We start from the raw sequence: 56,879 nt of genomic DNA, 5'->3' as shown, positions 1-56,879 counted from the left end.
CGCAGGCAGGCAGCGACCAGATTCGTCCACGTCATGCCCCCACCGCGGCTCTTGGGCAACACATGGTCGATCGTGTTGGCTCGGTCGGCGCAGTACGCACAACGATATGAGTCACGTTTAAGCACTCCCTTGCGACTGACCGTCGGACGGCGATACAGCACCTCATGTGCGATACGCACGTACTTCACCAGGATGAGGACTCGAGGCCACGGCCAATCCCGCAGGAAACGCCCCTTCGCCGCCTCGAGCACGATCGCCTTGCCTTTCGCGAGCAGCCTCGCCGCACGCTTAAGCGTGACGTTCATCGATAGCGGCTCGTAACTCGCATTGAGCAGGACTATCGGCTCGTGCTGACTTCGAATAGGCATGGTGGTCATGGCGGCGTCCTTCATGTGAACGGCCAGACCTGCCAGCCGGACTGCGCAAGGTGCACGAATAGTATGCGCACGCCCGTGTGGATCGCGACAGATTTAAGTCTTACCTTCGCGTAGGTGTCACGCCCTGTGCCCCCATAGTTCACGCCCGACGACGAGCAGCACTGCCTCAGTACCGATGGGCTACGCTGGTCAGCGCATAAAAATGAGGCCTTCGTAGCTCAGTGGATAGAGCGCCGCACTCCTAAGGCGGGCGTCGCAGGTTCGATTCCTGCCGAGGGCACCAGCGGAAATACCTGCTCACACCCATTTTCCGGCCACCGCGGGCGTCCTGCCATACGGTCCCCCAGCAACCCAAAGCCGCCTCGTGCGCCCCCTGCTCCATCACCCCCGGTGCATCGATCATTCGAGGCAGAACACGATCGTCACGGGGCACGCAAACAGGACCGGCATCACGTCGAACTCGGCGCTATATCGGTGTTACCACGGCCCGCTCCCGCTCCCATCGCCTCAGATCCCCCAATAAAAATTTGTCGACGTCCCAGCGATCGACACCGCCTTGAGGGGGACAAGAAAACCCTGGTCGTGCCGGGGGTCTTGCGTTGTGAAGGAAAAGAACTACAGTGATGTAACTAGATTCAAGTTACAAACGAGATTGTTGTGACTTGTGGTGCTTGAGCGTCAGGCGTGTCAGTATGGGTCCCGCGTGGCTCAGGCAAACGACCGCTGCCTCCGCGCATTCTTCCCAGAGTTGCGGTTTTGGAGGCACCTTCGTGCGCACGTCGAGGGCTAAGAGCACAGCCGCCATAGCGGGCATGCTCACTCTGTCGTTCTTCCTGCCCATCGCCCCAGCCAGCGCTTTGCCTCCTCCACCACCGAATCCGAGTGATGCGCAGATCTCCGGCGCCTCGAGCGCCAAGGAGAAGGCAGCAAAGCAGGTCGCCGACGCGTCAGCAGCAGTGACGCAGATGAACAACCAGATCGAGGCTCTCAACGCGCAGGCGCTCGCCGCCGCGGATGCTTACGAAGTAGCGAAGGGTCAATTAGGCCTCGCCAAGGAAAAGCAGAAGGAAACCGCCGCTGCGGTCAAGACCGCCGGTGACGAGGTCGCCGCGGCAGAAGAGGGCGTCAAAGAGTTGGCGCACGATGTCTTCACCCAAGGCAACTACACCTTCAATGACGCCATGTTGCTGTCGGCCGATGGGCCGGCCGACCTCATTGAACGTTCTTCCATGCTCAACATCGTGACGGACGCGCAGTACGCGAAGGTCGACCAACTCAACCTCGCCAAGATCAAGCAGGCGAACGCGGACTCCGCAGCGAAGCAGTCAGTGCTCGACACCGAAGCCGCCGAGGCCAAGGCCAAGCAGCTGATGACTGAAATGAACAACAAGGTCGACGCAGCGAACGCGCAGATGGCCAGTCTTCAGGCGCAGAAGGCCGAGTTGGACGACGCCCTCGCCGACGCGCAGGACAAGCTGTGGGAGCTCGAAGGGCAAAAGCAGACCTATAAGGAATGGCTGGCGAAGAAGGAGGCCGAAGAGGCCGCGATCGCCAAGAAGAAGGCGGAAGAGGCAGCGGCCGCTGCGGCTGCCGCTCAGGCCCAAGCTGAGGCCCAGGCCCAGGCGCAGGCACAAGCTCAGGCAGCTGCGGCGGCCGCAGCCCAGCAGGCCAATCAAGCAGCATCCGCTCCCCCACCGGCGAACTCGGGATCGTCGAGTTCCGGCTCGTCCGGCGGCGGATCAGCGAGCTCCGGATCGTCGAGTTCCGGCTCGTCCGGCGGTGGTTCGGCAAGTTCAGGGTCGTCCGGCGGCGGATCGGCAAGTTCGGGCTCCTCAGACTCCGGGCAATCCTCGTCCGGCAGCGGATGGGTCAAGCCCGCAGGTGGCACCTACACCAGCTGCTTCTGCGCCAGGTGGGGCACCTTCCACTACGGCATCGACATCGCCAACGACTTTGGTACGCCGATCTACGCCGCCGCCAGTGGCACCGTGATGCGGGCCGGACCGGCCGACGGCTTCGGAAATGCCGTCTACATCCAGCACCCCGACGGCATGGTCACGGTCTACGGCCACATGCAGAGCATCTACGTCAGCGCCGGCCAGCAGGTCAGCGCCGGCCAGACCATCGCTGCCATGGGCTCCGAGGGCCAGTCGACCGGTCCGCACTTGCACTTCGAAGTCACCCACGGGATGTACGGCGAGCGCATCGATCCCGTCCCCTACCTGGCAGCCCGGGGCGTCTACGTCTAATCCCAAGCACGTCTAACCCCGAGCGCCTCTAGCCTGAGCGCGAGCGGTCACACACGATATCTACGTGCTCGAGTTGCGGGTGTCTTGGTACGTCGGTGCAGGATCGCTACGATCGTCGCCATGACCGCTCCCCGGCCGCTCGACGGCATGCTCGTTCTGGACCTGACCACCATGATCGCCGGTCCCTTAGCGGGCCTCGTGCTCGCCGACCTCGGCGCGGAGGTCATCAAGATTGAATCCCCGGCAGGAGACGGCAGCCGCGGCTATTTCACCGCGGACCCGAAGGTGCGTCTGAACTCGATGACGGCGGCGTACAACCGTGGCAAACGTGCGCTCGTGGTGGACCTCACCGATCCGGACGACCACGCGCTGGTGCTACGAATGGCGGCACAGGCGGACGTCGTCCTGCAGGGCTTCCGGCCCGGCGTCGTAGAGCGACTCGGCATCTCCTACGAAGACATCAAAGCCATCAACGCAGACGTCATCTACCTGTCGATTAGCGGATTCGGCCAAGAGGGCCCGGATGCCCGCCGCGCGGGGATGGACAGTTCGATCCAGGCCGAAACGGGCTTGATGCACGTCACCGGTGAACCGGATGGCAACCCCCAGCGAGTCGGATCCCAGGTCGTCGACATCGGCACCGGGCACGTCGCTGCTCAAGCGATCCTGGCCGCCCTGCTGAACCGGGAACGGCACGGTATCGGCGAACACATCGAATGCTCACTGTTGGCGACCGCAATCGGTTTGCAAGCGCACAACATCACCGAGTACCTGACCGCCGGCGTCGATCTGAAGCGCTCCGGTTCGCATCCTGAATTCACCACGCCGTCCGGACTGTATTCGACCCAGGACGGGTGGATCATGTTCTCGGCCAATACGCCGCGGCACTGGGCGGCATTCGTCGAGGCTGTCGAAGCGCCGGACCTCGGCGAGAATCCGGCGTACGCCGACCAGGGTGGGCGTACGGCGCACCGCGACGAGTTGATCCCGAGAATCGCCGAGATCCTGGCGAAGCGCAGCACGGATGAGTGGATCGAGAGGTTCACGAAAGCGAACATCGTCTTCGGACGAGTACGCGACTACCCCGACCTCGCGGCGAGCGCACAGTTCGCCGCGGGCGAGTTCGCCCTCGAGGTCGAGTACGCCGGCGAGGTAACCAAAACAGTTCGACTGCCGGCCCGCTACTCATCCTTCACGCCAGCAGCCAGCGGCGGCTCCCCCACACTCGGCGCCGACAGCGACGCGATCCGCGCCAAGTACCAGGCCTAGACATAGTTCTGCGGGGCAACGAGTAACGCTATCGACCCGGTAGCGTTACTCATTGCCCCGCAGAAACGGTTAAACCTACTTCTGGCGGTACGGTGCGAGCGCCTGCTTCGCGATCACGACCTGCTGAATCTGCGAGGTTCCCTCGTAGATGCGGAATAGGCGGACATCGCGGTACAAGCGCTCCACGACGTAGCCATGCATGTAGCCGTACCCACCGTGAATCTGCACCGCGCGGTCGGCGATCCGGCCCACGGCCTCCGATGCGAAGTACTTCGCCACGGACGGCGCCATCCGGCGGTCGCGGTCAGCGTCCCAGTCGCGCGCACCGTTGAGCACGATCGACTCGCTCGCATACAGATCGGTCTGCGAGTCGGCGATCAGTCCCTGCACGAGTTGGTAGTCGGCAATGACATTGCCACCCTGCTGCCGCTGTGCGGCGTACGCCGCAGTCTCGTGTACGAGGCGCTTGCTCACGCCGGTCATGAACGCCGCCAGGGTCAGCCGGCCCTGCTGCAGGGAGCGCATCGCGGTCGGGAAGCCGACCGACTCGTCGCCGCCGATGAGGTGATCGGCGGGGATCCGGACGTTGTCGAAGTTGATATCGGAGGTCCAGGCGCCGCGCTGGCCCATCTTCTTATCGTGCGGGGCGATCGTGACACCTTCGCGGTCGGTTTCAACCAGGAAGACCGCGATGCCTTTGCCACCGGGGATGTCACCGACGCGGGCAAACACCATCAGCACCTGAGCCATAGCCGCATTGGTGATGAAGCACTTGCTGCCGTTGATGACGTACTCGTCACCCTCCCGGGTCGCCTTGGTCTTCAGCGACGACGGGTCCGAACCGGCCTCGGGCTCGGTGAGCGCGAAGGAGGCGGTCAGACCGGCAGCGAGCTTCGGCAACCATTCCTTCTTCTGCTCGTCGGTGCCAGCCTTGACCAGCACCTGCCCCGCGATGCCGTTGTTGGTGCCGAACATCGAGCGGAATGAAGGCGTCGCCCAACCGAGCTCCATATTGAGCTGAACTTCCTGCATCATGTTCAGCCCGAGGCCGCCGTACTCCTCGGGAATGGCGAATCCGAATAGGCCCATTTCCTTCGCCTGATCGCGCAGCGAATCGGGCACCTTGTCCTCGGCCTCGATCTGCTCCTCGGCCGGCACAACTTCCTCACGAATGAAGGTCCGAACCGCCTTGAGGACCTCGTTGAAGTCGTCGTCGTCCATGTCGCACTCCCTGCGCCTATGTGAAAGTTCCTTCGCCATGCTAATGAGGAGCCGTTCGAGGGGGCAATGTGCCTGCTCGCACACACGCGGGCCACGTCGCCGCGGCTGCGGCTCACCCATCGATATTACGATCGGCGCATACGACCACTTCGAGAAAGGCCTCAGCATGTCGCAGACCGTCAAGGGAGTCGTCGCCCGCGCCAAGGGCGCGCCCGTCACCATCGAGAACGTCATCGTGCCGGACCCCGGACCTGGTGAGGCAGTGGTCAAAATCCAAGCCTGCGGGGTGTGCCACACCGATCTGCATTATCGCGAAGGCGGCATCAATGACGAGTTCCCGTTCCTGCTCGGCCACGAAGCCGCCGGCATCGTCGAGGCGATCGGTGACGGCGTGAGGGAAGTTGCCGTCGGCGACTTCGTCATTCTGAACTGGCGCGCCGTGTGCGGACAGTGCCGCGCGTGCCTGCGCGGCGATCTGAAGTACTGCTTCAACACGCACAATGCGACGCAGAAGATGACGCTCGAGGACGGCACGGAACTCTCCCCTGCGCTCGGGATCGGCGCGTTCATTGAAAAGACGCTCGTCGCCGCAGGTCAATGCACCAAGGTCGACGACGCCGATCCGGCGGTCGTCGGCCTGCTGGGATGCGGCGTGATGGCCGGAGTTGGCGCCGCGGTCAACACCGGAAACGTTCAGCGCGGGCAGTCGGTTGCCGTGATCGGCTGCGGCGGTGTCGGCAATGCCGCGATCGCGGGTGCGCGCCTGGCCAACGCGGGCAGGATCATCGCGATCGACATCGACGATCAGAAGTTGGAGTGGGCGCAGGATTTCGGCGCAACCCACACGGTCAACTCCACGCAGCAGGATCCGATCGAGGCAATGCGCGAACTGACCGGCGGATTCGGGCCGGACGTCGTGATTGACGCCGTGGGTCGCCCGGAGACCTTCACCCAGGCATTCCACGGCCGCGACCTGGCCGGCACAGCTGTGCTCGTCGGCGTACCGACGCCGGAGATGACCTGGGAGATCCCGCTGGCCGACCTGTTCGGTCACGGCGGCGCCTTGAAATCGTCCTGGTACGGCGATTGCCTTCCGTCCAAGGACTTCCCCATGCTGGTCGATCTCTACAAGCAGGGTCGTTTCCCGCTCGAGAAGTTCGTCACCGAGCGGATCGGACTATCGGACGTCGAAGCGGCCTTCGAGAAGATGCACCACGGCGACGTCCTTCGTTCGGTGGTCGAACTTTAATGGCCACGCGCGTTGAGCATCTCGTCACCACAGGCACGTTCAGCCTGGATGGCGGCACCTGGGAGGTGGAAAACAACGTCTGGATACTCGGCGACGACACGTCGGTGATCGTGCTGGATGCCCCGCACGATGCCGATGCGATCATGCGGCAGGTAGGCGATCGCAAGATCGAGGCCATCGTATGCACCCATGCGCACGACGACCATGTGGCGCAGGCACCGCGGTTGCGCGAGCTTTCCGGCGCACCGATCTTGCTGCACCGTGACGATCGCGAGTTGTGGGCGCTGACGCATCCGGATGCCGAACCGGACGGCGAACTGGTCGACGGGCAGGTCATCGCGATCGCCGGTACGGATCTTCAGGTGATACACACGCCTGGGCATGCGCCAGGCGCGATTTGCCTATATGCAGCGGATCTGGGGTGCGTGTTTACCGGCGATACGTTGTTCAACGGCGGCCCCGGGGCGACCGGTCGTTCGTTCTCGGATTATCCGACGATCGTCGACTCGATCCGTGCGCGACTGTTGACCTTGCCGCCGTCCACCATCGTGCACACCGGGCACGGTGACGACACGACGATCGGCGCGGAACTGGGCAACGTTCCGGACGAGAAGGCCGAGTAGTCCACACCGTTTTGTGCTCCGATCGCTGCGTTCAGCGATCGGAGCACAAATTAACTGGACGCCCCTCGCATAATGAGGGGGTCACATTGTCTGCGGAAGGTAAACCATTGCTCGGTTGAGGAATCGTCCCCGTTCGGATCGACCTCTCCTGGAGTAATCATGTCTACTTTCTCGCGCCCGGCTATCGTCTGCGACTCGCTATCGCTCGAATGGGACGACGGCACCACCGCATTGCAGCAACTCAACGCCACCTTCGGTGACGGCCACACCGGCGTCGTCGGCGACAACGGCGTCGGCAAATCGACCCTATTGCGCCTGATCGCCGGGGACCTCACGCCGACACGCGGCACGATCACCGTCAACGGCACGGTCGGCTATCTGCCGCAGGAGCTCACCGAACAGGGCGATGACGTTTCTGACCTGCTCGGGATTACCGACGTACGTGCGGCGCTGGCTCGGATCGAGGCTGGATCGGCTCTCGATCGCGACTTCGACATCGTCGGCGACGATTGGGATATCAACGAGCGCACCCGCGCCCTGTGCGCTGAGATCGGCATGGACGACATCGATCTCGACCGGCCTGCGGCCACTCTTTCCGGCGGAGAGCAAACCCTGCTGGCGATCGTCGGTCGCCTGCTTGCACGGCCCGACATTCTGTTGCTGGATGAACCCACGAACAACCTGGACAACGTAGCCCGCGAACGTCTGGACGCCGTATTGACCGGGTTCAGCGGCGTGCTGGTCATGGTCAGCCACGACCGTCGCGCGCTGCGCCATATGGACGCGATCGCCGAGTTGCGGGAGGGCTCGATGACCACCTATGGGGGCGGATACGACGCGTACGTCGACCAGGTCGCGGCCGAGCAGGAAGCCGCTGAACGCGACGTACGCGATGCGAAGGCACAGGTCAACAGGCAGAAGCAGGAACTGATGGACACGCAGGTGAAACTCGCGCGACGGCAGCGGTACGCGCAGAAGCAATACGACAATAAGCGCGAGCCGCGCGCGGTGATGAAGTTGCGCAAACGAACCGCCCAGGTCTCGGCAGCCAGGCTCAAAGGTGAGCATCAAGACCACCTGGAATCGGCCCGCGTCTCATTACAGTCGGCCGAACGCCGGGTACGGGACGACGACGAAATCCGAATCGAGTTACCGCAGACCGCACTACCGTCGTCCAGGCTGGTGGTGGACATCGATGGCCTGATCATCAAGGGGCCTGAACGCATCTCGCTCAGCGGCCGCAACGGTGCCGGCAAGACGACTCTGTTGAACAAGATCGCCGCTCGTACGGCGGTGCCGTACGGCTTCCTTCGACAGCGTCTGGACGTACTGGCCGACGATCGGTCCCTGCTGGAGAACGTCGCGCGGCTAGCCCCGTCCGTCACCAGCGTCGACGCCCGGAATCGACTGGCGCAGTTCCTACTGCGTGGCCGACAGGTCGAGCAGCCGGCCGGAACGCTTTCTGGCGGTGAGCGGCTGCGGGCGGTGCTCGCAGCAGTGCTGATGTCGGACCCAGCGCCTTCACTGCTGTTGCTCGATGAGCCGACCAACAACTTGGATCTGGCCAGCGTGCGACATCTCAGTGAGGCGATGCGGGCGTTCCGCGGGGCTCTGGTCGTGGTGAGCCACGACCAGGACTTCCTGGATGAGCTCGGCTTGAACCGGCATCTGCAGATTGAGGACGGCGTCCTGAAGGCGGAGGCGTGACCGGGCGCTGCGGTTCGAGGACGTCCGATGCGCGTTCAGATACGAGATCGCGTACTCATGACGGCAGCGATTTCACAGTCGAGATTCACCGAACATGACGAAGGCCGGCGAAACCGCTAGGTTTCACCGGCCTTCGTGGTGCGGGCGCCTTATGCGCCGCCCGCCGACTCCTCGGTCACGTTCGTCCAGGTCCCGGTGCCCGGGTCATAGACCTCATGGTTGACCAGGGTGCCGTCGTTCTCGTCCAGCACGATGATCTGGTCGGCAACGCCGTCCTGGTCGGTGTCGACGTAGTACTCGACGTTCCCCTCACTCTCGACCACGACCGTGTCGGCGACCCCATCGCCGGTGATGTCGAGAGTTGGTTCACCTACGGCGATGTCCTCACCGTCGATGGTGACGGTCAAGTCGGCAGCCTGGGTGTCTGCGGACGACGAGGACTCCTCGGTGGCCTCATCCGTGGCTGTGGTCGAACCATCGCTCGGCTCGCTGCCCTGACTCTCGGCGGACGAATCGCCGCTCGTGCCGGCCGTATCTGACGGTTCGTCCTGGGCTGCACCGCCGTCGGACGGCGATTCGGTAGAGCCCTCCCCAGTCGTCGCCTCGTCAGTGGTCGCCTCATCAGAAGATTCGTCGGTCGAGGCGTCATCGCCGGCGCCCTCATCGTCCGAATCGGACGACGAGACGGTCGAGGTATCGCGGGACCAACTATCGCCCTCGCCTGAATCATCCGAATCGTCGGGTTCGTCAGTTGGATAGTCGGTCTCGGTAGTGCCCGCATCGGAATCCGATGGATCAGTATCGGAATCTGTCGAATCGGTGTCGGAATCAGAAGGATCGGTGTCGGTATCAGTGTCGCCGTGGTCGGATTCAGCCCCCGGGTCGGTGTCAGTTCCGGCGCTGCCCGGGTCGAACTCAGACATCCCGAATGCACTGGTGTCATCAAAGCCGGCGGTGTAACTCTCGGACCCGTCAACCGTCCCCTCCGTGGGTCCGTCGAGCCCGAAGTCCGGGTTCATATCGTCGCTCATTATCGCGCTCCGTATCGGTGGTTAACCCCGCCGGACGAACCTGCGGGGGTCATGTACGTGCGTCGTCCATCTGGATGGACAGCGCACGAGTCAGGTTGTGCATTGATTACGAGCCGTCGGTCCACGGGATGGTTCCGAATGCGGGCCTTTTCGGACGCCGCCCACACTCGCGAATGACGGTCGTACCGCGAATCTACCTGCACGTCACCAGGACGTAAGGCAGGCACCGACCAGCGGCACCCCTGGATTCGGTCGGCACCTCCGGCTGGGCTACTGTTCCCCTCGTAGAGACAAAGTGATTCGCACCACACCGTTGGCCCGGGTCGCCGGGCCCGCATCACGAAGCAACGAGCGAGGTGGGAACGAGATGACTGATAACGGCACGCCGGCGTGGCGCCAGGCGTTCAACAAGGCCGAGCGCGCGGTCGGAGAACCACTGGAAAAAGCGATCGACACGCGCGAATTCGCCAACCTGATCACCGTGACGGCGAAGGTTCGCAAGGGAGTGCAGCGACAGATCTACGGCGTGGTGAACCGCTCGCTGCACTTCGTCGGCCTGAGCACGCTCAAGGACACCCGCGATATCGCACGCCAACTCAACCGCGTTCAGCAGCAGTTGCGCGAGGTATCTATACAACTCGAGGCCATCGAAGAACGCGACACACCTTCAGACCCTGCGCACCGCAGCCGCCCAGCGCCCATGAAACCGATGAAAGCGCCACCGGCGAAGAAGTCCGCACCGGCGAAAAGATCCAAGCCCGCGCCCGCGCGGACCACCCAGTCCGATTCAAGCGTCACCGAAGGAGACTGACATGACGCGCACATTCGGTCCGCCAGATGTGTTCGGCGCGCTGCGCCAGGAACTCACCGCAGCCTCGAGACGCGCGCGCAATACCGTCACCTATCTCAGGACCGAGCGCTCCGAAGGCCTCAACCCGACACCGCGAGTGCTGGTCGGCAGCCGGGAGAAGGTCAAGCTCTGGAAGTACTCGAGCAAGAACAAGCGCTACCGCGAGCCCATCGTGGTCTTCCTCGGACTGGTCAGCCGCTCATATGTACTCGATCTAATGCCCGGCAAGAGTTTCGTCGGGCAGCTCGGCGAGGCAGGTTATGACGTGTATGTCGTCGACTGGGGTCAACCCGATCAGGACGAATCGGAGAACTCGATGGAGACGTACATCGACTTCTACCTACCCCGCGCGTTCAAGTTGGTCCAGAAGGACAGCGGCAGCCGCGATATTCACGTGATCGCCTACTGCTTCGGCGCGATCTTCGGGCTGATGTACCAAGGCAGCCGCGGCAACTCGCCGATCAGGTCGCTGGTCACCCTCGCGGCACCGGTCGATTTCCGGCATATGCCGGTACACACCCAACCGTTCGCCGACGGGTCCTTCAACCCCAAGGACATCATCAACGACGAGGGCTTCGTACCAGCCGACATGATCTACCGAAGTATGGCGGTGCGTACCCCGACGTACGACGTGGCGAACGCCGTCGGGCTGTGGCAGAAACTCGCCAGCGACCCCGCGTCCGGCGCTGTCGAGGCGCACGCGGTCATGGCGAACTGGGTACGCGATCACGTCAACTTCCCAGGCGTGGCGTTTCGGCAGTTCGTGTCCGACTTCCTACGCGGTAACGGCTTCGTGAACGGCACCGCTCGCGTCAATAACAAGCCAGTCGACCTGGGCTCCATCGACATCCCAATACTGTCGGTGATCGCCGAACGCGACGACCTGATCCCGCCAGCGGTCTCCTACCCGCTGCGTCATCTCGTTCGCGAGGACATCTACGACGAGGTCGTGTTGCCGACCGGACACGTCGGTCTCGTCCTCGGCGGCACCGCCAAGAAGATCACGATCCCGTCGATCACGAACTTCTTCGATGCGCACAGCACTCCCGTCCTTGAGGCCGCGCGATGACGATCCGCACCTGCCTGCCGAGCGATGCCGACGCGATCGCGACGTACCTGCGCAGCATCCCGGAAGCAGAGCGCGCGTTCAGCAAGACTGAGGACGCCGATGCTGACCTCGCTTCGGCGTGGGCGAAGACCGCGGATCCACTGCGGCTGCTTGACGTCACCGCCGAGGGCGCCGTCCGCGGAATGATCGGCGTACGGCGCGGGCGTGGCCAGTCGGCGCACACCGGTGAGATCACGTTGATGGTCGATCCGGCGTACCGACGCCAAAAGGTGGCCTCCGGGTTGGCACGCGCTGCCCTCGGCGCCGCCATCGCTGAGGGGCTCACGCATGTCTTCGTGGAAGTCACGGCCGAGCACACCGCGACGCTCGGCATGTTCGGCAAGCTCGGATTTGAGGGCGAAGCGCTGTTGCGGGGATTTATCAAGACCCAAGATGGCGACCTGCACGACCTGATCATGATGACCAATCGGATCGAGGAGAACTGGGCTGCGGCCCACCTCATCGGCCTCGACGTAGGTGATGCCCTGTGATGACTCCGAGGACGGACGTGCATCCGCAAAGTTCGCCGCAGCGCCCGGTGCCAGAACGCGAACGCACCACCCAACGGGTGATCGCTGGCGCGGTCGAGATGGCCGTGAGCCGCTATCCCGGCACCGGCCATCCGGTCTTGTTGATCCACGGTCTCGGGGCGCACCAGCGGATGTGGGACCCGCTCGTCGCCGCCCTTGGGGACAACGAGGTCATCACCTTCGACTTCCCCGGTCTCGGTCGATCCCATGTCGCCGGTGTGCCACAGACGATCCCGGCGTTCGCCGAGCTTGCGCTGAAGATCATCGACGACCTCGGCTACGCGCAGGTGGACGTCCTCGGCTATTCATTCGGCGGTATGGTCGCCCAGCAACTCACCCACGCACACCCCGACCGGATCCGCCGGTTGGCGCTGGTCGCTACCGCACCCGGTGTGGGCATGGTGCCCGGCTATCCCTCTGCGATGTTCGCGCTCGCTACGCCGCTGCGCTACTACTCGAAGCGGTTCTATAAGTGGACGAATCGATTCCTGGCCGGCGGTGAGATCGAACGCGACCCCGCGTGGATGGAGTACACGTCCCACGTGCGCAAGCTGTACCGTCCGCACCCGATCACGTACTACAGCCAATTAATCGCGTGCCAATTGTTCACCTCGCTGCGGTGGCTGCACACAGTTCAGACACCAACGCTCGTCGTGCATGGCACGGATGACCCGATCATCCCGGTGTTCAACGCCGAGCTGATGACCGCACACCTGCCGAATGCGCGAATGTTCGCCGCCGGTGCCGAAGGCCACCTACTGATGCAGGACGCGGGATCGTCGTCGTTCGGCGCAATCACATCGTTCTTCGCGCGGCCCGATCACCGGGACTCCGCGGGCTGGCAAGGCGGTGCCGAAGTGACGCTCGACGAGCTCGCCGAGGCCGAGCGGCGAGCCAACCTGCGCGCTGCGCAACCGATGGGGCTCTACCATCAGGTCGTTCGGAACTCGCTACGTACGGCGGACCAATTGCGTAAGCGGGTCACGTAACGACCCGAGGAGTTCGATGTCGCGTCCATGGCCGGAGCAGGTCTATCAAGTACTGCGTGCTGCTGATGTCACCCAAGTCGGGTACGTGCCCGATGCGGGGCACGCACACCTCATCGCCCGCGCGCAGCAGGACGCGGACGTGCGCGATGTCGTGCTCAGCACCGAGGAAGAAGGCGTCGCATTGGCCTGCGGCGCGTGGCTGGGCGGTCAACGCGCCGCATTGTTGATGCAAAGCAGCGGGGTCGGAAACTGCATCAACATGTTCTCGCTGTTGACCTCGGGACAGTTCCCCTTTCTCACGTTGGTGACGATGCGCGGCGAGTTCGCCGAGTTCAACCCATGGCAGACCCCGATGAGCCGCGCGACGCAACCGGTGCTGCAAGCGATGGGCCTGACGGTGCTGCGCGCTGAGCGCGACGATGAAGTGGCGGACGTCGTCGACGCGGCCGCGAGCGCGGCCTACCAGGCGAACGAGCGGGTCGCCGTCCTACTTTCGCAACGACTGATCGGACGCAAGAAGTGGACGACCGAATGAGCGCGCGGGTGGACCGGCGGGCGTTCGTGCACGCCTTCGTTGCCGGACTCGAGTCAGACGCCTTGGTGATCAGCGGGCTCGGCTCACCGACGTACGACCTGTTTGCGGCGGGCGAACGGCCCGGCAACTTCTACCTGTGGGGCGCGATGGGCGGCGCGGTCCCGATGGGGCTGGGGCTCGCGTTGGCCCAGCCCCGGCGCCCGGTCGTCGTCCTCACCGGCGACGGCGAGCAGTTGATGGGCATTGGATCGCTGGCGACCGTCGGGGTGCAGCAGCCGGCGAACCTGACGATCGTCGTCCTGGACAACGGGTTGTACGGCGAGACCGGCGGGCAACGCAGCCACGCGGGTCATGCGACGGACCTGGCCGCGGTCGCCGCGGCGTGCGGGATCGCCGATGTGCGTAGGTGTGATCACCTCACTCATGCCGGGTCGCTGGCCGATGCTGCCGCGGCGATGGCCGGGCCGGTGTTCGCGCGGGTGCTGGTCGATGCCTCAGAGCAGGAGCGGGTGCTCCCGCCGCGCGATGGCGCAGCCAACAAGATCGCGTTCCGCGCGGCGCTGGGGCTGTCGACCTTCTGAGGCATGCGCGACCTGAAGCCGCAGCGCCTTGGGCGCTGAGGTGATGACAGATCTCACTGGCACCCGACCGGTGCGCTCAGGTGAGATGGAGGAGACCGAGTCCGGCGGCCAGCGCGCCGCCCAGCCAGGGAGGATCATGTTCCGGCGACTGCGCCGACAGCGACAGCTCGACCGCGCCAAACCCGGCGACGGCAGCCCGCTGAAGCCGCTGCGCTGGTGGCAGACCTTGGTTCGCACCCAGTTCGTCCTTGACCCCGATCACCAGCTCGGGCGAGACACCGCCTACGTCGTGGACGTGCGCTACCTCGCCTCCCCGCTCGAGGGCGGCAAACTCGCCACCGGAACGCGGCACGCACCGATCTCCTTCTATCGCGACGGTCAGCAGCTGCACATCGCGAACTCGCCGGTCACCTTCGAGGTGCCCGGTGGAGCGGTCGAGGTCGCCACTGGACTCTACGGCCTCACCCGGATGCACTACGTCCCCGCTGAGGACGGGCCAGCGCGCACCTTGCGCCCACACCCTCGTTCAGCCGAGGGGCTGCGTGCCCGCTTCGGACGTCGTTATCCGCGGGTCAGCCGACTCATTGGCGCGCTCGCGATACTGATATTGCTCATCGGGCTGGTGCTGATGGTGCCGCAGGCAGCGGAATTGATCACGCGGATTCCGTTCGTGGCTGATCACCTCGGCACATTCACCTCTCCTATCCAGCCTCCGGGGTGGTTGAACGTCACCTTGCTGGTGGCGGGCATCCTCGCTGCGACCGAGCGCGCACTTACCCTGCGTAACCATTGGCTGATCGACGCCGAAACCACGTGGACCTCGTTCACTTAACCGCGGCAAGGGCGCTCGCCGAGGGAAATCCCTGCGGTGAGGATCGGCATCGACCTCCGCCCCACCGTCCGAGACGCAGATCGGCGACAGTCAGGTCGTGGCCGTCCCGGAGGCACCGCGCGGCCGGTAGCGCCACAGCGCGCCGAAGGTGAGTGCGATGACGACCATCAACAGCACGATGATCGCGCCGCCGGAGGCCAGCGCGACCGTCGGGGTGAACATGCTCGCCATGATGCCAAGGCGGACGTCGCCGAGACGTGGCCCGCCGGCGACGACGACCATGAACACGCCTTGCATCCGCCCGCGCATCTCGTCCGGGGTGAGCACTTGCAGCATCGTCATCCGCAGCGAAGCACTGACCAAGTCGGCGGCGCCGGCCGCGGCGAGGCAGATCAAGCCAAGAACCAGATCTTGGGTGAAGGCAAATACCGCGATGGCGGTACCCCAGATCGCGACCGAGATGATGATCGTGGCGCCGTGCCGCTTGATGTGTGAGATCCAGCCGGAGAATAGTCCAGCGAGCACTGCTCCGATGGAGGCCCCGGCGTACAACCACCCCAACGATCCATCCCCGAAGCGGCCATCAGCGAGTGCCGGGAACACCGCCAACGGCCAGCCGAACACCATCGCGATCAGGTCGACGACGTACTGCATCGACAACAGCGGTTGCGTGCGCAGGTAGCGGAAGCCCGCGATCGTGTCGCTGAACGCGGTGACGAACGGGTGCTTACCGCCGGTGTCAGCGGACGCCGGCATCGGGATAAGCCCGACCAGCGATAGCAGCGCCAGCAGCAGCAGTCCCGCCTCGGCCAGATAGGCCCAGTTCACTCCGGCGAAATCAACGATGAACCCGGCGATCAGCGGGCCGATGATCATCGCGCCGGACATCGTGCTGGAGGAAATGGTGTTCGCGGCGGGGATGAGTTCTTCGGGAATCAACCGCGGCAACATGGCCGAACGCGCGGGTCGGTACATGGCAGCCGCCGCCGACTGTACGGCGGCAAGAACCCAGATTATCCAGACATTGTTGAGTTCCAGGATCGCCTGCAGGTACAGCAACACGCTGGTGATCGCGGTGAGCACGGTGGCAACGATGACGAGTTTGCGGCGATCCACAGTATCGGCGAGCGCGCCGCCAAGCAGACCGAACACAATGAGCGGGACGAGCACCCACAGGCTCGTGTAACCGACCATCGCACTGCTGTTGGTGAGCGCGAATACCTGCGCCGCAACCGCGACGATGGTCATTTGCGCGCCGACCTGCGTGAGGATATTTCCCCAGAAGATCAGCCGGAACTGCCGATATTTGAACGGTCGGGTATCCATCGTGACGCGGCTGAACCTGCTGACCTTCGCCGGCGAGGCGGCCCGCACATTTGCTCCGTGTTCCGCGGCAGGTTGGTCGTTAGCGGGCTCGCCGGTAGTGGACTCCTCGGTCACGGAGCGAGCCGTTCACGTAGCCACTGGCCGCCTTCGCGGCGGAATCGAAATCGGTCGTGCAGGCGCCCGACGTTGCCCTGCCACAGCTCGATCAGTTCCGGAACGATGCGGTATCCGCCCCAATGCGGCGGGCGCGGTATCCCGTCGGGGTGCTCGCGTTGTTCGCGAAGCATCCTCGCTTCGATCGGCTCGATCGCGTCGATGACGCTCGATTGTGGGCTCAGCGCGCTGGCGATCTGTGACTCCACCGGCCGCGATGCGAAGTACGCGTCGGATTCGTCATCCCGCAGCTTCTGCACGGCGCCGGAGATGATGACCTGTCGGTGGATCGCGAGCCAACTGAAGCAGACGCTCGCCCAGGGGTTCTCGGCGAGGTGGCGGCCCTTCGTCGACTCGTAATTTGTGAAGAAGCTGAAGCCGGTCTCGTCGTACCCGCGCAGCAGCACGGTGCGCGCACGGGGCCGACCGTCCACGCCGGCGGTCGCGAGCACCATCGCATTCGGTTCGCCGACTCCCGCGGCAGCGGCCGCATCGAGCCAGGCACCGAAGACACTTATCGGGTCGGCATCAAGTCCCAACTCACCGAGGCGCGGCAACTCGTACCTGATCCGATCGTGGCGTACGTCGAACTCCCGCTCGCTCATGATCTGTTCCTCCCTGCCGGTCAGCGTAGCGACGCCGCGCAATACCCTTGATGTGGTTATCCGACGAGCGAGAGCGTACGCATGAACGAGATCCAGATCCCCGACAGCCTCCTTCCCGAGGACGGGCGATTCGGCAGTGGCCCCAGCCGCACCAGGTTCGAGGCGCTGGATGACTTCGGCCAGGTCGCGCCGTCGTACATCGGAACGTCGCACCGACAGGCAGGGGTGAAGGGACTTGTCGGCCTGATCAGGCATGGATTGCGCGAATTGCTCGATGCCCCCGAGGGTTACGAAATCGTGCTCGGTAATGGCGGGTCGACGTACTTCTGGGATAGCGCTATCTGCTCGATGATCGAGCACAAGAGCCAGCACCTGGCGTTTGGTGAATTCGGTGGGAAGTTCGCGAAGGCGGTAGCGCTCGCCCCCTACCTCGCCGAACCGACCGTCATTGAAGCCGAGCCTGGGTCGGCGTCCACCCCCAGCCCGCAAGCAGACGTCGACACCTACTGCTGGGCCCAGAATGAGACCTCCACCGGCGTATGCGTCCCGGTTCAGCGAGTGGCCGGGGCACCGGGCGCGCTCACCGTCATCGACGCGACGTCCGCGGCGGCTGGCTTGCCCGTGGATCTATCGCAGACCGATTGCTACTACTTCGCACCGCAGAAAGGTTTCGCCGGCGAGGGCGGCCTCTGGATCGCTGCGATGTCACCGGCCGCTATCGAACGGATAGCGCGGATGACCAAATCCGATCGGTACGTTCCGCCGTCGCTGAATCTGCAGCTTGCGCTGGAGAACTCGCGTAAGGATCAGACGTACAACACGCCGTCGGTCTACACGCTGTTCATGTTGGCGCACCAAATCGATTGGCTGATCCGTCAGGGCGGGCAGCCTTGGATTACCTCGCGGGTGACCGCGAACGCAAAGGCGCTGTACGACTGGGCCGAGGGGTCGTCGTACGCCACGCCGTTCGTGCGAGAGCCGGCACTACGTTCGCCCGTGATCGGCACCATCGACCTCGACGATTCGGTGGATGCGAAGGCCGTCGCGGCCACGCTGCGCGCCAACGGGATCCTGGACACCGAACCGTACCGTGGACTGGATCGCAACCAGTTGAGGGTTGGTCTGTTCGTCTCGACGCCGCCCTCGGACGTCGAAGCCCTCACCGCATGTATCGACTACGTCGTGGCGAAGCTGTAATCGGCCCCGACGCCCGCTTGCGGGAGAACAACCACGTCGGCTGACGTTTTGGCGGCAGATCTTGCACCGTAGTTGGTGCACCATCTGCCGCCAAAACCGATCCGGCGCGCGGCAGTACAGGCGGCGTTAGCACTCTGTGTGCTGCGCACACACTCGATCGATGACCCGCTGCCGAGCCCGGCGCGGCAGCCCGTTCGAGCACATCACCTCGCGTACGCTAAAAGAACGCCTGATACGACTCGCAACCGAGGAGGAGGACCCCAAAGGATGCGCCCACTTCGCTTTATCGCGTTGTCAGAGGACGGCAAGAACCTTGTCCTTGCCCCTGACGTACCGGAAGCGATCGACAACGGCGAGCGCTTCCTGCTGGCTCTTGACGACCGCCTCCGCGCCGCTGCCCGTGGCGACCTCAGTCGGCTCGGGCAGATCGAGATCGAGATCGAATCCCAATTGCGCCCCCGTGAAATCCAGGCGCGTATCCGCGCCGGCGAGACTCCGGACACCGTGGCCGCTGCTGCCGGAGTCCGGATCGAGCGCGTCATGACTTATGCGCATCCCGTCCTACAGGAACGTGCCCAGGTCGCGGTCCGCGCCCAGTCCGCTCGGGTGAAGATCGAAGACTCTGGGTCGGCGCACCCACCGACACTCGCCGAGCTGATCGAAAGTCGCCTCCTCGTGCGCGCCATCGAAGACACCACGATCGACTGGGATGCCCGTCGCCTCGAGTCGGGACAGTGGGAGGTCACGTCCACGTGGGTCGCCGATGACCGCACCATCACGGCGCACTGGCGATACGACATGCAGAACAGCATCATCTACCCCGGCTCCAAAGACACCATCGAGTTGATCGAGCCGAAACCTCGTCTGGCCGCCGTGCCCGTGCCGACTGACGATCCTTCGCTGGACGACGAACGGAGTGCTGCGGCCCCTATCCCGCTGCAGCGCCCGCGCGACGACAGCGCGGCGAAACCTCGTCCGGCACGACGTGCCGCCGCCACTCGCGACCCGCAGGATCTGAGCCTGGATGAGCTGTTTCTTGCCGAGGAGTTCGATGACGCGGTCGACCCCGGACATCTCGGTAACGCCTCACGCCGTCCCGAGCTCACCGACGATGACGTCGAAGATCAGGGTCTTTTCGCGCAGGCACCGGCTACGCCTGAGGACGAGGATGAGCCGCCCGCCTCGATGCCGGAAGCTGACGATTCCGAACAGCCGGCCGCAGCGACACCGAAGGGCGACAAGAAGCCCCGCATTCCCAGCTGGGACGACATCGTGTTTGGCGTGAAGAAGCGGAAGTAGCGGCAGCGCAAGCACCGATCCCGACCCGCGACGTCTGCACGTGCTAGTTCCTCGCGGCCAATCGTCCGACGGCGGCGGCTATTAATCGACCTTGGCAAAGTGCGCGAGTACCACGGCTGCGGCGGTCGCCACGTTCAACGAGTCCACCCCATCCGCCATCGGTATCCGCACCGCGCGACTCGCGGCTCCCAGCGCCACGGGGGTGAGTCCGGGCCCCTCCGACCCCACCATCACCGCCACTTTGGGCATCGCGGGATCCAGCGCCGATAGCCGCACAGCCGGCGGCGCGGGCGTCGTCGCCAGTACCTCGAATCCGCCAGCGCGCAGCTCAAACAACGCATCCGGCCAGTCGCCGGCGTCGACGGTACAGAACGGCACCCGCAGTACATTCCCCATCGATACCCGCACCGCGCGGCGATACAGCGGATCAGAGCACCTCGGGCCCAGCACGACGGCGTCAACGCCGAAGGCCGCGGCATTGCGAAACAGCGATCCTAGGTTTTCGTGATCGCCAACGCCCTCAAGCACCAGCAGCCGCGTGGACATGGACATTAGATCGGCGAATGACGGCATCGCGGCACGATCAGCGCACGCCAGCACCCCGCGGTTCAGGTGAAATCCGACGACGGAATCCATCACGTCGACGGGAACGGTGTACACGGGCACGTCGAGGGCGGCCGCGCGCAATACCGGCTCCAAATGTGCCGTCTTCGCTGCCACACCCATCACCGAGCGAACCGGGTACGGCGACGCGATCAACCGCTCGACCACCGGGACGCCCTCGGCTATCACCAGCCCGCGCCCACCCGGTCGATCGGGGCGACGGTCCGCGTTCGTCAGGTCGCGGTAGTCATCGAGCCGCGAGTCTGCGGGATCGGTGACGGATATCGACGCCATCAGTACTCACCCACCCGAGTTAGCTACCCACCTGTGATCCACCCGGCCATCGACCAAAAGAGAGAAACGGGCGAATGGTTGCCACCAAAGGGCACTAGTGGCCGGTCTTGCCGTGGTCATCACGGGTCGGCTGCGGAGGCATCGCGATCTGGCGTCCACGCGCCACGATCGTTCCGCGGCTGTCCCAGAGGTCGACCTCTTCACAACCGAACATCGTGCCGCCGTACGGCCGCCCATGGATCCGCATCAACACAGTGTCACCGACGGGCTTCGCGTACGTGGTGACCTGCATCTGCAACGTCGGTGCCCAACCGAACTCCCCTAGCGCGAACGCCAGCGGCGGCGCGATATCGGAGAAGGCGATCAGCGCCAGCGTGTCCAGCGGTCGGCCGTCCCGGAACCGTAGCCAGACATACATCTCGTCACCGGTCGGTCTACCGGGCGTAAATCCGCGCCCGGGTACAAACCTCATATCGAGTACGTCGGCCATCTCACCCAGCGCCTTGGATTCCTTCGACTGGCGCGGATCGGGGCAGTCGGCCATCGACGGCATATCAGGCATCGGCAGATCGGCCTTGACCCCGCTGAGGTCGTGCGGCAATTGGCCGAGGGTGACCAGTGAAGAGACTCGCGTCTCGCCGTCCTGCACCAGACGGGCGATTCCGCTACTGATCCGGCGGCCCACCCGGGCGACGTCGACGTCGATATCCAGCGGTCCGGGCGTCACTTGTGAGGAGAACACCGTCGACACCGCGAGGTGGTCCAGTGACGGGTCAATGACCGCGCCGACCGCTGCCGCGGCGACGCCTTGCAAGTAGCCTCCGTTAACGAACTTTCCGCCGAAGTTCCAAGCGTCGTCGATCCGGGACTGGTGCAGCACGCGGTCGGCGCGTCGCTCCAGGCCAAATGCACGGTCCAACCGGTACGTCACGTAACTTCCTCCATGGGTTCTCGTCGATACGGAATCATTCTCTCGCTGCCTATTCGGACTTGAAGCCGCGGGCTGGTCCGACTGAGCTCGACCTGTAGCCCACCCTCGCGGCGAGCCAATAGCCACGCGGCCAGCACGGCGGACGCCGCGGTCAACAGTCCGGAAATCATGAACGCGTATTGGATGCCCCACATATCCGTCATCCAACCGACCAGAGGTGAGCCGAACGCCCCCGCGCCCATCAGCGCCATGAAGTAGAGCGCCATCACCCGACCGCGGGTGCTCGAATCCACCGACAACTGCACGGTCGCATTCGCGGACACCAAGAAAGCGAGGCTGACGATCCCGGTCGGGATCAACAGCAGGGCGAACACCCAGTAGTTACCGATCCAGGCGATCGCCACCTCCGCGAGCCCGAACAGCAGCGCGGTCGTAATGAGAAACCGCAGCCGCGGCTGCGTGGAGCGCCGCGCTGCCAATAACGCTCCGCTGAGCGTGCCGAGAGCCAGCGCGGAGGCCAGCAGACCGTACTCCGCGGCGCCTCGGTGGAACACGTGGGTGGAGATCAGCGGGATCATCACTTGCAGGTTCAGCCCAAACAACGACACCGCGGTAGCCAGCCCTATCATCACCATCAGGTCCGCCCGCGAGCGCACATAACGCAGGGCCGCGCGGATCTGGCCCGGCTCGCGGCTGGCCTGGTGGGTGTCATACAACTTGCTCGTATCGATCATCGTCAGCAGCACGATGATCCACAGACTCGAGGCGGCGTTGATGAGGAATACTGGCCCGATGCCGATCCAGCCGATCAGCACCCCAGAGATCGCGGGGCCGATCAGTCGGGCAGCGTTGAATGACGACGAGTTCAGCCCGACGGCGTTCACCACATCCTCGGTCGGCACGAGTTCGCTGGCGAACGACGTCCGCGACGGCGCCTCGATCGCATTCGCGCACCCCAGTAGAAGCGCCATTGCATAGACATGCCACAATGCGACGACGTCTCCGAGGATCAGGACGCCGAGTACGGCGGCCGAAATCGCGACCACGAACTGAGTCACCCGCAGCACACTTCGTTTTTGCAGCCGATCGGCGAGTACGCCGCCGTACATCCCCAGAAATAGGGTCGGCACGAACTGTAGGAAGGTCACCGTGCCGAGCGCGATCGCGTCCTGGCCGGTCAGTTCGAGAACGAGCCAGTCCTGAGCGATACGCTGCATCCAGGTCCCGGTATTCGACAGGATCGAACCGGTGAAGTACAGCCGATAATTACGGTGTCGCAGTGAGCGGAACATGCCCGAGTCGCGCCGACTCGAGCGTGAGCCGCTCACTCCCCGATGAGCCGCAGCAGGATGTCGCTGGCGCGCATGAGCGTCTGCTTCTCCTCCTCGGAAAGCGTGCCGATCTTTTCGGCTAGCCACGCCTCCCGGGTTTGCGCCTCTTCTTGCAGGATCTTGCGCCCGTCCTCGGTCAGGCTCACCAGCACCTGCCGGCCATCGCTGGGATCGGACTTTCGACTCACGAGCCCGTGGTCGTACAGCGTGGTGATCACTCGGGTCATCGACGGCGGCTGGACCCGCTCACGTGCGGCAAGTTCGCCGAGCGTCAACTCTCCGGCCAGGTTGATGCTGGCCATTGCCGACAACTGAGTCAGGGTGATGCGATGCGCGCCGACCGCCCGCAGTTGACGCATCGTCCGGGTGGTCGCCACGCGCAGAATGGCCGCCAGGTCTGGGCCGGTACTCATTGGAGTGCTCACAACTACTTAGATTAGCAAAACAGTTGCGGATTCATACTCCCTGAACGCCACCGCAGTCCATGGACGATCAGCCGATGAGCTGACGGATCGGGTCGATCGCGAAGTAGATCACGAACAACGCCGTGATCACCCACATCAACCAATGAATCTCGCGGGCGCGCTTGGTGACCACCCGCAGCAGCACCCAGGCGATGAAGCCGGCGCCGATACCGTTGGTGATCGAGTACGTGAACGGCATCAGCGCGATCGTCAGGAAGATCGGCATTACGTCGGTGAAATTGTGCAGGTCGAGTTCTTTGACCTGCATGATCATCAGTGCGCCGACGATGATCAGCGCCGGCGCGGCCGCTTCGCTCGGCACGATATTCACGATCGGCGCGAAGAACATCGCGACGACGAACATCAGCCCGGTGATCACCGAAGCAAATCCGGTCCGCGCGCCCTCGGCGACGCCGGCGGAGGATTCGATGAACGTCGTACTGGAGGAAACGCTGGAGGCGCCACCGGCGACTGCGGCTAGCGAATCGACCAGCAGGATCCGGTCGATGTTTTCCACGGTGCCGTCGTCCTTGAGCATCTTGCCTTCGCTGGCGACCGCGACCGTCGTACCCATCGTGTCGAAGAAATCCGCGAGCATGAGCGTGAAGATGATCAGCAGTGCACCGATCGCGGACGCCTCGAAGGCACCAAACAGGTCGACGTCACCCATGATCGACAAGTCCGGTAAGGCGACCACCTCCGAAGGCACCGCCGGAGTGTTCAATCGCCAGCCCGTCGGGTTCACCACACCATCGGCGCCGACCACCGGCCCGACCTTCGCGATCTTCTCCACGACGATCGCGAGCACCGTGGTGACGACGATAGCGATCAGGATCGATCCGCGAACCTTCTTCGCGTACAGCACCGCCATCAGCAGGACGCCGACGACGAACACCAATACCGGCCAGCCCTTGAGCTCGCCGAACTGGCCCATCAGCACCGGCGCACCTGTCTCGTGCGCCTGGGTGAATCCGGCGTCCTTCAGGCCGATGAACGTCAAGAACAGGCCGATACCCACGGAGATCGCGATCTTGAGTTGGTGTGGGATCGCGTTAAAGACCGCTGTACGGAATCCGGTCACCACCAGCAGCGTGATGAGAATGCCCTCGAGGACCACGAGGCCCATGATCTGCTGCCACGGCAACTGGAACTGCGCGAGCGCGGCCACCTGCGCGTTGATACCGAGCCCGGCGGCCAGCGCCAGGGGAAACTTGCCGACGACCCCCATCAGGATCGTCATCACCGCGGCGACCAGCGCCGTCGTCGAGGCGACCGCCGCGAACGGGAGCTCCTGGCCAGTCACATCGGCGATCCCCGCAAGAATGATCGGGTTCAGCACGATGATGTACGCCATGGTGAAGAACGTGGTCAGCCCGCCACGAACCTCACGCCCGAGAGTCGAACCGCGCTTGGTGATCTCGAAGTAACGGTCCAGACCGTTACGCGGTTTACCGCCGGCGACCTCGGCGGTTTCAGAGCCAGTGACACGCTCGCTCATCGGATTCCTTCCACACCGCGGCGGTTACCGCCGCGTCAAGTTAACGCCGCGAACTTACCGGAGCCCATACCTCGCCCACAATCCAGACGGCCCAACTCGTTCCGCGCTCGACTAAGGTAGGCACGTGTCCAATCCGCTGCGCCCTGCACCCGAACCGGTCCAGTTAGACACCCGCGTGATCACGCGGGTCGGGACGGCATTGTTTGCGCTGGCAGCGGTCGTCATCGCGCTCGTACCATCACTTCGCGATCAGTCGGACGGACTGTGGCTCTGGACGGCTATCGCAGGCGCCGTGCTCGGCGTCCTGGGCCAGGCGGTCATGGCCTGGCAGAAAGCGCCCTAACTAGTGAGTGCTTGAGGCGGTTGGCGCCTTCTGGCGCTCCGCGAACGCGAGCCGTACGGCGCTGATCACCTGCGCCGCACTCATCATTCGCTTCGCGCGACTGCGCCGCTGTTCGGCGTCCAGGCGTACGGCGGCGAGGGTGGCGACGGCGATCGCGCGTCGTTCGGCCGACAGGGTGCCGCCGCGCGGCAAAGTGGTCACATCGACCGCGCGCGTGTTGTAGATCAGCGGGCGTCGCTTGGCCAATTGCAGTTCCAGGTCGCGCGTGGCATCCGAATGTGCCCCACATCCGAAGTCGGCGGCGACCACGTGGGCGTCAGCCGGGGAGACTTCGTTGGCGCAGGCACCAAACAGGCCCTGCATTGAGCCGCCCAACGGGAGGTAGAACCCGCAGGTACCGCAGTGCGCAGGTGCATGCCGCGCCATCGCGGCCGTCGACGAGTGCGGGCCGTTACCCCATCGCGCGGCCGCGTCCAAGCGGCCGTCCCGCGATAGCACTCGTTCGCGGCCCAGGCCGAGTTCCGTCGCAACGGCCTCAACTTGTGGATCGTCACTGAGCGTGTACCCCGGCACCAACCGGTCGTCCGCGGGGTCAGTGGGCACGAGATCGCCCGGGTGCAGATCGTCTGGGCGAATCCGCTGCGCCCACGGCACCCATGGTTCGAGTCGGATCGAGCCGTCGCCGGGCAGCAGCACTACCTCGTTGATCGTGATCCGCTCATCATCAAGCGTCCGCGACAGGCTGATCGCCCAGTACCAGCCGACGTACCCCGGTAGCGTCGCGACGAATCGGTGCGTGAGTGCGTGACCTGAACTCGTTGATTCGGGGTTCACACCCAAATGAGCGCCGACCATTGCGACCGGGACGTCCTCGATCAGCGCCTGGCGCGCCACATCGATCGCCGCCGCGAGCACCTCGTCGACGGGGTTATCGGCTGCGGGGTGCTGCTCTGGCGCGGTCTGCATGTGGCCATTGTCCCTCACGCGATCCGACGCCGCAGCCGGGGTATCGCGGACATTGTCGACCAACTGAGAGAGTATGGAGACCATGACCTTGCCTGGCTTCCCTCCCGCTGGCGGCGGTGAGCGTTCGTCTGGCTCCCCTCGCGAGTCGTACGGCGCTGGCGAACCTCCGGCCGGCGGCAATCGATCCCGCCGCGACTCCGCATACCGTGGACGGGCCGAGCGTGGCCCAGCCGAGCGTGGCCGCAGCACCCCCGACGATTTTCCGCGCGAGTCCCACCCCACCGAGGCCAGGACAGGAACCGGCCGCGGCGCGCGGATGTTGGAAGCAACCCGCGTGTTCACCAAGACCACTGCGCGGCGCATCGACGACGTCTCCAGGGCGGACGGCGCGGAGAAGACCGGGCTGCGCACACTGATCTGGTCGAACGCGCTCAGCATGGGCGGCGATGCGTTCGTCACCGTCTATCTGGCGGCCACGCTGTTCTTTGCCGCGCCGGGCGAACAGCAGCGCAGCAACGTTGCCCTGTACTTATTGGTCACGGTCGCGCCATTCGCGGTGATCGCCCCGGTCATCGGCCCCCTGCTCGATCGGATTGATCGAGGACGACGCGTCGCCATCGCTGCGACGTACGCGCTACGTGCCGTGCTGTGCTACCTGCTGGCGGTCAATACCGACTCCACCGTGGTGCTGTATATCTGCGCGCTGCTTTTGCTGGTGTTCTCGCGCGCCTTCAACGTGCTGCGCGCGGCCGTGGTCCCCCGTGTCTTACCGGATGACATGCCCCTGGTGACAGCGAACTCCCGCCTCAATGTGTTCGGAGTGTGCGGCGCGGGCGCCCTCGGCGGCATCGGCGTGGCGTTGATGAACGTATTCAACTTCTTTGAGCCGTCCGGCGACGAGGAAGCAACGCTCGGCTTCACGATCGAATTGATCGTCGGCGCGCTCGTGTTCCTACTCGGCGCGTGGCTCGCGATGCGGCTACCCGCGCGGGTCGACACCGACCAGGGTGAGGGCAAGGTCGCGATGAGCGCCCGCGGCGACGGCGGGTCCCGTGAGCGCAAGACCTCCTCGGGTGTGCGGATCGTGCTCGGCACCCATGTGGTCACCGCCCTGCGCTCCAGCAGCGTGCAGAAGTTCCTCGGCGGGTTCCTCACGTTCTTCATGGTCTTCTACATCCAGTCCACGATCGAAGGGTTCAGCGGTCTGGTGGCCCTAGGCGCGCTCGGCGCCGCCGCCGGTGTGGGATCCCTGATCGGTGTCTCGCTGGGCACTCGCTTCGCGACGACCTCACCGGACCGGCTGGTCCTTATTGCTAGCGGCGTGCTCGTCGCCTGCAGCATCTTCGCCGCGGTGACCCCCGGTGTGGTGATCTCGATCATCGTCGCGCTGATCGCCGCCATCCTGTCGGCACTCGGCAAGATCGGGCTGGACGCGATCATTCAGCGCGAAATTCCCGAAGACTTCCGTTCCTCGGCGTTCAGCCGGAGCGAGACGATGCTGCAGCTCGCGTGGGTGTTCGGTGGCACCGTCGGCATCCTCTTGCCTACCTCCGAGGGACAGTTGTGGGTGGGTTGGACGGTGGCGACAGTGCTGATGTCGGTCGCGTTCGGGCTCACCTTATGGGCGAGGCACAAGGCGCATCAGACCGGCGCGCAACAGGCCGCCGTACAGCCGAAGGTCCGCTCCAACACTCGGTTCGCGATCGGCCGCAATCGACGCGACAAGGACGCTGAGGCGCCGCGCGGTCGCCCGCGCCGCCGCTCGGCACCGCCTCGCGGATCGGATGTAACACCCCGCGCCGACGGCCAGCGCCCGGGGTCCGGCGAACCGCTGCCTGAGCGGCAGCGGCCGCAGCGCCAACGGCCCGTGGCTGAGGGGGCACCAGCGCCATCGGACGACAATTGGTTGAGCACGCCCGCGCCGGACGCCCGACGTACGAAAGCACTACCGGACTTCCGCGCCGCCGGACTGCGGCCGCCACCATCACCGCGCAACGATCGACCACGAAACGAGGATGCGTGACGTCAGCACATTCCGGCTATCGCCGCGGATGGATTTTCGCCCTGTTCCTCGCGCTCAGCATGCTGCTGTCCGCCTGTAGCGATACCAGCGACGCCAGTCCGGAGATCAAAGTCGCGATCGGCAACGCCACCACGACCCTCACCCCCACGCTGTACTGCGTGGACGGTGAGGCACAGCTCGCGGACGAGAACAGTAAGACCGCAGCCCTCGAAGCGGCCCCGGACACGGCCGTGGCAATCAGCGTGCCGCAGCAGGTCGCGGACGTCGGCTGGACGATTCAGATCTGGTCGGTGAGCGATACCGACACCGGCGCCGTCCCGCTGGAGCAGATCGGCAACGTGGATGCCGGTACCGCGCGAGAGTTCGATGGGTTCACCACGTCGGACGTCGTACCCAATCGGTACTTCGTGATTATCGCGCTGCCCGAGGACCCCGACTGCAACGCGCAGGGCTCCGCCGGGATCTGGACGCTACTGGTCTCACGCGTCGGGTAGCCGGATCGGTAGATAGCCGGAACGGCGAATTACGCGTCGAGGTCGTCGGCCACCGCGCGCAGCACCGTGGCGACCTTCGTACCGTGCGAGCGGTCCGGGTAACGGCCGCGGCGTAGGCCGTTAGAAACATCGTCGAGCAGTTTGATCAGGTCTTCGACGATTGGAGTGAGCTCCTCCGGCTTGCGCCGAGTTGCGGCGACCACGGACGGGGTCCGATCGAGCAGCCGCATTGAGAGCACCTGAGGTCCCCGGCGGCCGTCGGCGATGCCGTATTCGACGCGCTGACCCTTCTTCAGTTCGTTGACCCCGGTCGGCAACGCTGACTTCGGGGCGAAGACGTCGTCACCGCCGCCATCTTGCGACACGAATCCGAAGCCCTTGTCGGCGTCGTACCACTTCACACGTCCGGTTGGCACTTGGTGTCCTCACTTCATTACTGCGGCGCCTGCCTCGGCGCCGGATTCTGCGCGCGTCCAGCCTAGCCATATCAGGCCGGCGCGCGGCGGTTACAGGTTGTCGCGGAGCCAGTCGGGCAACGACCGGAGCGAGTCGAGAACGACGTCCGCCCCGGCGAGGCGTAACTCCTCGGCGCTGAGCCCACCGGTGGGCACCCCGACAGCGATCGCTCCCGCGTCCTTCGCTGATCGCATGTCCCCGGCATGATCACCGATATAGACGGCCGCCGACTCTTCCCGCAGCACCTCGGTCTTGCCGGCTGCCCATCGAGCGCCGACGAGCCGGTCATACGGAAAGTCGAGCGCGTCGAGGTGCAGGCGCGCATTCGATTCAAACTTGCCCGTCAGGACCAGCAGCCGGTGCCCGGCGTCGCGCACGTAGGCCAAGGCTTCTCGGGCGCCGGGCAACGGTTCGGTCGACGCTATCGCGATGCTGGGGTACAGCGTTCGGTATTGCTCGACCGCATGCGAAATGTGCTCCTCGGCGACGTACGGCGCGATCATCTCGGCCAACGGCGGACCAAGCTTCGAGACCACGGCGTCCGCGTCGATGCGGTAGCCGTGCGCAACATTGAGCTGCTCGAGTACGGCGGAAATTCCGGGGCGGGAATCGACCAGCGTCATATCGAGATCGAACCCGACGACGAGGTCGGCCACGGCTACCGGTTAGGTCGAGCGGTGGGGTGCTCGTAGTCCAACGCGGCGATCGGCAGCGGGAACTTAAGGTCGTCGCCGAATGGCGACGACTGGCCGGGCCGATCGGTAAGCAATTCGGTGACGGCGTGGTTCCCGGGACCGCCGGGCCAGGTCGGCTCCAGGGTGGTCAGCTCGTCGTTGTCACTGCGGACGACGTCCTTGGCCATCACGGCTCCCTCACTGCGGCTGGTACGGCGGAATTCGCCATTTTACATTCCGCCGACACCTTACCGTCTTCCCGCCGCCTGGTGCCGAGCGGCGTACTACCGTGGATTCGATGACCAGCAGACCTCCCCGCACGCTCGCCGACTGGCTGAGCCGTCAGGACGACGAGTTCCTGACACAGCTGGTTCGTTCGCGCCCCGACGTCGCCTTCCCGCCGCCGCAGGACATGTCCTCGCTCGCGGCTCGGTTATCGGTGCGGATCTCAGTCAGCCGGGCATTAGATGAACTCGATACCTGGACACTGCAGGTACTCGACGGGTTGCTGCTCGGTCCAGCGCCGGCCAGCGTGGACGACGTCGTGGCGATGATGGCCGATGCGCGCCGCGAGGACGTGAGCGAGGCGGTGCAACGGTTGTTGGATCTCGCGCTGGTGTGGGGCGAGCGGGACGCCGTGAACGTCGCTGCCGCGGTGCGCGATGCCGGCAATCGGTTCGTCGGAGGGCTCGGACGCCCCGCTGCGGAACTGTTCATCGCGTACCCCAACGACGACATTCGAACCGTGATGCGCCATCTGCGTCTGCCGTACGCCGCCCAACCGAACGCGACGGCCTTAGTCAGCGAACGACTGCGCAACCGAGCGTGGGTGACCGAGCTTATCGCTGCCGCGCCTGAGGGCGCTAGCGCCGTGTTGGAGCGCCTCTCTGGCGCGATCCCAGCGGGAGAGCTGACGAATGCCGACCAATTGCCCGAACTCGCCGACGAGGCCACTCCGCCGGTGCGCTGGCTACTGGCGCACGGCCTGTTGGCGTACGTCGGACCTAGCCACCTGGAGCTGCCGCGCGAAGTGGGCCTGGCGGTGCGCGGCAGCGCCGCGTTGGGGCAGGCGCTGATTGAGCCGCCGCAGCCGGCGACCGACACGTTGTCGATAGAGGACGCGGATGGGGCCGGAGCGACGAACCTGTTGGAGGTCACCCGCCTGACCGCAGAGTTGCTGCGCTTCGTTGTAGTTGAGGAGCCGCGAGTGTTACGCACCGGCGGCATCGGCACCAGAGAGGCAAAGAAACTCACGAAACTGTTGGGCTGCGATCAGAGCACCACCCATCTTCTGCTCCACCTCACGCATGCGTCCGGACTGCTCGCGCAGACCTCGGCGTACGAGCCGGTGTGGTTACCGACCGCGAAGTATGACGACTGGCTCGACGAGCCGGTGGAGCAGCAGTGGAGCGTGCTGGTGCGCGCGTGGCTGCAGATGTCCGAGCTGCCCTCGCTCGCGGACGGCGACGGCGGCGTGCATGCATTGTCGGAGGGGACGAAGCGCGTGGGCGTCGGGGCCCTGCGCCGGCGGGTTTTGCAGACTGCCTGCGATCTCGGGGCCGGTCGGATCGCCGATCTGGACGCCGTCACTGAGTTGATGCGGTGGCGGTGGCCGAGGCGTGCCCGGCCCGGCGCCGATGCATATATCCAGAGCACGCTGCAGGAGGCCGAGTTGCTCGGCGTGACCGGCCGCGGGGCGTTGACGTCGATGGGTCGCGCGCTCTTGGATGACGCGTTGGATGTCGCGGCCGCCGCGCTGCGGGCGCTACCGGAGCCGGTGGACGCCGTGATTCTGCAGCCGGATCTCACCGCCATCGCGCCCGGTCGGCTCTCCCCCGGGTTGGCGCACGATATGCACCTGGTCGCCGATCTGGAGTCCGCGGGCGGTGCTGCCGTGTTCCGGATTTCAGATTCGTCGCTGCGCCGCGCATTCGACGCCGGACTGTCGGCGGCCGACGTCCATCGGCTGCTGACCGAGCGGTCGATGACGCCTGCGCCGCAGGCGCTGACATACCTCGTGGACGACATAGCGCGTCGACATGGCGCGTTGCGAGTCGGTGGGGCGTCGGCGTACCTGCGTTGCGATGACGAGGCGACCATCGAGTTGCTGGAATCGCACGCGGCGTTGTCACACCTGCGGTTGCGCCGACTTGCGCCGACGGTTCTGTTGACGACTGCGGAGCCCGCCGAACTGATGCGTGCCCTGGATGCGGCCGGCGTGACACCGAGCTACGAGAACGACCTGGGCGTGATCGAGGCGGCCATCGAGCATCCGCCCCGCGCCCGCCCGCGAGTTGAACGGGCCAGTCGGCCACAGACTTTGACGGATGTCGACCTTGAAGCCATCGTGCATCGGCTGCGGACCGGCACCATCGCGTCCGCCTCCAGCGAAGCCGCGCGCTCAGACTCCGCGGCGTCAACGTCCTCGACGCTCGCGCTGCTGAAAGAAGCCGTCGAACATCACGAACAGCTCAGCCTCGATTACGTCGACGAGAACGCGCGAATGTCGACCAGGCTGGTCGCGCCGTCGCGTATCGAGGGCGGATTCCTCTATGGCTATGACACGGCGGCGCGCGAAGTACGGCGGTACGCCGTACACCGCATCATGGCCGCGTCCATCGCTTTCACCGAGTAGCGGCCACTAGGCCTGGATGCTGCGGCAATCTCGCAGGCTCAGTCCCAGCGGTTCCCAGTTCCATCCCGCACTCGTGCCGCTGCCAGGCGCGAACGCCTCGGAAATCTGCGCCGGATCGCCCGAACCGAGCGCGTCGAGTCGCTTCGCATACACCGCTTCCTTTTCAGCGGCATACTTCTGTGCTGCCTCCCACGCGGCCGGATCCGGCGGCGATGCGTTAATCGACTCCAGGTCGCTGGCGGTCGTTGCCCATTCCGCGCGCAACGCCTCGAGCGCATCGGTGGCCTGATCATCGACATCGATCGGCTCATCCTCAAGCACCTGCACCACGAGGTCGAAATTGACGTCAGCGAACGACTCATAGTCGAGTTCCCCGCGCCGCTCGACGATAGCGGCGCAGGTCATCGCGACCGTGGCGACGAAGTCGTGATGCTTCGGCGGCGGCCCGGGCTCGGCGGCGAGACTCTCACAGTCGCGCCCAGCGAGGTCCAGTTCCACGAGCGCGGCGGTGTACTCATCACCGGGCTGCGGTGGCGCGGTGTGCTCGTAGGAATCCAGGGGCCAGGTTTCACCGGCCAGATCGGCGAACATTTGGTAACGCTCGACCCGCAGTTGCAGTGGGCTCACGACCTCGAGCCATGCCGCCGAGTCATCGGCGTCCTCCAGGGTTTCCAGTTCTGCCAGGAATTGCGCGACGCCGTTCTCGAGATCCTCGCTCCAACCAAGCAGGTCGCTCTCGTTTGGCGAATCGCCACCCATGGCAGCGGCCAGTACTTCGACCAGCGCTGATTCCGCCGCGTTGAACACGTCCGGGTCACGCTCATTGAGGACTTCAGTACACACCGCGGCGTACTCGTTACTGACCGGCGACCGTCCCGGCGGTGTGCTGGGCCCTGGCGCACTGGCCGAGCCGCAGCCCACGAGTAGCGCCGTGAGCATTGCTCCGCCTGCGATCGCTAATGCGGAGTGCTGTCGGCGCATGACCGATAGCCTACTTTTCGTCGCCACGGCGGGTTCAGGCAGCGATCGCCAGCGCGATCAGCACCGCAGGAGCGGCAAGCACGGCGACAGAGAAGGCGTACATCAGCGCGTCGAGACCGCGCGGGGACGCGCTCGCGGTGAGCAGTCGCATCCGCGTGATGGTGGCGCCGTCACCCGATGCCGGCCTCGGCGTCCCCGGCGGTGCCGCGGTCGGCGTCCCGGGCAGTGCCGCGGTCGGCGTTTCGGTCCCGCTCGCGACACCGCGCCGCTCAGTGTCGCCGCTCGGTGCGTGTTCGTCGCCGGCGTCAGAGCTCGGGGCCTGCGCCAGTGCCACGAGCGCCCTGGCGAGTGGCACGGTGCCAACGTCCCGACGAGCGGCGCGGTCGGCGAGCACCTCGATGAGTAGTTCGACTTCACGCAACGCTTGCGGCGCGCGAATCGGTGGCGGCGCTGCGCGATGCAGCACGCTGAAAAACTCCAGAACCAGGTCGTGTCGCTGATGTAGGTGGGTCCGCTCGTGCTCGAGAACGGCCTGCAGTTCTGGGGCGCTGAGCCGGCTGAGCGTCCCGTCGGTGAGCACGACGCGCCCACGTCGGCCCGGTACGCAGTACACGGTCGGGGTCTCGTGTGGCAGCACCCGGTATCCACCGCCGGCGAGAACTTCATCGCGGCCAACTAGTTCAATCAATTCGCGGTGTCGCCGGCGTGCGGCGCGCAGTCGCGTACCGACGAGGTGCCCATTCACCAGCAACGAGATCAGCACGAGCCCGCTGACAGCAACGGCCAGGACGTCGGCGGCCGGCCGAAAGGTCCCGTTCGCCGGCCCTAGTTCCGCGACGGCGACCGGCGCCGCCGCCAGGGCCGCGGCGACACCGGCGAGCGCAACCGCTTGCCAGGCGAGGAGGGCAGGCATGGGAGCGCGCCGAAAACCGACCCGTCGCGCCATCACGCGCGGGGCGAGAGCGATCAGCACTACCGCGAGCGCCGCCAGCGCCAGGCCGTACATGCTCGGGTCACTCTTCGACGGCCGCGCGACGTTCGACGTCCGCCAGCGCGGTGCGCAACTCGTCGAGTTCGGCCGGTGACGCCTCGTCGAGGAAGTGCAGGATTGCCACGCGGCGTTCGTCGCGATCGAGGTCGTCCAGCGGACCACGCATCGCGCGCGCGGACACCTGCCCCCTGGACTGTGTCGGCAGATAGCGCCACGCCCGCCCCTCGCGTTGACGACGCAGGAAGCCCTTGTCGGCCAGTCGACTCATCACGGTCATCACCGTCGTGTAGGCGAGTTCGCGGCCGGTGAGCCGCTCCAGAACTTCGCGCACCAGCATTCCGTCAGCTGGGCCATCCCACAGGATGTCCATTGCGGCACGTTCGAGTTCGCCGAGTTGGTGTCCCACCGGACGTGGCATCATCGACCTCCTTCGCACCGCTGGCACCACTAGCCTACGGAATATGCCGGACCGGCGAGTTCCAGCACACGATCAACGTGGTGGAGTCCGTGTTCGCGATGCGTCACCATCACCACGGTCCGGTCCTCGGCGGCGGCGAATAGGTCCGCCAACACCGCCTCGGCCGTGGACAGATCAAGGTGCGCGGTGGCCTCATCTAGCAGGATCACCGGCCGGTCCGCGATGAGAGCGCGCGCAATCGCGAGCCTCGCGCGTTCTCCCCCAGATACACCACGGCCGCCGAATCCCAGCCGGGTGTCCAGTCCTGCGGGCAACTGCGCGAGCCAGTCGCCGAGCCCGGCCAGACGCAATCCAGCGACGAGCGGCCCATCACCGCCTGATCGCGCGTGGTTCGGAAGCGCGATGCGCAAGTTCTCGCGAACGGAGGTGGCGAAAATGTGCGGTTCATCGTCCACCACAGCGATCTGGGCGCGCACGCGGTCGATCGACATGGTGCGCACGTCCACCCCATCGATCTCGATGCGCCCATCGCGGGGATCCAGGTGGCGGGCCAGCAGCGCCAATAGCGTCGATTTCCCGGAGCCGTTTTCGCCGGTTATCGCGACCTTGCTGCCGGGCGGCAGGTCCAGGTCGATCGGACCGACCGCGGTTCGGGCGTGGTCCGACCAGGCCGCGGTCACACCCGACAGGTGGAGGTGCGGTGCGCCGTCGTTGACTGCGGCGTCGTCATCATCGACGTCCGCGACGGCCGGAGGAAGCTGTAGTAGATCCGCGAGTTGACGCGCACTGGCTGCCGTCTGTGCGCGGGCCGTCATGGCCTCCGATAGCCCGCCAAGCGTGTCCACGAACGCCACCGGCACGAGGAGCAGAAGCGCTTTGATCTCGATGTGCAGGTCGGCATCGCGCAAAATCAGCGCAGTGGCCGCGGTCGCGATACCCGTCAGAAGCAGAATGCCCGCAGCTGTCAACGCTTGAAGGCGTCCTTGCCTACCAAGCGCCGCTTCGAGGCCCCGTTGGGCATCCTCGAGTAGTTGCAGTGCGGCGTCCCGCCCGCCGATGGCCGCCAGTTCACCGGAGTGCGCCGCAATCAGACTGGATCGGCGGCGAACGGCGTACCTGGCGGTGATGAGTTCACTTTGGCTACTGCGCTGCGTTCGACCGACGAGGCTCAACAGCATTGCCGCGGCCATGAGAAACACAGCGAGCGCTAGCCCCGCCTGCGGCAACAGCACGCTCGTCAGCGCGAGCGCCGCGAGCGCGGCGATGACCGCAGCGCGTATCGGCACGCTCACCCGCACCGATGCGTCACTGACCTCACTCAGATCGTCCACCGCGCCGGCGAGGATCGCTGCTCGGTTGCGCTGGCCGAGTCTGGCTGGAGTGAGCGGGACAAGTCGTTGATACATCCATGCGCGGGCGCGCGCCAACTGTGCCAGCGCCGCGTCGTGGGAGGTCACGCGCGAGGCGTACCCGAAAGCGACCCGCGCCATCCCAAACGCCCGCACCCCCACGATCGCGACCATCAGGGTCAGAATCGGCGGCTGTTGGGCGGCCCGCACGATCAACCATCCCGATGTCGCGGTGAGAGCGATCCCCGATATGGCTGCCATCGCCGCGAGGATCGACGGAGGCCATTGACGCGGGTCACGACTCACTGACCGCAGGTAGGTCGTGACATCGCGTGGCGTATCGGTCATCATCATGTCCTCATACACGGTCTAGTTCGCGTGTCGTCAACGCGAGATCCAACCGCGCGTCGGCGCGCGCCACCAGATCTGGATGGTGCGTCGCGACAACGACGGTCCGAGTTTCCGCCGCCTCGGCGATGATCGCGTGCACGAGATCTAGCGAACCCGGGTCAAGGTGGGCACTCGGCTCATCGAGCAGTAGGACGGGAGCCGCGGATAGCAGCGCACGGGCCATCACGACGCGGGTGCGCTGCCCTGCGGACAGCCCGAATCCGTCATCACCGATGATCGTGTCGAGCCCATCCGGCAACGCCGCGATAAGCGTCGCGAGGTCGACTCGATCGATCACGTGATCCAGTTGATCTCGTCGCGCTACGGGGGTACCGAGAAGCAGGTTCTCGCGCAGCGTTCCCGACCAAAGGAACGGTCGTTGCGTCACCAGGTGCACCTCACCGCCTCGACTGATAGCACCACTTTCTGGTTCACGCAGGCCAGCGAGCACCTCCAAAAGCGTCGTCTTCCCGCTCCCCGAGGGGCCGGTGATCGCCAACAGCCCACAGCCGATGTCGACGTTGATCGCGGTGAACACCTGCCTCACCGATCCCGGATATGCATAGGCGATATCCGTTGCGCGCAGTGTCGATGTGCCCTCGCGTCGAGCCTCGGCCCTCGGCTGATCGTCGATGTGACGAAGGATGTCTTCGATGGCGACGGCGCCATCGGCAGCTGCGTGGAACTCGGTCCCGACCCGGCGCACCGGCCAGTACGCCTCGGGAGCAAGCAGAATCGCTAACAGCCCCACCTCCAGATCGAGGTGCCCGTACACCAGCCGCAGCCCCACGGTGACAGCGACAATCGCCACACAGATCGTGGCCAACAGTTCGAGGGCGGCCGAGGACATGAATGCGATCCGCAACGTGCGCACGCTGGCGCGGCGGTGCCGGTCGCTGACCGTGCGGATAGTTTCGACCTGGCGGCGCGCCCGTCCGTACCCGACGAGGGTTGGCAGCCCTTGGACGACATCCTGGTAGTGCCCGGCAAGATCGCGCAGCGTTTGCCACCGCGCCTGAGTGTGATCGCGGGTTCGCATCCCGATGATCGCGGCGAAGAGAGGAAGCAGCGGCACCGTAAACGCGACGATTCCCGCGCTGGGCAGATCCACGAACGCGAGCGTGATGATCGTTAGTATCGGCACGGTCGCGGCGCCGACGAGAGCGGGGAGATACCGGGCGACGTACGGCTCGAGTGACGTCGGCGCCTGACTCGCCAACGTCGCTGCTTCGCCAGCGCCCGAGGGGGTGCTTGCGGGACTGCTCAGCCACGCCGCGAGCAGCCGCCAGCGTAGTCGCGTCTGCACCGTGGCACCCGCTCGCGCCCCGGCCCACTCCTGGGCGCCGCCGCACAGGGCCCGGGCAGCGAACGCGCCAGCTGCTACAGCTGCCGCGAGGACAACTCGATCAGCGGACTCTCCTCGCACGACGGCGCTCAGCAACGACGCGAGCGCAAATGCTGTCGCGATCGTCGCGATTCCTTGCAGGACAGCGATTGCGCCGAGCCCAATCAGCGGGCCACGGACTTCGGGGGCTGCACGCAACAACCGCGGATCGAATGGTTTCATTCTCCCACCGGTCCTGTCGCAGCCGGGATGTGCTGGGTGCCGATCCGTTTACGAAACACCCAATACGTCCACGATTGGTACAGCACTACGACCGGCGCGAAGACCACCGCAACCCAGGTCATGATCTGCAGCGTGTACGGCGTACTCGCTGCGTCGGCCGCGCTGAGCGACCACTGCGGATTCGGTGCGCTGGGCATGACGTCGGGAAACAGCATCGTGAAGTACGCCGCCACAACCAAACCGATGGCCGCGAACATGCTGGCGAATCCTCGACCCTCACGGCCGCGGGCGTTGTAGAAAATACCGGCCATCAACGCGAGGACGACGATGCCGCTCAGGACCCAACTGGCGGTCGTACCAGTGCGCAGGCCGAGCCAGACGAGCAGGAAGCTGGCCAGCGTGAGTGCCAGGAGGCCGAACTTACTGGCGATCCGACGAGCGTCATGACGAATTTCCCCGGTCGTCTTCAGCGCCACGAACAGCGCACCGTGGGCGACGAACGCCACCGCGAACGTAACACCGCCCAGCAGGGCCAACGGGTTGAACAGAGTAAGCAGACCGCCCACGTATTCGTGGTCCGCATCGAGGGGAACCCCCGCGACGATATTGGTGAGCGCGACACCCCACAGCAGGGCGGGCACATAGGACCCAACAATGATCGCGGCGTCCCATCGCGCGCGCCATCGCACCCCGTCTCGCTTGTGCCGGTAGTCGATGCCCACGTTTCGGATGATCAGCGCGGCGAGAATGAGCAGCAATGGCAGATAGAAGCCGCTGAACAGCGTCGCGTACCACTCCGGAAACGCGGCAAACATCGCACCTGCAGCCGTCAGCAACCACACCTCGTTGCCATCCCAGACCGGACCGATCGTATTCAGCAGGACTCGCCGTCGCTGATTCCGCTCGTGCTCATCGCGTCCACGACCGAGCACCGGAAGCAGCATGCCGACGCCGAAGTCGAACCCTTCGAGAACGAAATAACCGGTCCACAGCACGCCAATGATCAAGAACCACACGGTGACGAGATCCATCTGGATTCCTTTCCTAGTGGGCGTTGCTCAGTAGGCGAACGCGAGCGGGGCGTCGTCGTCCGCGTCGTTGGGTTTCGCCGGTTCGGTAAACGGCTCGAGGCCCTTGCGTACGTAATCCCGGAACAGTTTCAGTTCGATGGCGGCGAGGACGGCGTAGAGCACGGTGTAGACGCCCATCGAGATGAGCACCTCGGTGGCGGTCGTTCCCGGCGATACACCCGATTGCGTGGTGAACACGCCGTAGACCACCCACGGCTGACGCCCCATCTCGGTGAAGATCCACCCGAAGCTATTAGCGAATATTGGCGCGAACGGCGTCAGTACAGCGATCGCGCCGATCATTCGGCCAGTCGGGGGTAGGGCACCTTTTCGCGTCACCCACAACACCAGCGCCGAGGCGGCGGTCGTGGCGAACCCCAGGCCCATCATCAGTCGGAACGACCAGTAGGACATCGGGATGTTCGGCGTGTACGTCGCATCGTAGGTGCGCGAGTCCGGATCTCCGCCGTACTGCTCAATGTACTGCTCGCGAAGGTCATATATACCTTCGATCTCGGCGTTCCAGTCGCCCTTGCCCAGGTAGCTCAGTAGTCCGTGAACCTGAATCCAATGCACGGCGTTCTCGCCGTTGAGGTCACCGGTGGAGAATACCGAGAACGGCGCGGTCGTCGAGGTTTCGTAGTGTGCCTCGGCCGCAGCCATCTTCATTGGCTGGACGTCAGTCATAATTTTGCCCTGGATGTCTCCAGTGACGATGATGCCGACACTGGCGACCAGGCAGACCAGCGCACCGGTGCGTGCCGCGCGTCGGTAGATCGGGACATCCGCCAGCGATGCGTTCTCGACGCTGGAATCCGCGCGTGAGTCTTGTCCTGTGGACTCGGGATTCTGCGCCGCGTCGAGGATTCCCCGCCTCGCTTTCCACAGCCCAACGCCCATGACGACGGCACCACCGACCATGTACGACGCGAACGCGACGTGCGGGAAGGTGACGAGCTGAACCTTGTTGGTCAGTATCGCCACGAAGTCGGTCATCTCGGCGCGACGGGTGGTCTCATTCAGCCGATAGCCGACGGGATTCTGCATGAATGAGTTGGCCGACAAGATGAAGTACGCCGACAAGAGAGTGCCGATATGCACAATCCACATGCAAGCGGCATGCAGGCGCTCCGGGATACGTCCCCACCCAAAGATCCACAGGCCAAGGAAGGTGGATTCGAGGAAGAATGCGAGCAACGCCTCGAGCGCCAGCGGCGCGCCAAACACGTCGCCAACGAATCGGCTGTAGTCCGACCAGTTCATTCCGAACTGGAACTCCTGGACGATGCCGGTAACGAGGCCGAGCGCGAAGTTGATCGTGAAGAGTTTGCCGAAGAACTTCGAGAGTCGTAGCGCGTCCTCGTCCCGTTTACGCACCCACCGAGCGTGGTAGTAGGCCACGATCGCCGACAGGCCGATCGTCACCGGCACGAATAAGAAGTGATAGACGGTGGTGATGGCGAACTGCCAACGCGCGAGGTCGGTCGCGTCCATGCGAACTCCCGGTAAGACAAGCCTGCTTACTACGGTCGGTAGTAGATACTACACGCCGTAGTAATTTGTCGCCTGCCCCGAGTTTGGCTCCGGCGGCGCCCGCGCCGAATGCGGATTATCCTGGTGGATTGCAGCCCGACCCGAGAGGATGCGCCGATGACCGGTGGACCGCTGATCGTCCAGTCCGACAAGACGTTGTTGCTGGAAATCGACCACGAGCAGGCGCAGGCGTGTCGATTGGAGATCGCTGCGTTCGCCGAATTAGAACGCTCTCCCGAACACGTGCACACCTACCGACTGACGCCGCTCGGCCTGTGGAACGCACGAGCCGCCGGTCACGACGCCGAGCGGGTGGTCGACGCCCTGGTTCGCTTCTCTCGATTCCCGGTCCCGCAGTCGCTGCTGGTAGACATCGCCGAGACGATGGATCGCTACGGTCGGCTGCAATTGCAGAAGCACCCCTCACACGGGCTGGTACTACAAACGACTGATCGCGCCGTCCTCGAAGAGGTGCTACGCAACAAGAAGATCCAGCCGATGATCGGCGCCCGGATCGACGAGGACATCGTCTCGGTACATCCGTCCGAGCGCGGCCGCCTCAAACAAGCCCTGCTGAAGATCGGTTGGCCCGCAGAGGACCACGCCGGGTACGTCGACGGCGAAGCACACCCGATCGAACTCGTGCAGGACGACTGGTCGCTGCGCGATTACCAACAGCAGGCAGTCGATGGCTTCTGGGCCGGCGGCTCGGGAGTCGTCGTACTCCCCTGCGGCGCTGGCAAGACGATGGTCGGTGCCGCAGCGATGGCTCAAGCGAAGGCAACGACGCTCATCCTGGTCACCAACACCGTCGCCGGGCGGCAATGGAAACGAGAGCTCATCGAACGCACCTCACTGACCGAAGAAGAGATCGGTGAGTACTCCGGCGAGAAGCGCGAGATCCGGCCGGTGACGATTGCGACGTATCAGATCATGACCACGCGCCGCAAAGGCCAGTACATGCACTTGGATCTGTTCGACTCGCGCGACTGGGGACTCGTGGTGTACGACGAGGTCCATTTGCTGCCCGCACCGATCTTCCGGCTCACGGCTGATCTGCAGTCACGCCGACGACTCGGACTCACCGCGACCCTCGTGCGCGAGGACGGCCGCGAGGGCGATGTGTTCTCCCTGATTGGGCCCAAGCGGTACGACGCACCGTGGAAGGACATCGAGGCGCAGGGCTGGATCGCACCCGCCGTTTGCGGAGAAGTGCGAGTGACGCTCACCGACGCCGAGCGGATGGCGTACGCGACTGCCGAAGCCGAGGAGAAGTATCGACTGGCGGCGACCGCGCGCACCAAACTCCCGGTGGTCAAGAAACTGGTAGAAAAGCACGCCGAAGAGCAGACACTGGTTATCGGTGCCTACCTGGACCAACTCGACGAAGTCGCCGAACACCTCGGCGGCGTACCCATCATCCAGGGCAAAACACCGAACAAGGAACGCGAGAGGCTATTCGACCAATTCCGCACCGGCGAGTTACGAGTCCTGGTGGTCAGCAAGGTCGCGAACTTCTCCATCGATCTGCCAGAGGCGTCGGTCGCGATTCAGATCTCCGGAACGTTCGGATCTCGGCAGGAGGAAGCGCAGCGGCTGGGACGAGTCCTGCGGCCGAAGGCCGACGGCAAACAGGCCCATTTCTACACGGTCATCAGCCGGGACACGATCGACGCCGATTACGCCGCGCACCGCCAGCGGTTCTTGGCCGAGCAGGGTTACGCGTACACCATCGTGGACGCTGATGACGTGATCGCCGGACCGCTACCGTTGGCGAACAGCGATTTTGACGCAGATCTCGCCGCCGATCTGTCAGCCGAGCTCGATCGCGACGACGATTAACAGGCCCGTCATCGACCAACCGAACGCCGCACAAGGCAGCAAGGTGGTTCACCGACAGTCGCGACCCGCGCAGTCGCCCACCGTGCTCCCTCGGGCGATGACCGATTGAGATGCGCTCGACGACCGCGCGGGGACTAATTCAAGCGCGTTCGGACTCGGATTCGGCTTCGCTCTCCCACCGGGCCAGCGAGTCAACCAGGTCACGCTCGCCATCGAAGGACTGGTCCATCTCCAATGCCGGGAACGAGTGCGCCGGGAAGCTGACCGGCTTGGCCGGGATACCGGCAACCGTGACGTGCGGCGGAACCGGATCCAGTACGACACTGCCCGCACCGATCTTGGCACCATCGCCGACCTTGATGTTGCCGAGCACCTTGGCGCCGGCGCCGATCATCACGCCCCGCCCGATCTTCGGGTGGCGATCGCCGTCCTCCTTGCCCGTGCCACCGAGGGTGACCTCGTGCAACATGGAGAAGTCGTCGTCGACGACGGCCGTCGCGCCGATGACGACGCTGGTGGCGTGGTCGAACATGATGCCCTTACCGATCCGCGCCGCGGGGTGGATGTCGACCGCGAAGACTTCGGAAATGCGCCCCTGCAGGTAGGACGCAAGTGACTCACGTCCACTCAGCAGCAGCGAATGCGCGACGCGGTACGCCTGGAGCGCCTGAAAGCCCTTGAAGTGCAGCAGCGGCGAACTATAACCGCGGCATGCCGGATCACGAGTGGCTACCGCTTGAAGATCGGCGATGAGCGCACGCTCGAGTTCGGGATCAGCGAACGCCTCGCGGGTCAGCGCGGCGATCTGTTCAGCCGATACGTACGCGGCGGCGAGTTTCGCGCCGAGCACGGCCGCGAGCGCTGCGGGCAGCGAGTCGTGCCGCAGAATCAATTTGGTCAGGTGCGCGCGCAGAACGGGCTCTTCGTGGGCGTCCCGAGCAGCTTCACGCTGAATCTGCGCCCACACCTCATGGTCGGAAACGGGGGTCATGGCAGTCCTCTGTTGGGTGCGAATCTGAGTTCGTCTGCGCCCGAGAACCGGACGCGTCCGCTAGCAACAGAGAGCGCTGCTCACCCGCAGTAGGTCCACGTGACGACGGCTGAACGCATACTCGAAAGTCACCGTTCTCGCCTCCCTCGCATGATTACCTCACCGACTCAACACCAGCCACGCGGCGTCTATTCCCTGCCTACCATCGTCGCATGGAGTCGACACGCCTGCTGGACCTCTGGACACCGTACGCCGGTGATGATGAACTCGCGCGCGCAGAGTGGAGTGATCTGATCGAGCGCTGGAGCGAACCGCATCGCGCGTATCACAATCTGGAACATCTGTTGCTCATGCTCGAGTTACTGGCGGCGCAAAATGCGCACCCGCACACGATGCTGGCGGCGTGGTACCACGATGCGATCTACGACCCCACGTCGTCCACCAACGAAGCCGACAGCGCCGACCTCGCGCGCGAATCGCTCACCAGACTCGGCAAAGCGGACGCCACGGACCGGGTTGCCAACCTCGTTCTACTCACCGCGGAGCACGCGGACCCGCCCGACGACGAAGCTGCCCTGCTATTGGACGCCGACCTCGCGATTCTCGGCCAGTCGCCCGCGATCTACCTGCGGTACGTCGAAGCAGTACGCGCCGAGTATTCGCACGTCGGCGATGACGACTTCCGCGCAGGCCGCAGCAGCGTCCTGCGCGATCTACTCGAGCATGAGCGGCTGTTTCAACATCCAGCGTTTCGCCATCTGGAAGATCCGGCGCGCACGAACCTGACGGCCGAGCTCACGGTGTACGACGCGGCAGAGCCACCCGGCGACGACTAGCGCAGGTGCTTGGGCGCCCGCAGCCCCGCGGTCCGCAGCAGCCGAACGATGTCGCGGGAGGAGACCGGCACGGCACCGTACGCCACGACCTCTTCCCAGCGATCCTCGGGGATGTCGTAGTGGTCCCCGTCAAATGCCTGCTCCGGGATGTTGAGCGCACGGGCGGCGGTGTGTAACTCATCGAAGGTGCTGTCGGCGATCAAATGCGCCCACATTCTGTCTCGCCACGGCCAGATCGGGCGATCGACGTACAACCCCATATTGCTACCTTATCGCGGCGCGTATCCGCAACACCGTCTCCGGCCGGGCGACCGTACTCCGTGGTCACTCGTCCCAAATTTTGAGACATTCGGCGTCACGGGTGACCCTGCACGAATCGATCTGTACGCTATGCGCACCGCGTGCTGGGTGGTTCCCGGCTCAGATATCGGAACGGTGAAATTTGACAGCGATGTCGACCGGATACTGGTCACGCGGTGGTGGCGTAAGCCACTATTCTTTGAGCCCCAGTCCTCCACTGGGGCTCAGTTAATCCGACAACATCACCTACCCGGTCGCGCGGTAAGCGATCGGAACCAATCGGGGGAGGCCCGTGCTAAGCATCAATGACGTCTCCGTGCGCTACGGCAGGTCAGTCCAGGCCCTGCGCAACGTGAGTTTCGACGTGCCCGAGGGCGAGGTGGTCTGTGTTCTCGGCGGAAACGGAGCTGGCAAGTCAACGTTGCTGCGCGCTATCTCGGCGACGCTGAAGTTGCACCGCGGCACGATCACCTCGGGCAGCGTCTCGTTCGACGGCCAACGGATCGATCGCATGGATCCCGCCCGTATCGTCGAGCACCAGGTTATTCAGGTCCCCGAGGGCCGTCAGATCTTCGGGCGCATGAGCGTCGACGAGAACCTCCGAGCCGGCGGTCTGACCGCGAATCCAAAACGCCGCGATACGGCCCGCGACCGGGTCTACTCGCTGTTCCCCCGCCTTCAGGAGCGTTCCAAGCAGCCAGCTGGCCTGCTGTCCGGCGGTGAGCAGCAGATGCTCGCCATCGGTCGCGCGATGATGACCGAGCCCAAGGTGCTGCTGCTCGATGAGCCCTCGCTGGGTCTGGCCCCGCAGCTGATCACCCGGATCGGACAGATCGTCACGATGATCAACGAGGAGTACGGCACATCGATCCTGCTCGTGGAGCAGAACGCGGCGATGGCGCTACGCGTCTCGCACCGGGCCGTCGTACTCGAGGTCGGCCACCTCGCGCTGCAGGGCAAGTCTGCCGACCTGGCTAATTCAGAAGACGTCCAGCAGCTGTATCTGGGCGGGCACGGCAGCAGCGAGGAGACCGAAGCTGCCGAGCAGCGCATCAAGAACCGGCCGCCTCGCCGCAAGCTCGGGGTGTGGGCCGGATGACCGAGAAAGAACCCATGTCAGCACAGAGCCAGCTCGATCCGACGATCAGCAGCGCAACGCGCGAGGCCACCAAGGCCCTCGGCGTACCGCCGCTGGTGGTCGACGACGTCAGCGTGCACTTCGGCGGTATCGTCGCCCTCGATCACGCCAGTTTCACCATCCAGCCAGGCACCATTCACGCGCTCATCGGCCCGAACGGCGCCGGCAAGTCGACCTGCTTCAACGCGATTACCGGCGTGTACAAGGTCAAGACCGGCAGCGTGAAGTTCGGCGAGCACACCCTTACCGGGTTGCACCCGAGCAAGATCGCCGGCGTCGGAATCGGGCGCGCCTTCCAAAACCTCTCGCTGTCGCCCACCTCCACGGTGCTCGACAACGTGATGCTCGGGCGCTACCACCTGACGAAGGGCGGATTCTTCTCATCCGCGCTACGGCTGCCGTGGACCATGAAGGAAGAGCGGCGACATAAAGAACGCGCCGCCGCAATCTGCGAGTTCCTCGGCATTGCCGACCACCTCGATGATGCCGCCGGCGTGCTCTCGTACGGCAACCAGAAGCGTGTCGATATCGCGCGCGCGTTGGCTACCGAGCCGAAGTTGCTGATGCTGGACGAGCCCGCCGCGGGTATGAACAGTTCGGAGACCGCCGAACTCGCCGACCTCATCGAGGACGTCCGCGACGAAATCGGCGTCTCGATCATGCTCGTGGAACACGACATGAGCCTCGTCATGGGCGTCGCCGACCACATCACGGTCCTTGACTTCGGCAAGCGCATCGCGGACGGCGTCCCCTCGGAAGTCCAGAACGACCCAGCCGTTATCCGCGCGTACCTCGGTGCCGAGGAGGACGAGGTCGACTCCACAGAAACGGATGACGTGAACCTTTCTGCCACCCTCGAAGGCGAGGCTGACCGATGAGCACATTCCTTCAGGTCCTCATCACCGGCCTCGGCCGCGGCGCGGTGTACGCGCTGCTCGCGCTGGGCTTCGTGTTGATCTACAAGGCCACCGAGGTCATCAACTTCGCGCACGCCTCCCTCGCCCTCGTCGGCGGATACATGGTGTTCGTGCTCGAACCGCACATCGGCTGGTTCCCGGCCGCTATCGGCGGCATCCTGTGCGCCGGCGTACTGGCGCTGATCATCGAGCGCGTTCTCATCAATAACGCCAAACTGGCCGCACACGACTCGTTAGCGATTATGACGATCGGTCTGGATACGATCTTGTTCACCGAGATCATCCGGCGACTAGGCGTGTCGGATAATCCGAACCTGTTCCCATCAATCTCCCCGATCAAGATCGGCGCCGTGAGCATCCAGGGCATCTACCTGGCGAGCATCATCACCGCGTTGATTCTGATCGGTGTCTTCATCACGATCTTCCGCAAGACCAACTGGGGCACGTCGATGCGCGCCCAGTCGGAAAACAAGGAAGCAGCTTCGTTGATGGGTATCCGCTCGGGTCGCGTGACGGCGTCGGCCTGGTTTATCGGCGGCATGCTGGCCGGCGTCGCGGTGCTCTTCGTCGCGTCGCCGTCCTTCGCAGGATCCGGCCTTTCAGCCACGACACACTCGATCCTGCTCGTCGCATTCCCCGCCGTCGTCATCGGTGGTTTGAGCTCGATCGAGGGCTCCATCGTCGGCGGTGTGATCGTGGGCCTGACCAACTCGTTCGGCGAGTTCTACGTCGACAAGTTGTTCGCGACCGTTGCCGTGTACGTCGTGATGGTCCTCGTTTTGTTCTTCAAGCCCTCTGGCCTCTTCGGAAAGGTGGAGCAGCGTCGTGTCTGATACCAATACCGCGACTCCCGACCTGGGCGACCTGTCCTCCGATGAGGACGTCAAGAAGCTCGTAGCACCATCCACCTGGCGGCGTTGGCGACTGCCAATCGGCATGCTGATCTACGCGATCGTCATGTTCATGGCGCCGCTATACCTATTGCCCGCTGACCTGTCGAACGGCCAGGCGGTCATGGCGGCCGCAGTCGGCGGCTTCGGTCTGACCATGTTGCTCGGCCAGGCCGGTCTGCTGTCGCTGGCCAACGCCGCGTTCATGCTGATCGGCGCGATCTCCTACACGGTGTTCGCGGCCGAGTCCGATTACATGGTGAACACCGACGGCGTCGAGGAACTTCAGCACTTCGGGTTCGGCCTCCCGCCGATTGTTGCGCTAATTCTGGCCATCCTCGTCGGCGGCATCGTCGGAGCGCTGTTCGCGCCGATTTCTAGCCGCGTGAAGGGCATTTACCTCGGTCTGGCGTCCATCTCGCTGGTCTACATCATGTTCTTCGTGTCGAAGAAGCTGCCGTCGCTGGCTGGGCACGCCTCTGGTCGCGCGGTACCGGACTTCAACTTGTTCGGCTTCAGCGTGAACCCGGCCGAGGGTGTACCAGACCTGTTCGTCATGAACGTCGAGATCGGTCGGTCCGAACGGCTGTGGTGGCTGTACGCGATCCTGATGGGTATCGCTTACGTGCTCGCTCGCGGCGCGATCAACGGCCGAATCGGTCGTGCGTGGCGCGCGGTTCGCGATAACGACGCGATGGCCACGGTGATGGGCGTGAACGTCCCGCGCACCCGCATGATGGCGTTCGTTATCTCCTCGTCGTACGCCGCACTCGCTGGCGTCATGTCGGTCTGGCAGCTGCAGCTGCTGACCCCCGACGAATCCGCTGAGCAAGGAAAGTTCTCACTACTGACGTCGATCTCGTACCTCGCGCTGGTCGTGATCGGCGGTATGGGCTCACTGCTCGGCGCGGTCATCGGTGCGTTCATCGTCTTCGGCATGCCGCCGATTCTGAATGCCATGATGCAGAGTGGCGGCGCAGCCGCGACCAGCGGTACGGCGTTCTCCCCGACGGTCATTGCGACGTTCATCTACGGTGCATTGATCGTGTTGATCATCATGTTCGAACCTCGAGGGTTCGCCGGTATAGGCGACCGATTACTGGGCCTCTTCTCCAAGAAGCCCTCGCGTGCGGCTACCGGCTCCGCTCAGGACGACGCGAACGCGTCAAACGGTGCGGCGACGTCGAGCAACGCCGCGAACTCGAATGGCGGGTCGAATGACGCTCCACCGGATGGACGAGAACCGTAAGCACGAGCGTTGACACAACTGAATATGCGTAACGGTGGGGCCGTCCAGCAGGTGCTGGGCGGCCCCACCGTTCTGTATCGCGAGGAGCGATGCGGTCAATTGCGGCGGTTGCGGCCGAAGGCGGCACCGGACCCGCACGCTGCCACCGGCGCACACGCCTCAACTCGGGCAATCCCACATAGTGGTGAGGTGTGCGCATCGCGGCCGCCAGCGGCCTACAGGCCTAGAAAGATTACGACTTTGACACGAACGTAAACCATTGTTCAATTTGGATATCCGTGTGACGCCCATCTCGTTACTCTCCAGTTGCCCAGCATCGTGGAGAGGAGTGGCGTGAGAGGTCGCACGATCAGAGTCGTCTCGCTCGCGCCGCGTTCGCTGGATGCGACACGAAAGCACCGGACGACTCCGGTGGTGGTGGCGGCGCCGCCGATGTCAACGAGGCTGGCGGAGTTTCAGCCAGCAGATCAGAGTCGGCGAGAATCCCTTTCCACGCCAAGAGAACATGACCCAGTTGGGCCAGAAAGAACAGGGAAGCAATGCAGAAGAAGATCACTGTCGCGGCAGCAGGCATCACGGCGCTCGCGCTGACCATCACCGGTTGCTCGACCAAAGCCAGCGACGACAACGGCGGCGGTGGTAACGGCGGCAGCGGCGACGTCAAGGCCGACATCGGCGTCACCGACGACACCATCACGCTCGGCTCGCTGGCCGATCATTCCGGTGTTTTCAAGGTGCTCTCTCTGGCGTTCACCGCCGGTCAGAACATTTGGGCTGATGACGTCAATGACGAGGGCGGAATCTGCGGACGCCAGATCGAGATCCTGGAGAAGGACACCGGCTACGAGGTCGACAATGCCGTGCCGCTGTATGAAGAGATCAAGCCGGACGCAGTCGGCATCATCCAGATGGTTGGCTCGCCGATCCTCGCCGCGCTCAAGACTCGAGTCATCCAGGACAAGATGATCGTTTCCCCCGGATCGTGGGCGTCGGTGAACCTGGATGCCCCCGAGGTCATGATGGTTGGCCAGACCTACGACGTCGAAATGATCAACGGACTCACCTGGCTGATGGACGAGGGCAAGATCGCCGAAGGCGACAAGATCGGCCACATCTATACCGATTCCGAGTACGGGCAGAACGGCCTGATGGGCTCGAAGTACTTCGCCAAGGAGCACGGCCTGGACATCGTCGAGGCACCGATCGGTGGCACTGACACCGACATGACCGCGACCGTCACGAAGATGAAGTCCCAGGGCGTGACCGCGATCGCGATCACCACGCCCCCGGCCGCGGTGTCCTCGACCGCCGTACAGAACGTGGCACAGAATCTCAACGTGCCGATCATCGGTAGCAACCCGACCTTCTCGCCGACCATGTTCGACGATGAGACGGTGACCGAAGGCCTGAAGCACTACCATCTGATCTCCTCGGTCGCACCGTTCGGCGCCGACAATCCGCTGGCGGAGCACGTTGCCGAGAAGTACGCCGAGATGACCGACGAGGACCCGAACATCGGCGTGATGCAGCAGTACGTCACCTCGCTCGCGTGGCAGGCCGTGTTGGAGCAGGCGTGCGAGGACGGCGACCTGACCCGCGACGGTCTACTGGCCGCCAAGGACAAGGTCGACCAGGTCGACTCCCAGGGCCTTGGTGGCGCACTGGACTTCACCGTTCCTGGTGCACCGTCCAGCCGCGAGACCTACATCCTGGCCGCTGACCCCGAGGCACCCGACGGCTTGTCGGTGGCTGCGGACCTGTTCTCCTCTGAGGACGCCCAGGCGTACGTCGCTCCGCACCAGAAGTAGCTAACGCACAAACAACACCAAACGGGCAGTCAGGCCGCCGGCCTGACTGCCCGTTTGGTGTCTGAACTTCCGAGTAAGCCTGCTCGATTGCGCGTTGGCGAGCCCGCCGCCGATGCTCAGTTGTGAATGCGAGCCTCAACATCTCTTCCGAGACGGATGAAGAACAACGCGGCGGCCGCCAACGCGATGACCCCGGAGGCAATCCCCAACCACACACCCGCGGCATATTCCTGCGTTGCCGAATCCTCCGAGAACGTCGCGTCCCCGAACGCCATCAGGCTGGGCACAGCGAACACTGCGCCGAGAGCTCCCGCGCAGAGCATTCCGAACGCGTCACAGCGCAGGCTGCGTCCGATCCACGCCACGATCGCACCGCCCGTCGCGCACACCAGTACCAGGATGAACAGGATCAAACCGACCGGCAGCAATGCGGACTGCGTCCCATCCGGAGTTTCCGTGGACGCCGCGCCATGTATCCAGAAGCTGAACACCACCTCCATATCGGAATCGGGCCCGATGCTCTGCCGCACGCGCTTCGTCGGCCAGATAAGCGCGAGCGCCCCCAGTAAGACGGCGAATAAGGTCAGCCCGACGGCGATCGACGGCGCGCGACGCACCGGACGCGCGCCAACGGCGGCGACATGCGGAGCCGAGGCCATCGGATTCTCGGCACCCGTGTGCGGCGGCGCACTCGCGGACCCGCCGGCGACCAATCCAGCTTGCTCGGTGCTACCTCGGCGCCCGGGCGCCGTCGGCGCTCCCGGAGCGGTTGGCGGGCTCGTCGGAATTGCCCCCTGCTGACCGGGTGTGTCGTACTTCGGACCGTAGGCCCCGTGATCATGCCGCGCCGCCATCGCAGCCTCCCAATCTGAAGGTCTCTATCGGAACATACCGAGGAGCGCGTCCAGGTTCGAGGAAAGAGCGGAACATCGACACCTGATCGACACACCACGGCGCGCTGGTCAGCTCGGCAAGTTCATCGACGACCCCCGTCAGATCCACCTGCTGACGCGAGCGCGCGACGGTGAGATGAGGCGTGCTCTGCAGCGGGGCCAAGCGTGTCCAGGACCGCGCATCGCACTCCACGGCGGCGTACAGCACTTTCGCCATCCAGACGTGCGGGAAGCAGCCGGCGCCGCGAAGGCGCACCTCAAAGGGATCGAGCCGCGCGCACCGATCACGCCAATGCTCGATCTGGCGGTCGGCTTCACGTTCACCGCATTCGCCTAGAAACCGCACGGTGACATGCAGATTGTCGGCGCGCACCCAGCGCAGGTCAGTGCGGATCTCGCGCAGCACGTCCAGGCGCTCATCCAACCCGTCAATGATGTCGGCCGGTGGCGTGATAGCCGTGAAGAGTCGCATGTCGAGACCTTATGTCTGTACTGCGCTCAGTCGACGTGCCAGCGCTCAGTCGATCCCCAGACGGGCGCGCACATACGTCGCCGCGCCGATCAGTGGTGCATCGCCGCGCAGGGCGCCGAGCAGCACCGGCACCTCACGTAGCGGCTTCATCACCTCGCCATGAAATGCCTGGGCCACCCGGTCGGTGTATCGCGGGCCGATCCCGCTCACTCCGCCAGTGAGCAGCAATAGATCAATGTCGAGGGCGTTACCCACGCCGGCCACTGCGCGGCCAAGCCAGGTCGCGGCATCGTCGATCACGCGCGCGGCAATCAGATCGTCATCCTCGGCTCGCGCAGCCAGCGCCGCTAGCGAGAGCGCTTGCTCGCCGGTCTCGGCGGCGTACCGCGCCTCAATGGCGGGTCCGCTGGCCACTGCCTCGAGATGGTCGCTGCGTCCACAGCCGCACGGGTGCACACCGTGAGCGCCGACCAAGAGATGGCCGATCTCACCCGCGGTACCGTGCAAGCCTTCCTCGATCCGGCCGTTGATCAGCAGTGCACCACCGATTCCGGTGCCGATGCTCACCACGAGAACACGCGAGAAGCCCTGTGCGGCGCCATGAGCCAATTCCCCAACACCCGCGGCGTTCACATCGTTGGTCACGGCGTACGGCACATTGAAGTGATCGCCGATCCGCGGGCCGATGGCGGCGCCTTCGTACTCAGGCTTGCTATCGCTGGCGACAACCAGACCGTCGATCGGATGGATAGTGCCGGGCGACCCGATACCGATCGCGTCAATGCTGTCGTCCCCGATCACCTCGCCCAGCAGCGCGATGGACGCCGAAATCACCTCGTCGGCAGCCGCAGGCGCCGGTCGCTCGAGACGGCGCTGTACGACGAAATCGCGCCGGACGAGCCCCGCCACCAGGCTGGTACCGCCGATATCGAGTGCCGCCGTGAACGCCATACGTTCACATTATCGGTGCCCGCCTACGCCGGAGGAGATGGCTACCGGCCCGAGATCGCCCCCCCTGTCGGGGCGCATCAGGTGGCACCCAGCGCCGGCACGAGTGGGCCGAGGCCGGATCGAGTGGCCAGCGCCCGGAACGACAGTGGGCCCCGACCTTGCGGTCGGGGCCCACTGGTAACTGCTGAGCGGACTTAGAAGCCCATGTCGCCCATGCCACCGGCGTCCGGCATGGCCGGAGCGGCCTTCTCCGGCTTGTCGGCGACGACTGCCTCGGTGGTAAGGAACAGCGCGGCGATCGACGCGGCGTTCTGCAGCGCGGAACGAGTCACCTTGACCGGCTCCATGATGCCTTCAGCCAGCATGTCGACGTACTCACCGGTCGCAGCGTTCAGGCCGTTGCCGATTTCGAGGCTCTTGACCTTCTCCACGACAACGCCACCCTCGAGGCCAGCGTTAACGGCGATCTGCTTCACCGGCGCCTCGATGGCAACCTTGACGATCTGCGCGCCAGTGGCCTCATCGCCGGCCAGGTTCAGGCCGTCGAACGCGGTTGCACCAGCGTTGATCAGCGCGACGCCACCGCCAGGCACGACACCCTCTTCGACGGCTGCCTTCGCGTTGCGAACGGCGTCCTCGATGCGGTGCTTGCGCTCCTTGAGCTCAACCTCAGTCGCGGCGCCAGCCTTGATGACGGCGACGCCACCGGCGAGCTTCGCCAGGCGCTCCTGCAGCTTCTCGCGGTCGTAGTCGGAGTCGCTGTTCTCGATCTCGGCACGGATCTGCGCTACGCGACCGTTGATCTGGTCGACGTCACCGGCGCCCTCGACAACGGTGGTCTCGTCCTTGGTGATGACGACCTTGCGTGCGCGGCCCAGCAACTCGAGGCCAGCGGTCTCCAGCGACAGACCAACGGTCTCAGAGATGACCTGGCCACCGGTCAGGATCGCGATGTCCTGCAGCATTGCCTTGCGGCGATCGCCGAAGCCGGGGGCCTTAACAGCAACCGACTTGAAGGTGCCGCGGATCTTGTTGACGACGAGGGTCGACAGCGCTTCGCCCTCGACGTCCTCGGCGATGATCGCCAGCGGCTTACCCGACTGCATAACCTTCTCCAGCAGCGGGAGCAGGTCCTTGACGTTCGAAATCTTGCCCTCGACGATGAGCAGGTACGGATCGTCGAGGACGGCCTCCATACGCTCCGGGTCGGTGACAAAGTAGCCCGAGATGTAGCCCTTGTCGAAGCGCATACCCTCGGTGAGCTCGAGCTCAAGACCGAAGGTGTTGCTCTCCTCGACGGTGATGACACCTTCCTTGCCGACCTTGTCCATCGCCTCGGCGATGAGCTCGCCGATGGCCGGGTCAGCAGCCGAGATACCAGCGGTAGCGGCGATCTGCTCCTTGGTCTCGACCTCCTTGGCCTGCGCGAGGAGGTTCTCGGTGACCGAGCCAACCGCAGCCTCAATGCCCTTCTTCAGCGACATCGGGTTTGCGCCGGCGGCAACGTTGCGCAGACCTTCACGCACGAGCGCCTGAGCCAGAACGGTCGCGGTGGTGGTTCCGTCACCAGCAACATCGTCGGTCTTCTTGGCAACTTCCTTGACGAGCTCGGCGCCGATCTTCTCGTACGGATCCTCGAGCTCGATCTCCTTGGCGATCGACACACCATCGTTGGTGATGGTGGGCGCGCCCCACTTCTTGTCGAGAACGACGTTGCGGCCCTTCGGGCCGAGCGTCACCTTGACGGCGTCGGCAAGAGCGTTCATGCCGCGCTCGAGGCCGCGACGAGCCTCCTCGTCAAATGCGATCATTTTCGCCATTGACTGCATCCATCCTTATTACGGGAAGTATTTATGCCACGCCCCATAGGTGCCCGCGACGGACGACAGCCGACACGCACACCCGAACTGTGAGATCCGCTCACGGGACGCGGCGTACGTCGTACTGCCTCACCTGGAGGCCGACAACCGCAACGTTAGCACTCAACCGTCGAGAGTGCTAAAGCCGGGCGAGCCCCAATTACGGGTCGACCGCACAGCGACTGGAAACGTGGTCGCGGTCACAATAATGTAACAAGTAATCCATACATTTCCCCCGGCGAGCACGCACGGCAATACTGCGAGGTGGCCCGCGCCACATTCGCCGCGGCGCCCCCATCCGGATACCCCATTGAGCGGGTCCATTTTTGCAAGGAGGACTCATGCGAAGGTCGCTCACGTTCGCCGCCGGGATCATGGCGGTCGGTCTACTGCTCGCCGGGTGCGGCGACGCCCCGGCAGAGAAATCGGAGGACCTGGAGGAGTACCCCAACTCGATTCCGCTCGCCGACGACTTCAACCCGGACGCCCACTTCGAATGGGCCTACACGGCGTTCGCGTCCAGTTGGGACCCCGCCAAGAGCGTCACCGGCGGTGACATCAACTTCATGGAACCGGTGTACGACCGACTGCTGGCCGAAGGGGAGGACGGGATCCCGGTCCCGATGCTCGCCGAGGAGTTCACACCTTCGGACGACAACAAAACTCTGTCGCTCAAACTGATCGAGGGCGCGAAGTTCTCGGACGGAGAGCCGTTCGACGCCGAAGCCGTCAAGTTCAACCTGGAGCGGTACAAGGCCGAAGACAGCCGGATCAGCGGCGAGGTCTACCAGATCGAGTCCGTCGAGGTCACCGGCGAATACACCCTCGATCTGCACCTTTCCGGCGGACTTGGCTCGCTCGTGTCCGGGCTCGCCGGGCGCGCGGGCATGATGGTCTCCCCCAAGGCTGTCGCCGACGGCACGATCGACACCGAACCGGTAGGAATCGGCCCGTACGTGACGACCGCGATTGATCCCGGCAGCAAGGTCGATTATGAGCTGACCCCCGATTACTGGGACCCGGAAGCGCAGAACGTCGCCACCCGCACGTACCACTACATGCCTGACGACCAGACTCGCTTCAATGCCTTGCAGTCCGGCGAACTCAATGGTGCCCAGATCAACGCCGACCAACTCGATACCGTCTCCAACGCGGACCTGCAGGTCACCACTGCGCCGAGCCCGATCTACGTGTACTTCATGGTCAACACCGCCGAAGAGCCGTTCGGTGACCCCGAAGTCCGCAAGGCGCTAAACATGGCGATCGACCGGGAGGCGATCTCCGAGGGCCTGTACGACGGGTACTGCATCCCGCAGATTCAGCCGTTCCCGCCGGCCAGCCCCGGATACAGCGAGAAGATCGGCGACGGACTCGACATCTTCCCGTACGACCCCGAAGAAGCGAAGAAAATCCTCGAGGACAAGGGCGTCACCGACCTGGACATCACCACGGCCGCGCCGAACGTCACGCTGTACACGAAGTTCGCCGAGGCGGTCCAAGCGCAGCTGGCCGAGGTCGGGATCAATATGGAGATCCACGCGCAGCCTCCGACACCCCAGGTGCAGGAGTTCGCGATCGACAAGGTCACGCCGACGTTCACCTCGGTCTACACCGGCATCAACGACCCGGACGCGATCATGAGCCGCTACCTGGCTCCGACCGCGCTGTTCAACCCGGGCGGTGCCGAGTACCCCGAACTGATGGAGTACGCCACCGAAGGCGCCGCGTCGATGGATCCCGCGGAGCGGACGCCGGCGTACGAGAAGTTCATGGACGCGTGGGTCGAGAACCCGCCGCACATGATTCCGGTGTGCATGTCGTACCTGGCGGCCGGATTCCAGGACAACGTGTCGGGCGTGATGCAAATGCCTAGCGGGCGCCCGAACCTGCGCTACATGGCGATCAGCGACTAGCTGTGATGTCCAGGCAGGTTGTTGAGTCTGCTCATTGGTGGGGCTCCGATTGCGGTGTGGTGCCTGTGGTGATTGTAG

54 protein-coding genes and 1 tRNA gene (1 of these 55 running past the window's edge) are annotated in these 56,879 nt (G+C 64.7%); 27 read left to right on the top strand and 28 right to left on the bottom strand.

What is annotated here, in order from left to right:
• A protein-coding gene (locus E1H16_RS17995) for an HNH endonuclease (RefSeq protein WP_243837894.1) crosses the window boundary here: on the bottom strand, nt 1-377 show its 5' portion. It extends 124 nt beyond the left edge of the window; only the first 377 of its 501 coding nucleotides appear in the window; it begins with the start codon at nt 375-377; its stop codon lies off the left edge, out of view.
• A 207-nt stretch (nt 378-584) separates the two neighbouring features.
• On the opposite strand from E1H16_RS17995, the gene E1H16_RS17990 reads away from it, so the two are divergent.
• The 3 genes from E1H16_RS17990 (at nt 585) to E1H16_RS17980 (ending at nt 3,895) form a co-directional block, all read left to right on the top strand.
• Nucleotides 585-660 (top strand) — tRNA-Arg (locus E1H16_RS17990).
• A 529-nt stretch (nt 661-1,189) separates the two neighbouring features.
• A complete protein-coding gene (locus E1H16_RS18880; RefSeq protein WP_166741837.1) occupies nt 1,190-2,626 on the top strand; it encodes a M23 family metallopeptidase in 1,437 nt (478 codons plus the stop codon).
• Nucleotides 2,627-2,746: 120 nt separating this feature from the next.
• Complete coding sequence (locus tag E1H16_RS17980; RefSeq protein ID WP_134325307.1) at nt 2,747-3,895, top strand: CaiB/BaiF CoA transferase family protein; 1,149 nt, start codon at nt 2,747-2,749, stop codon at nt 3,893-3,895.
• A 75-nt stretch (nt 3,896-3,970) separates the two neighbouring features.
• On the opposite strand, the gene E1H16_RS17975 is transcribed toward E1H16_RS17980, so the two are convergent.
• On the bottom strand, nt 3,971-5,116 hold the full coding sequence (locus tag E1H16_RS17975; RefSeq protein ID WP_134325306.1) for an acyl-CoA dehydrogenase family protein: 1,146 nt from the start codon (nt 5,114-5,116) through the stop codon (nt 3,971-3,973).
• A gap of 166 nt (nt 5,117-5,282) precedes the next feature.
• On the opposite strand from E1H16_RS17975, the gene E1H16_RS17970 reads away from it, so the two are divergent.
• The 3 genes from E1H16_RS17970 (at nt 5,283) to E1H16_RS17960 (ending at nt 8,695) form a co-directional block, all read left to right on the top strand.
• A complete protein-coding gene (locus tag E1H16_RS17970; protein ID WP_134325305.1) occupies nt 5,283-6,365 on the top strand; it encodes an S-(hydroxymethyl)mycothiol dehydrogenase in 1,083 nt (360 codons plus the stop codon).
• A complete protein-coding gene (locus E1H16_RS17965) occupies nt 6,365-6,988 on the top strand; it encodes an MBL fold metallo-hydrolase (protein WP_134325304.1) in 624 nt (207 codons plus the stop codon). The genes E1H16_RS17970 and E1H16_RS17965 overlap by 1 nt, the downstream gene beginning before the upstream one ends.
• A gap of 159 nt (nt 6,989-7,147) precedes the next feature.
• Complete coding sequence (locus tag E1H16_RS17960) at nt 7,148-8,695, top strand: ABC-F family ATP-binding cassette domain-containing protein (protein ID WP_134325303.1); 1,548 nt, start codon at nt 7,148-7,150, stop codon at nt 8,693-8,695.
• Nucleotides 8,696-8,844: 149 nt separating this feature from the next.
• Here E1H16_RS17960 and E1H16_RS17955 read toward each other — a convergent pair whose 3' ends face one another.
• Nucleotides 8,845-9,726, bottom strand: a complete 882-nt coding sequence (locus E1H16_RS17955) for a DUF6802 family protein (protein ID WP_134325302.1) — start codon at nt 9,724-9,726, stop codon at nt 8,845-8,847.
• 367 nt (nt 9,727-10,093) lie between these two features.
• Here E1H16_RS17955 and E1H16_RS17950 point away from each other — a divergent pair, with 367 nt between their 5' ends.
• Genes E1H16_RS17950 through E1H16_RS17920 form a run of 7 tightly spaced genes read left to right on the top strand, consistent with a single transcriptional unit; the run spans nt 10,094 to nt 15,151 of the window.
• Nucleotides 10,094-10,537, top strand: coding sequence for a hypothetical protein (locus E1H16_RS17950; protein WP_134325301.1), 444 nt, complete (start codon nt 10,094-10,096; stop codon nt 10,535-10,537).
• A 1-nt stretch (nt 10,538) separates the two neighbouring features.
• Nucleotides 10,539-11,645, top strand: a complete 1,107-nt coding sequence (locus tag E1H16_RS17945) for an alpha/beta fold hydrolase (protein ID WP_134325300.1) — start codon at nt 10,539-10,541, stop codon at nt 11,643-11,645.
• The gene (locus E1H16_RS17940) at nt 11,642-12,175 is read left to right on the top strand and encodes a GNAT family N-acetyltransferase (protein WP_134325299.1); all 534 of its coding nucleotides are present in this window, start codon (nt 11,642-11,644) and stop codon (nt 12,173-12,175) included. The genes E1H16_RS17945 and E1H16_RS17940 overlap by 4 nt, the downstream gene beginning before the upstream one ends.
• On the top strand, nt 12,175-13,203 hold the full coding sequence (locus E1H16_RS17935; protein WP_134325298.1) for an alpha/beta fold hydrolase: 1,029 nt from the start codon (nt 12,175-12,177) through the stop codon (nt 13,201-13,203). The genes E1H16_RS17940 and E1H16_RS17935 overlap by 1 nt, the downstream gene beginning before the upstream one ends.
• A gap of 16 nt (nt 13,204-13,219) precedes the next feature.
• Nucleotides 13,220-13,738: a phosphonopyruvate decarboxylase gene (locus E1H16_RS17930; protein WP_134325297.1), complete on the top strand. Its 519-nt coding sequence runs from the start codon at nt 13,220-13,222 to the stop codon at nt 13,736-13,738.
• Complete coding sequence (locus E1H16_RS17925; protein ID WP_134325296.1) at nt 13,735-14,319, top strand: thiamine pyrophosphate-dependent enzyme; 585 nt, start codon at nt 13,735-13,737, stop codon at nt 14,317-14,319. The genes E1H16_RS17930 and E1H16_RS17925 overlap by 4 nt, the downstream gene beginning before the upstream one ends.
• Nucleotides 14,320-14,362: 43 nt before the next feature.
• Nucleotides 14,363-15,151 carry a hypothetical protein gene (locus E1H16_RS17920; protein ID WP_208379158.1) on the top strand — a complete coding sequence of 263 codons (789 nt, stop codon included), beginning with the start codon at nt 14,363-14,365 and terminating at the stop codon, nt 15,149-15,151.
• 90 nt (nt 15,152-15,241) lie between these two features.
• Here E1H16_RS17920 and E1H16_RS17915 read toward each other — a convergent pair whose 3' ends face one another.
• Together E1H16_RS17915 and pdxH are read right to left on the bottom strand one after the other, a co-directional pair.
• Nucleotides 15,242-16,591 (bottom strand): MFS transporter, encoded by a 1,350-nt coding sequence (locus tag E1H16_RS17915; RefSeq protein ID WP_134325295.1) that lies wholly within the window; start codon nt 16,589-16,591, stop codon nt 15,242-15,244.
• Nucleotides 16,588-17,235: a pyridoxamine 5'-phosphate oxidase gene (gene pdxH / locus E1H16_RS17910; protein WP_134325294.1), complete on the bottom strand. Its 648-nt coding sequence runs from the start codon at nt 17,233-17,235 to the stop codon at nt 16,588-16,590. The genes E1H16_RS17915 and pdxH overlap by 4 nt, the downstream gene beginning before the upstream one ends.
• 81 nt (nt 17,236-17,316) lie before the next feature.
• Between pdxH and serC the strand changes: the two genes are divergently transcribed.
• On the top strand, nt 17,317-18,432 hold the full coding sequence (serC, locus tag E1H16_RS17905; RefSeq protein ID WP_134325293.1) for a phosphoserine transaminase: 1,116 nt from the start codon (nt 17,317-17,319) through the stop codon (nt 18,430-18,432).
• 267 nt (nt 18,433-18,699) lie between these two features.
• Nucleotides 18,700-19,731, top strand: coding sequence for a septation protein SepH (gene sepH / locus E1H16_RS17900; RefSeq protein WP_134325292.1), 1,032 nt, complete (start codon nt 18,700-18,702; stop codon nt 19,729-19,731).
• An 81-nt stretch (nt 19,732-19,812) separates the two neighbouring features.
• Here sepH and E1H16_RS17895 read toward each other — a convergent pair whose 3' ends face one another.
• The 5 genes from E1H16_RS17895 to E1H16_RS17875 form a co-directional block, all read right to left on the bottom strand.
• Complete coding sequence (locus tag E1H16_RS17895) at nt 19,813-20,628, bottom strand: TrmH family RNA methyltransferase (protein WP_208379157.1); 816 nt, start codon at nt 20,626-20,628, stop codon at nt 19,813-19,815.
• A 94-nt stretch (nt 20,629-20,722) separates the two neighbouring features.
• A complete protein-coding gene (locus E1H16_RS17890) occupies nt 20,723-21,559 on the bottom strand; it encodes a thioesterase family protein (RefSeq protein WP_166741836.1) in 837 nt (278 codons plus the stop codon).
• Nucleotides 21,556-22,887, bottom strand: a complete 1,332-nt coding sequence (locus tag E1H16_RS17885; RefSeq protein ID WP_134325289.1) for an MFS transporter — start codon at nt 22,885-22,887, stop codon at nt 21,556-21,558. The genes E1H16_RS17890 and E1H16_RS17885 overlap by 4 nt, the downstream gene beginning before the upstream one ends.
• Nucleotides 22,884-23,315, bottom strand: a complete 432-nt coding sequence (locus tag E1H16_RS17880; protein ID WP_208379156.1) for a MarR family winged helix-turn-helix transcriptional regulator — start codon at nt 23,313-23,315, stop codon at nt 22,884-22,886. Before E1H16_RS17880 ends, E1H16_RS17885 begins: the two co-directional genes overlap by 4 nt.
• Before the next feature lie 67 nt (nt 23,316-23,382).
• Entirely contained in the window at nt 23,383-24,852 is a 1,470-nt protein-coding gene (locus E1H16_RS17875; protein ID WP_134325288.1) for an NCS2 family permease, read from the bottom strand.
• A gap of 124 nt (nt 24,853-24,976) precedes the next feature.
• Between E1H16_RS17875 and E1H16_RS17870 the strand changes: the two genes are divergently transcribed.
• Nucleotides 24,977-25,195 (top strand): DUF2530 domain-containing protein, encoded by a 219-nt coding sequence (locus tag E1H16_RS17870; protein ID WP_208379155.1) that lies wholly within the window; start codon nt 24,977-24,979, stop codon nt 25,193-25,195.
• Here the strand turns inward: E1H16_RS17870 and E1H16_RS17865 are convergent, their stop codons facing one another.
• Nucleotides 25,196-26,161 (bottom strand): DUF3027 domain-containing protein, encoded by a 966-nt coding sequence (locus E1H16_RS17865; RefSeq protein WP_134325287.1) that lies wholly within the window; start codon nt 26,159-26,161, stop codon nt 25,196-25,198.
• An 82-nt stretch (nt 26,162-26,243) separates the two neighbouring features.
• Between E1H16_RS17865 and E1H16_RS17860 the strand changes: the two genes are divergently transcribed.
• Entirely contained in the window at nt 26,244-28,184 is a 1,941-nt protein-coding gene (locus tag E1H16_RS17860; RefSeq protein ID WP_166741835.1) for an MFS transporter, read from the top strand.
• Nucleotides 28,181-28,678: a DUF2771 family protein gene (locus tag E1H16_RS17855; protein ID WP_134325285.1), complete on the top strand. Its 498-nt coding sequence runs from the start codon at nt 28,181-28,183 to the stop codon at nt 28,676-28,678. Before E1H16_RS17860 ends, E1H16_RS17855 begins: the two co-directional genes overlap by 4 nt.
• A gap of 29 nt (nt 28,679-28,707) precedes the next feature.
• Here E1H16_RS17855 and E1H16_RS19090 read toward each other — a convergent pair whose 3' ends face one another.
• The 3 genes from E1H16_RS19090 to E1H16_RS17840 all read right to left on the bottom strand — a co-directional run bounded on the left by E1H16_RS19090 (nt 28,708) and on the right by E1H16_RS17840 (nt 29,996).
• Nucleotides 28,708-29,094, bottom strand: a complete 387-nt coding sequence (locus tag E1H16_RS19090) for a cold-shock protein (protein ID WP_134325284.1) — start codon at nt 29,092-29,094, stop codon at nt 28,708-28,710.
• 90 nt (nt 29,095-29,184) lie between these two features.
• Nucleotides 29,185-29,790 carry an HAD family hydrolase gene (locus E1H16_RS17845; protein ID WP_243837893.1) on the bottom strand — a complete coding sequence of 202 codons (606 nt, stop codon included), beginning with the start codon at nt 29,788-29,790 and terminating at the stop codon, nt 29,185-29,187.
• A gap of 2 nt (nt 29,791-29,792) precedes the next feature.
• Nucleotides 29,793-29,996 (bottom strand): hypothetical protein, encoded by a 204-nt coding sequence (locus tag E1H16_RS17840; RefSeq protein WP_134325283.1) that lies wholly within the window; start codon nt 29,994-29,996, stop codon nt 29,793-29,795.
• A gap of 110 nt (nt 29,997-30,106) precedes the next feature.
• Between E1H16_RS17840 and E1H16_RS17835 the strand changes: the two genes are divergently transcribed.
• Entirely contained in the window at nt 30,107-32,443 is a 2,337-nt protein-coding gene (locus E1H16_RS17835) for a helicase-associated domain-containing protein (RefSeq protein WP_134325282.1), read from the top strand.
• A gap of 6 nt (nt 32,444-32,449) precedes the next feature.
• On the opposite strand, the gene E1H16_RS17830 is transcribed toward E1H16_RS17835, so the two are convergent.
• The 7 genes from E1H16_RS17830 to E1H16_RS17800 are packed head-to-tail and all read right to left on the bottom strand — an operon-like array spanning nt 32,450 to nt 40,703.
• Nucleotides 32,450-33,424, bottom strand: coding sequence for a hypothetical protein (locus tag E1H16_RS17830; RefSeq protein WP_134325281.1), 975 nt, complete (start codon nt 33,422-33,424; stop codon nt 32,450-32,452).
• A gap of 34 nt (nt 33,425-33,458) precedes the next feature.
• Complete coding sequence (locus E1H16_RS17825) at nt 33,459-34,430, bottom strand: M56 family metallopeptidase (protein WP_134325280.1); 972 nt, start codon at nt 34,428-34,430, stop codon at nt 33,459-33,461.
• A gap of 7 nt (nt 34,431-34,437) precedes the next feature.
• The gene (locus E1H16_RS17820; RefSeq protein WP_208379153.1) at nt 34,438-34,836 is read right to left on the bottom strand and encodes a BlaI/MecI/CopY family transcriptional regulator; all 399 of its coding nucleotides are present in this window, start codon (nt 34,834-34,836) and stop codon (nt 34,438-34,440) included.
• Between the two features lie 26 nt (nt 34,837-34,862).
• On the bottom strand, nt 34,863-36,530 hold the full coding sequence (cydC, locus tag E1H16_RS17815) for a thiol reductant ABC exporter subunit CydC (protein WP_166741834.1): 1,668 nt from the start codon (nt 36,528-36,530) through the stop codon (nt 34,863-34,865).
• Between the two features lie 10 nt (nt 36,531-36,540).
• Nucleotides 36,541-38,139, bottom strand: a complete 1,599-nt coding sequence (cydD, locus tag E1H16_RS17810) for a thiol reductant ABC exporter subunit CydD (RefSeq protein WP_134325278.1) — start codon at nt 38,137-38,139, stop codon at nt 36,541-36,543.
• Nucleotides 38,136-39,170, bottom strand: coding sequence for a cytochrome d ubiquinol oxidase subunit II (cydB, locus tag E1H16_RS17805; protein ID WP_134325277.1), 1,035 nt, complete (start codon nt 39,168-39,170; stop codon nt 38,136-38,138). The genes cydD and cydB overlap by 4 nt, the downstream gene beginning before the upstream one ends.
• A 27-nt stretch (nt 39,171-39,197) precedes the next feature.
• Nucleotides 39,198-40,703: a cytochrome ubiquinol oxidase subunit I gene (locus tag E1H16_RS17800; protein ID WP_134325276.1), complete on the bottom strand. Its 1,506-nt coding sequence runs from the start codon at nt 40,701-40,703 to the stop codon at nt 39,198-39,200.
• A 156-nt stretch (nt 40,704-40,859) separates the two neighbouring features.
• On the opposite strand from E1H16_RS17800, the gene E1H16_RS17795 reads away from it, so the two are divergent.
• Complete coding sequence (locus tag E1H16_RS17795; RefSeq protein WP_134325275.1) at nt 40,860-42,584, top strand: DNA repair helicase XPB; 1,725 nt, start codon at nt 40,860-40,862, stop codon at nt 42,582-42,584.
• Between the two features lie 139 nt (nt 42,585-42,723).
• On the opposite strand, the gene cysE is transcribed toward E1H16_RS17795, so the two are convergent.
• Nucleotides 42,724-43,575, bottom strand: a complete 852-nt coding sequence (gene cysE / locus E1H16_RS17790) for a serine O-acetyltransferase (RefSeq protein ID WP_134325274.1) — start codon at nt 43,573-43,575, stop codon at nt 42,724-42,726.
• Between the two features lie 60 nt (nt 43,576-43,635).
• Complete coding sequence (locus tag E1H16_RS19085) at nt 43,636-43,707, bottom strand: putative leader peptide (protein WP_424948530.1); 72 nt, start codon at nt 43,705-43,707, stop codon at nt 43,636-43,638.
• A gap of 80 nt (nt 43,708-43,787) precedes the next feature.
• Between E1H16_RS19085 and E1H16_RS17785 the strand changes: the two genes are divergently transcribed.
• Nucleotides 43,788-44,411, top strand: coding sequence for an HD domain-containing protein (locus E1H16_RS17785; RefSeq protein WP_134325273.1), 624 nt, complete (start codon nt 43,788-43,790; stop codon nt 44,409-44,411).
• Here the strand turns inward: E1H16_RS17785 and E1H16_RS17780 are convergent.
• The gene (locus tag E1H16_RS17780; protein ID WP_134325272.1) at nt 44,408-44,671 is read right to left on the bottom strand and encodes a DUF4031 domain-containing protein; all 264 of its coding nucleotides are present in this window, start codon (nt 44,669-44,671) and stop codon (nt 44,408-44,410) included. The two genes, E1H16_RS17785 and E1H16_RS17780, sit on opposite strands and share 4 nt — an antisense overlap.
• 332 nt (nt 44,672-45,003) lie before the next feature.
• On the opposite strand from E1H16_RS17780, the gene E1H16_RS17775 reads away from it, so the two are divergent.
• The 5 genes from E1H16_RS17775 to E1H16_RS17755 all read left to right on the top strand — a co-directional run bounded on the left by E1H16_RS17775 (nt 45,004) and on the right by E1H16_RS17755 (nt 50,713).
• Complete coding sequence (locus tag E1H16_RS17775) at nt 45,004-45,810, top strand: ABC transporter ATP-binding protein (RefSeq protein ID WP_134325271.1); 807 nt, start codon at nt 45,004-45,006, stop codon at nt 45,808-45,810.
• Complete coding sequence (locus E1H16_RS17770) at nt 45,807-46,727, top strand: ABC transporter ATP-binding protein (RefSeq protein WP_243837892.1); 921 nt, start codon at nt 45,807-45,809, stop codon at nt 46,725-46,727. Before E1H16_RS17775 ends, E1H16_RS17770 begins: the two co-directional genes overlap by 4 nt.
• Entirely contained in the window at nt 46,724-47,599 is an 876-nt protein-coding gene (locus E1H16_RS17765; protein ID WP_134325270.1) for a branched-chain amino acid ABC transporter permease, read from the top strand. The genes E1H16_RS17770 and E1H16_RS17765 overlap by 4 nt, the downstream gene beginning before the upstream one ends.
• On the top strand, nt 47,592-48,905 hold the full coding sequence (locus tag E1H16_RS17760) for a branched-chain amino acid ABC transporter permease (protein ID WP_134325269.1): 1,314 nt from the start codon (nt 47,592-47,594) through the stop codon (nt 48,903-48,905). Before E1H16_RS17765 ends, E1H16_RS17760 begins: the two co-directional genes overlap by 8 nt.
• Nucleotides 48,906-49,444: 539 nt before the next feature.
• Complete coding sequence (locus E1H16_RS17755) at nt 49,445-50,713, top strand: ABC transporter substrate-binding protein (protein ID WP_134325268.1); 1,269 nt, start codon at nt 49,445-49,447, stop codon at nt 50,711-50,713.
• A 116-nt stretch (nt 50,714-50,829) separates the two neighbouring features.
• Here E1H16_RS17755 and E1H16_RS17750 read toward each other — a convergent pair whose 3' ends face one another.
• The 4 genes from E1H16_RS17750 to groL form a co-directional block, all read right to left on the bottom strand.
• Nucleotides 50,830-51,567, bottom strand: coding sequence for a hypothetical protein (locus E1H16_RS17750; protein WP_134325267.1), 738 nt, complete (start codon nt 51,565-51,567; stop codon nt 50,830-50,832).
• A complete protein-coding gene (thpR, locus tag E1H16_RS17745) occupies nt 51,551-52,078 on the bottom strand; it encodes an RNA 2',3'-cyclic phosphodiesterase (RefSeq protein ID WP_134325266.1) in 528 nt (175 codons plus the stop codon). The genes E1H16_RS17750 and thpR overlap by 17 nt, the downstream gene beginning before the upstream one ends.
• 45 nt (nt 52,079-52,123) lie before the next feature.
• On the bottom strand, nt 52,124-53,029 hold the full coding sequence (locus E1H16_RS17740; protein WP_134325265.1) for an ROK family protein: 906 nt from the start codon (nt 53,027-53,029) through the stop codon (nt 52,124-52,126).
• Between the two features lie 194 nt (nt 53,030-53,223).
• On the bottom strand, nt 53,224-54,849 hold the full coding sequence (gene groL, locus E1H16_RS17735) for a chaperonin GroEL (protein ID WP_134325264.1): 1,626 nt from the start codon (nt 54,847-54,849) through the stop codon (nt 53,224-53,226).
• A 380-nt stretch (nt 54,850-55,229) separates the two neighbouring features.
• Here groL and E1H16_RS17730 point away from each other — a divergent pair, with 380 nt between their 5' ends.
• Entirely contained in the window at nt 55,230-56,801 is a 1,572-nt protein-coding gene (locus E1H16_RS17730; RefSeq protein WP_134325263.1) for an ABC transporter substrate-binding protein, read from the top strand.
• Nucleotides 56,802-56,879 lie beyond the last annotated feature (78 nt).

The organism is Cumulibacter soli (genome assembly GCF_004382795.1).
Taxonomy (GTDB): Bacteria; Actinomycetota; Actinomycetes; order Mycobacteriales; family Antricoccaceae; genus Cumulibacter; species Cumulibacter soli.
The sequence above is the reverse complement of the archived record's forward strand: the minus strand, read 5'-3'. Positions and strand labels throughout refer to the sequence as shown.

Bases quoted from the DNA above. Each gene is read 5' to 3' on its own strand.
- sepH (WP_134325292.1), top strand. From the start codon at position 18,700: ATGCGCCCACTTCGCTTTATCGCGTTGTCAGAGGACGGCAAGAACCTT.
- E1H16_RS17930 (WP_134325297.1), top strand. From the start codon at position 13,220: ATGTCGCGTCCATGGCCGGAGCAGGTCTATCAAGTACTGCGTGCTGCT.
- E1H16_RS17740 (WP_134325265.1), bottom strand. From the start codon at position 53,029: ATGGCGTTCACGGCGGCACTCGATATCGGCGGTACCAGCCTGGTGGCG.
- E1H16_RS17830 (WP_134325281.1), bottom strand. From the start codon at position 33,424: ATGCGCCGACAGCACTCCGCATTAGCGATCGCAGGCGGAGCAATGCTC.
- E1H16_RS17825 (WP_134325280.1), bottom strand. From the start codon at position 34,430: ATGTACGGCCTGGCGCTGGCGGCGCTCGCGGTAGTGCTGATCGCTCTC.
- groL (WP_134325264.1), bottom strand. From the start codon at position 54,849: ATGGCGAAAATGATCGCATTTGACGAGGAGGCTCGTCGCGGCCTCGAG.
- E1H16_RS17840 (WP_134325283.1), bottom strand. From the start codon at position 29,996: ATGGCCAAGGACGTCGTCCGCAGTGACAACGACGAGCTGACCACCCTG.
- E1H16_RS17925 (WP_134325296.1), top strand. From the start codon at position 13,735: ATGAGCGCGCGGGTGGACCGGCGGGCGTTCGTGCACGCCTTCGTTGCC.
- cydD (WP_134325278.1), bottom strand. From the start codon at position 38,139: ATGAAACCATTCGATCCGCGGTTGTTGCGTGCAGCCCCCGAAGTCCGT.
- pdxH (WP_134325294.1), bottom strand. From the start codon at position 17,235: ATGAGCGAGCGGGAGTTCGACGTACGCCACGATCGGATCAGGTACGAG.
- E1H16_RS17795 (WP_134325275.1), top strand. From the start codon at position 40,860: ATGACCGGTGGACCGCTGATCGTCCAGTCCGACAAGACGTTGTTGCTG.
- E1H16_RS17950 (WP_134325301.1), top strand. From the start codon at position 10,094: ATGACTGATAACGGCACGCCGGCGTGGCGCCAGGCGTTCAACAAGGCC.
- E1H16_RS17895 (WP_208379157.1), bottom strand. From the start codon at position 20,628: ATGGCGTCGATATCCGTCACCGATCCCGCAGACTCGCGGCTCGATGAC.
- E1H16_RS17955 (WP_134325302.1), bottom strand. From the start codon at position 9,726: ATGAGCGACGATATGAACCCGGACTTCGGGCTCGACGGACCCACGGAG.
- E1H16_RS17970 (WP_134325305.1), top strand. From the start codon at position 5,283: ATGTCGCAGACCGTCAAGGGAGTCGTCGCCCGCGCCAAGGGCGCGCCC.
- E1H16_RS17785 (WP_134325273.1), top strand. From the start codon at position 43,788: ATGGAGTCGACACGCCTGCTGGACCTCTGGACACCGTACGCCGGTGAT.
- E1H16_RS17860 (WP_166741835.1), top strand. From the start codon at position 26,244: ATGACCTTGCCTGGCTTCCCTCCCGCTGGCGGCGGTGAGCGTTCGTCT.
- E1H16_RS18880 (WP_166741837.1), top strand. From the start codon at position 1,190: ATGCTCACTCTGTCGTTCTTCCTGCCCATCGCCCCAGCCAGCGCTTTG.
- E1H16_RS17750 (WP_134325267.1), bottom strand. From the start codon at position 51,567: ATGGCGGCGCGGCATGATCACGGGGCCTACGGTCCGAAGTACGACACA.
- E1H16_RS17820 (WP_208379153.1), bottom strand. From the start codon at position 34,836: ATGATGCCACGTCCGGTGGGACACCAACTCGGCGAACTCGAACGTGCC.
- E1H16_RS17865 (WP_134325287.1), bottom strand. From the start codon at position 26,161: ATGCAGACCGCGCCAGAGCAGCACCCCGCAGCCGATAACCCCGTCGAC.
- E1H16_RS17935 (WP_134325298.1), top strand. From the start codon at position 12,175: ATGACTCCGAGGACGGACGTGCATCCGCAAAGTTCGCCGCAGCGCCCG.
- E1H16_RS17770 (WP_243837892.1), top strand. From the start codon at position 45,807: ATGACCGAGAAAGAACCCATGTCAGCACAGAGCCAGCTCGATCCGACG.
- E1H16_RS17765 (WP_134325270.1), top strand. From the start codon at position 46,724: ATGAGCACATTCCTTCAGGTCCTCATCACCGGCCTCGGCCGCGGCGCG.
- E1H16_RS17965 (WP_134325304.1), top strand. From the start codon at position 6,365: ATGGCCACGCGCGTTGAGCATCTCGTCACCACAGGCACGTTCAGCCTG.
- E1H16_RS17940 (WP_134325299.1), top strand. From the start codon at position 11,642: ATGACGATCCGCACCTGCCTGCCGAGCGATGCCGACGCGATCGCGACG.
- E1H16_RS17875 (WP_134325288.1), bottom strand. From the start codon at position 24,852: ATGAGCGAGCGTGTCACTGGCTCTGAAACCGCCGAGGTCGCCGGCGGT.
- cydB (WP_134325277.1), bottom strand. From the start codon at position 39,170: ATGGATCTCGTCACCGTGTGGTTCTTGATCATTGGCGTGCTGTGGACC.
- thpR (WP_134325266.1), bottom strand. From the start codon at position 52,078: ATGCGACTCTTCACGGCTATCACGCCACCGGCCGACATCATTGACGGG.
- E1H16_RS17975 (WP_134325306.1), bottom strand. From the start codon at position 5,116: ATGGACGACGACGACTTCAACGAGGTCCTCAAGGCGGTTCGGACCTTC.
- E1H16_RS17960 (WP_134325303.1), top strand. From the start codon at position 7,148: ATGTCTACTTTCTCGCGCCCGGCTATCGTCTGCGACTCGCTATCGCTC.
- E1H16_RS17800 (WP_134325276.1), bottom strand. From the start codon at position 40,703: ATGGACGCGACCGACCTCGCGCGTTGGCAGTTCGCCATCACCACCGTC.
- E1H16_RS17755 (WP_134325268.1), top strand. From the start codon at position 49,445: ATGCAGAAGAAGATCACTGTCGCGGCAGCAGGCATCACGGCGCTCGCG.
- serC (WP_134325293.1), top strand. From the start codon at position 17,317: ATGAACGAGATCCAGATCCCCGACAGCCTCCTTCCCGAGGACGGGCGA.
- E1H16_RS17920 (WP_208379158.1), top strand. From the start codon at position 14,363: ATGACAGATCTCACTGGCACCCGACCGGTGCGCTCAGGTGAGATGGAG.
- E1H16_RS17780 (WP_134325272.1), bottom strand. From the start codon at position 44,671: ATGGGGTTGTACGTCGATCGCCCGATCTGGCCGTGGCGAGACAGAATG.
- E1H16_RS17730 (WP_134325263.1), top strand. From the start codon at position 55,230: ATGCGAAGGTCGCTCACGTTCGCCGCCGGGATCATGGCGGTCGGTCTA.
- cysE (WP_134325274.1), bottom strand. From the start codon at position 43,575: ATGACCCCCGTTTCCGACCATGAGGTGTGGGCGCAGATTCAGCGTGAA.
- cydC (WP_166741834.1), bottom strand. From the start codon at position 36,530: ATGACCGATACGCCACGCGATGTCACGACCTACCTGCGGTCAGTGAGT.
- E1H16_RS17835 (WP_134325282.1), top strand. From the start codon at position 30,107: ATGACCAGCAGACCTCCCCGCACGCTCGCCGACTGGCTGAGCCGTCAG.
- E1H16_RS17945 (WP_134325300.1), top strand. From the start codon at position 10,539: ATGACGCGCACATTCGGTCCGCCAGATGTGTTCGGCGCGCTGCGCCAG.
- E1H16_RS17980 (WP_134325307.1), top strand. From the start codon at position 2,747: ATGACCGCTCCCCGGCCGCTCGACGGCATGCTCGTTCTGGACCTGACC.